This window comes from Bacillus cereus group sp. MYBK95-2, from assembly GCF_051915225.1.
Classification (GTDB): Bacteria; Bacillota; Bacilli; order Bacillales; family Bacillaceae_G; genus Bacillus_A; species Bacillus_A cereus.
Genome location: NZ_JBQAEH010000007.1, coordinates 229825 through 281426 on the forward strand (window position 1 = coordinate 229825; position 51602 = coordinate 281426).

A 51602-nucleotide genomic window follows, 5' to 3' on the forward strand; every position below is an offset into this window, starting at 1 on the left:
TCTTCAGCAAACTTCTGATCCCAATTTTTATAAAACATGTTACATATCTTAAAAATTTCTTTTACGCTATAACTTAAATGAGACTCTTCTTTTACTCTAACGAAACAAATATTTTGCATCGCTTTACTATTTTCAAAAACATCTTCACCAAATATTGATACACTTCCACTACTTGAAGTAATTTGTCCTGCTAGTAAATTTAATAAAGTCGTTTTCCCTGCTCCGTTCCTTCCAAGCAAACCATATATTTTATTCTCTTCCAATGAAATCGTTACTTCATTTACAGCTATTTTCTTTTTATACTTTTTCGTTACATCTTTCGTTTCAAGTGCAATCATCCCTCTTTCCCCTCCTTCGTAATCTTTTGGATCATATCCATCAATTCATCTTTTGATATTTCTAGTACTTTCGCTTCTTCCCACACTTTAGGTAAATATTCAGTCATAAAAGTATTTTGTCTTTTTTTTAGTACAACTTCTTTTGCTCCTTTTGCAACAAACATCCCGATCCCTCTCTTTTTATATAAAATCCCCTCATCCACTAATACATTCACCCCTTTAGCTGCGGTAGCCGGATTTATTTGTAACATCTTCGCAAATTGATTTGTCGATGGAACTTGTTCTTCTTCAAGCAATATGTCTTTTAAAATATCAGATTCAATCGTTTCTGCAATTTGTATGTATATTAATTTATTTTGTTCTAGAGTCGGCTTCACATTTTCACCACCTTAGGTTCATAGGTTCATTACTTATGTAATTAACCATATCACATAGAATTATTTTTTTCCATAAATTTCTTTTACAAAAAAGAGAGTCATTCAATTAAGAATGTCTCTCTTTCTAAAAATTCGAAGTTTCAACTCTTGTTCTCAAATTCTTTTCATTTATACCATTTTGACAAAAATTAAACTGTTGTCCCTCAATACATTTTGTACGATCTACTACTTGCCCTAAATGATAGCTTGTATGCTCAACCAAATGTAATAGACTTTGAAGATCAATATGCCTTTTTTCTTCCCAGACCTGTATATATGCTTTGCCCCACTCATCAAATATTTCTTCAACAGTTTTTAACAAAGCTTCAGAGCTTATTTGTTTCACTGGAAAATATTCTTCAATTCCATTTTCAAAAACTATATTTGGATCCTTATAACGCCTTGTATTTCTCTGTAAATGTTCACAAATATGTAGTACGATTCCACCAATTGAATTAACAGAGGTCTCTTTTTTCCACAAATCTTCTTCACTAACGAGCCTAATTGCCTGTACTAATTTAGGTAAATAATGATCCTGCATTCTATGATAAGAAATTTTGTATACTAACTCTATCTTCTCCCCTCCATTATTTCAACTGGCTCACTGGATATTTAGCAAATAAAGATTTCCGAAAATCTTTATCTTCCACAAGCATTTTAATTTTTTCTTCATTGCCGTTAAAGAACTTTATAACTTTATTTTTATCCCATATATCTTTTTCTTTTGGAAAATCATCGAATTCCCTATGCAAAATTGATAACATTTCTTCCCTCGTTATCTTAAAGTTTTTATTTTCTATTTGAAACTCATAAGCTTTTGCGTTTGGTACTAAAATTACTAGATAGGTAGCATTAAAGAGAAAATTCTTCTTCATCGTATCTTTCTCATCAAACCAATACGTCTCAATCATTTCTTCTGTAAGAGCTCCACTCTCTTTTGCACCATAGTTCACTTTTATATTTTCATTTTCTAAACTTATACTTTGAACTGTTCCACCACCAGGTAAATGATTAATAATTGCAACCACATCTGAATTATTACCAACGTATGTCCCAGTATATTTCTTAAAATCATCTGACCTAACATCATATATATCTTTTATTCTTTCCCCGTTAGAACAAGCCGTAATGAATAAAAAAATTGTTAGCATAACGATTATGTTATGATGCATATATTTCATTTAGCATCCCCCATTTTTATCGATATTTCGTTAATTACAATATTTACTTTCAAATCCCTTTTTAAATATACGCATTTTAATCAAAATTAAAAATTTTCATTTTTTATGTTTACAATTATCCATTAATTGTATATACTTACTAACGTAAGAAAAAAATTCTAAAAGGAGGTCGAAGGAAATGATGAAATTACAATTACATGCATTAACTTTAGCGTTAACTGCACCTGTGTTTTCTGGACAATTAAATATGAATTCGACCACCCTAATGGAGAATTGAAAATCGTAATTTATTTCATTTAATTCATAAATTCGCCACAGGAGGTCGTATACTTTCCTGTGGCTTTTTCACGCCCAGCCATAGGAGAACTGTATCTTCCTGTGGTTTTTTTGCGCGATTTTTTAGTCTCTTACATTATTTTTCTAAGAAAGGAGCAACATTCAATGACTATTAGCGTATTGTTTTTAAGTATTACGATTCAAAGAAATACAATTTCCAAAGATGAAATTCTTCATAATGAGCAAATTGAAAAAGCTATGAATGATGTTAAGGAGCGCCAAGCACTTTACTGTGATCACCTGTAATTCCTTTTTGAAAGGAGGAATTCATTTATGACTTTTCATATTTTCTTTTTTACGACTGTGCTTCAAAAACATACTTTATCTGAAACTGAAATCAATCGTAAACAACAGTTAAAACAACTGACTGATAAAATAACTGACATTAAAAGTTCATACTACACTCAAATGTATTAAAAATATATTTTAAAGGGGTCATATATTCATGAAATTTAAAGCATTCTTTTTAACCATCACCATTCAAAAACGTAAGCTTTCACAGAAAGAGATTTTACGTGAACAACACATCCAAAGCATTATGGACGAAGTAAAAGAGCGCCAATCTTCTTATTACACTCGTCTTTTCTAAATCACTTATAAAGGGGTAATTATTTTATGAAATTTAAAGTATTCTTTTTAACCATTACCATTCAAAAAAATAAATTTTCTGAGTCTGAAATGCTTCATGAACGACAAATTAATCAGGCTATGAATTCTGTAAAAGAAAGACAAAGTCATTACTGTAGTCATCTGTAATTCCAATTCGAAAGGAGGAATTCACATATGAAGTTTCACCTTTTCTTTTTAACGATTACGATTCAAAAAGAAACAATATCTCAAAATGAATTAAAACAAGAAAGACAATATAAACAAGCTATTGATGAAATTCGAGATCGTAGAAGCAAGTACTACACTCACCTTTAATCGTTTAACTATATAGAATTGAAAGGAGTCGATTATGATGTTGATAGCACGCTGTAAGGAAATGATTTGGATAGTTCAGAGGGATTCCACATAGTTTTATAGAGCTTATATCACACAAGTTTATCACTGAATTTGATGTATAAAAAATATATAATAAAATCAAATCAACCCACTTTTAATTATTTATTTATAAACAAAAGATACACCACTTAAAAAGCGGTGTATCTTCCTCAGTTTTTACTATTTTCGGTTACTTCTCTTCGTCTTAAACAATCTCACTAAGTTCGAAACAACTGTTTTTGTTACTGCATAAACTGGTACTGCTAAAATCATTCCGATAATTCCCGCAAAGTTACCTACCCCTAAAATTAAAATAATAATTGTTAGTGGATGAATATTTAATTTCGAGCTCATAATACGTGGTGAAATAATATTACTTTCAAACTGTTGTACAATTGTTACGATAATAATTACGTATAAGGCTTGCATCGGAGATACGAACAGTCCTACAATAACAGCTGGTGCTGCCCCGATAAATGGACCTAAGTTAGGAATGATGTTTGTAAATGCTGCGATAATTCCTAAAACGAAAGCGTACGGTAAATCAATAATTAAATAACCGATAAAAGTAAACGCACCTACAAATATACAAACGAGCGCTTGCCCTTGAATATATGCAGATAATGTTTCGTTCGTTTCCTTAATGATACGAAGCCCCTCTTCACGGTAAGATTCTGGTAATAAACTTACCGCTTTTCCTGGAAAGGCATGTCCATCTTTAAACATGTAAAATAAAATGAACGGTACAGTAAATACAACTAATGCAACGTTCGTGATAATACCAAATAAAGCCGTTGCACTCGACGTAATTGTATTTGGTATATCTTTTAAGTATTCAATCGCATTTTTTTCAATTGTTTCAATGGAAACGTAGTTTTGTGTAGATAACCATTCAAACAACCTATGATGTGATAATTCTTGTATGTATACTTTTCCCTCTTTTATGTAGCCTGGCATATTTTTTACTAAGTCCATTAGCTGTTGTGAAATCGTAGGAACAACTACTCCAACGCCAACCGCAGTTAATGTTATGATAAAAAGATATAACAGCAATATCGCTAAATTTCTAGGTACTTTTTTATTCTCCAAAAAGATTAATACAGGATTAAATATGAAGTATAAAAAAAGCGCGATTAAGATTGGGAAAAATAATGTTGATATGAAGATACCAATCGGTTGAAATAAAAATGATATTTTTGTGCAAATAAATATGATTCCTACAACCATTAGCACTTCTAATGTCCAAAAGTGCACTTTTGATTTCAAAAAAATGGCCTCCTTTAAACTAGCACTTCTCTTCATTGTACCAAAATAAGTATGAATTTCACATAATATTTTCCTTTACAATATTCCAAAATACCAATAAATACACTACAATGAGATTACATACAAATTTGCAGGTAAAGGTGATAAAAATGACACAATGCATCATTTGCAGAAAAGATACGAAAGAACTTAGTGAACAATATGTCATTCCAGAAATATTATGTGGATATTATTTCACAAACTCAATTTGTGATACTTGTCATGAACAAATGACAACAAATATTGATCGTCCTTTAATTAGGCATAAATTGAGTCAATTTAAGATTGAACAAATGAAAAGACAAATTGATTCCCCACTCTATACGAATGAGCACGGTGAGGAACTTGCGGCTGCTGAGACTGATGTTGTCGAAGTAAGCGACGAAATTCTTTATTCTAATGCATTAATTATGAAACTATGTAAAAAGCACGATATTTCCTTACATAATGAAATTTGGAAAGAGGAACGTGTAACGAAAGTAGCGAGTTCTATTCAACGTGAATTACTATTAGATAACCGTAAATATAAAATGAGTATATTAAAAATGGCTTATACATTCGCTGTACAAGCAGTTGATGGCTACTTTGAAGATCAAGATGCAATTGATATTTCTACCATTCTCTCAAATGCAGATTTCGTGGAACTAAAAGAAAAAAGCATTGTACGTGATTTAAGCAAAAGTTCTTTATGGAATACGCTAAATACAAGTAGTGAAAATCATTACTTTATTTTACTTAGCGATAAAGACGGTCTGTTTTGCTTCATTCGCTTGTTTGACATCTTTGATGTTGTCGTTCATTTATCAGAAAAAAGATTTGACCTTCCATCACCCATTGTCGGTGTAAATAATGTGAATACACAGAAATTTTATGTCCAAAGTTTAAAACAGTATATGGATGGGCTGTTCAAAGAAAAAGCACCTACTATATAATAGATACCAGAACATACGGTCTCCTTTCTTGATGAAAAGACACTGTGTTATAATGAGTATGAAAAGAACAATACAATCACATAAACCAATTATAAATTGTATATAAATAAAAAAGACTAGTGTGCGGCTACACACTAGTCCACGTAACTTAGCAGATTGGATTGTTCATTTATCCTATTTGTTTCTTACAAACAAAACAACCCACATTCTATAGGCATAGGTGGGTTGTTATTTTTTGAGCTTGTCTATTAAAACGACGACGAACGTTAACAATGCAACGAGAAACAGTCCACCCTGCAGTAGCAACGCTATTTCACTCACGTATTATCACCCCCCTCCTACTCGGAGAAGTGATAATTGAACAACCAACCGCACCTTAAGTTACCCTTTGATTTTACCATATTTTCTAATAATTTACGATGAAAACCCGCAAGCGAATAACTTGCGGATTTTTTATACCCTATTAACAGGCAGTAAACAAAATGAAGCAATAAATAAGTGAAACTTTATTTTTCACTATTTTTTTAATGCATATGCATCAGCAATCATTTCACCAACAATTTTATTTTCTTCTTTCTTCTTGTCTTTCAATAATGGGAATAACAATTCTGCCACTTCATACGCTTCTTCTAAATGCGGATATCCTGATAAAACAAACGTATCAATTCCTAACGATTCATATTCTTTTATCCTTTCTGCTACTGTATGCGGATCGCCTACAAGTGCAGTACCTGCCCCACCTCTTACAAGTCCGATACCAGCCCATAAATTAGGGCTTATCTCTAACGACTCTCTCGTACCTTTATTTAAATGTGTCATCCGTTTTTGACCAACCGAATCATATCTTGCAAATGTCTTTTGAGCAAGCTCAATTGTTTCATTATCCACATATTGAATTAAACGTTCGGCCTCTTCCCATGCTTCTTCTTCTGTCTCTCTTACAATTACGTGTAATCTAATGCCAAATCGGACTGTACGCCCCTTCTCTTCTGCAAGTTTTCTTACTTCTTCTACTTTTTCTTTTACTTGCTCTGGCGGCTCTCCCCACGTTAAATATACATCACTATGTTCAGCTGCTACTTCTTTTCCAGCAGCTGATGATCCTCCGAAATATATAGGAGGATATGGCGTTTGAACTGGTGGGAATACAACTTTACTATCTGTAACTTGAATATGTTTTCCTTCTAAAGAGATCGTTTCACCTTGCAATGTCGATTTCCAAACTTTTAAAAATTCATCCGCTGCTTCATACCTTTCATCATGATCAAGATATAATCCATCTCCTTGTAGTTCAACTGGATCTCCTCCAGCTACTACATTAATAAGCAGTCTCCCATCTGAAATTCTATCAAATGTAGATGCCATCCTCGCTGCAACTGTAGGGGACATTAGTCCTGGTCTTACTGCTACTAAAAATTTTAGTTTTTCTGTTTCAGCAGCAAGAGCTGAAGCTAACACCCAAGGGTCTTCACATCCTTGACCAGTTGGAAGTAAAACACCCGTATATCCTAAATAATCAGCTGCCGCAGCAACTTGCTTATAATAACCATATTCAGCTGCTCTTCCTCGTTTTGTCGTTCCTAAATATCGACCATCTCCATAAGCCGGAATAAACCATAATAATTCCATGCCTTTACACACCCCTTATTTATTTTGAATCGTATACTAACACATTCTATATAAATTACCCCTAATAATTTATATGTTAATTCCCAGTCTCACCTTTAAAATTATCTCGCCATCTTAAAAACTTCGCTTCTAGTAAACGTACTAGAGAGTCAGAAAACTTCCCAACAAATGCAAAGATAATTATGCCGACAAATACGATATCTGTATTTGAAAATTGCCTTGCATCCATAATCATATAACCAATACCTTCTGTAGATCCCATAAGTTCTGCTACTACTAAACTCACCCATGCAACACCTAACGATAACCTTGCTCCTAGTAAAAGATTAGGCAATGCAGATGGTAAAATGAGTTTCGTAATTAGTTTTCTTTTGCTAAACTCTAACACTCTCGCAACATCAAATAACTTTGAATCCACACCTCTAATACCTAAAAATGCGTTTACGTATAAAGGAAAAAATGCACCATCTGCAATTAATAACACTTTCGATGTTTCACCAAAACCGAACCATAATACGAAAAGTGGCGCAACAGCTAGATGAGGTACAGTTCTTAACATTTGCACAGGTGGATCTAAATATTGCTCACTTCTCGTTGAAAACCCAACAATCGTTCCTAAAATGATTCCTAAGCCCCCACCAATAAAGAAACCAGCCACAGCCCTGAATACACTAATACTTAAATGGCCGAATAACTCTCCTGTTTTAATAAGCTCTTGGAAAGCTAGAAAAATATCTAATGGTGTTGGTAAAACTGTTTTAGAAACAAGACCGAATACGCCAGCTAACTGCCAAATTATTAATATAATAACCGGTATAGTAATCGCCCTTACTAAAACTTTTACATTTAACTTTCGCACATTCTTAACTCTGTTTTTCTCAATCGTTATACTCGCTGGTTTCATAACAGCTTTCGTATTTTCCACTTTACAAAACCTCTTTTCACTTCGCTTTCAATGCTTTTTCTACGAAAGAATTATCTACAACTTTTTCCGCCTTAATTTCTTTCTTTATAGAACCGAGCTTATATTGAAAATCCGCTGTCTTTTGTTGTTCTGCTATTATTTCCTTCGTTACCGGAACTAAAATTGGTTTGTCGTGATTAAACACTTCTTTTACGATCTCCGCATCTATCTTTTTTACAGAAGTATATACTTTTATTGCTTCATCTAAGTTAGCATCTTGCCATACACGTGCTTTCTCATAAACTTTGAGGAATTTCTCAACTAATTCTGGATGTTCTTTCGCAAATTTTGTTCTCGTAATTAAAAATTCTGGTGAAGAGACATTTAATGTTTCACCGTCTGCAATCACCTTCGCACCTTTATTTAACGTATGTAATGATATGAAAGGGTCCCAAATCGCCCATGCATCTACTGATCCTGATTCGAATGCAGGCTGCGCTTCATCTGGTTGTAATTGAATGACATTTACCTCTTTTGCATCAATCCCTTCTTTATCAAGTGCTCGATACAATAAATTAAAGGCACTACTTCCTTTTGCTACCGCAATTTTTTTACCTTTTAACTCTTTTACACTCGCAATCTTGCTATCTTTTTGAACGAGAATTCCAGTTCCTTTTCTCGCATAACTTGTATTGGCGATTTCGGTAAATCCAATACCTGCTGCTTGCGCTGAAATGACTGGAGAATTCCCTACTTCACCAAAGTCTAATCGGTTTGATGCGATTGCTTCAAAATAAGGAGGTCCACTTTGGAACTCTGTCCATTTCACTTTAACTCCTTCTTTTTTAAACTCCTCTTCAAACCACCCCTTTTTCTTTGCTAGTAATAGCGGGCTTAACCCTTGCTGTATACCAATTTGTATTGTTACATCTTCTTTCTTACTACTTGCTGTACTTTTTTCACATCCTAATAAACATACTGATATAGCTAAAGCAAAAGAAAGAATTTTAAATTTTTTATACATATAAAATCACCCTTTTCCTATATACTTGTTTGAATCAACCCTCCATATTCAAACTGCTGTAATACTTTCGTTCGAAGTTGTTGGAACGATTGAGAAGTTTTATTTCGCGGATAAGGCAAATTATTTTCAATCACTTTATGTATTTTCCCTGGTTTTGCACTCATAATGATGATTCGGTTTGAAAGATATATCGCTTCGTCTATATCATGTGTAACGAATATCATTGTTGTTTTCTTCTGCTCCCAAATATTTAGCAATACTTCTTGTAAATGACTTCGAGTAAAAGCATCCAGCGCTCCAAAAGGTTCATCAAGTAATAATACATTTGGATCTCTTAATAACGCTCTCGCTATCGCAACACGTTGTGACATCCCGCCTGAAATTTCTTTCGGATACGATTTTTCAAAGCCATCTAACCGAACGATTTCAACCCATTCTCTCACCTTATCTTTCACATACTTATCTTTTAACGACAAATCTGCCGCTATATTTTCTTCAACTGTTAACCATGGAAAAAGCCTATGTTCTTGAAAAATAAAACCTTGTTTCTTGCTCGTTTTTAAGATAGGCTCCCCGTCAATAACAACTTCACCTTCAAAATCATTATCTAGACCTGCAACAATTTTTAGTAATGTACTTTTTCCGCACCCACTCGGACCAATTACTGTAACAAAATCCCCTTCCTCTAATTGAAATTTAATATTCTCTAGCACTTGAACCGTACCAGTTTGTTTCAAAAAATATTTTGATACCCCATCAATTGAAACAGTCATTTCTTCCCCTCCTTAAAATGATTCATATAAATGAACAGATTCAGTATTTGTGCAATAAAAAAACCAAAGGCATTTTATCTGTTGATAAAATGCCTTTGGTTTCTCCAATCAGCAATACGTTATGGAATTAAGTACATATTATACAAATATTTCCGATAAGTCAACTAGGTTTTATTAAAACATACATATGATTTGTTTGAACATTTTACTTTTGTTTATTTAAACGACGTTTACTTACTATTTTTTCTGATCTTTAATCCACTGTAACCAATAAGAAAACTCACACGCTAAATGCATTTGATGGGATTTAATTAGACTATTAGGACAAAGGACTGGGAACTCAACAACTAGACTTACTTCTATCCCTGTATCAGTATCTTTAAATTGATGTCGAACTCCACCAATAGTAGTACCATCTTTCATACGTGCAACACCTGTTGATTGGTATTGATAAGATTTATCTCTCGGTGTTTTCAATCCGGTTTCGTCACCAAAAACAATGAAAAATTGAACTGGAAACGGAGAATTACCAGTAGTTTCGATAACCTCTAATTCATTTTCCCCAAAGGGTCTTAGTACATAGTGATCAGGACAAGCAGATAAATTCACTTTGTTATTTTCACGTGATTGTTCAAGCATCAAACTATCAATTCCATGTATAGCTACTTCTGCTGTAATCCCGTCTAAATAAATACTAGTTTTTGAAAATTTTCGTCTATCACCAGATAAAAGAGTACAGATACGCATACCTAATGCACTTAATCTAAGTTTTGATTTCAACTTTTCGTACATTTCATTGTATGTATATCGCAACTTTATTTCCGTTAGCTGTTTTATCATGACGTCTGTATCATTTATTTCAAGCTCTTTATGTCCTAATGTATATAATACTTTTTTTATCCGTTCTCTTTTCCATTTTATAAGTTGCTCTTGTGAGATATTATTTCCATCGATAATAATTTTCATAAACTTTCTCCTTCCTTTTGATTGTATCGTAGTGTAGTTAATACTAAATTAACCATTTCATGTTTTGTATCTAGATTCAACTTTACTTCTGAATGAGCAATACTGCTAAGACCGTATAGAATAAACCCAGAAGCTAATAATGAGTTATCAGTATAAAAAACCCCTATGTTTACTCCCTCTTCAATTACTTGTCTAATTAACGGTTGCATACGTGCGAATAATTTCTGTTCCAGTTGAAAATGTTGTTCCGTCTGAAACGAACTCACATTTTTATAGGGTGCTAACTTTTCAATAAATGTCCAAAATATATCTAGTGAATCTTTCATCTTTTGCATGACAGACTGTTCATTTGAAACAAGTATTTCTTCAATTAACTCCATATTTTTCACAATACAGTCATTTAAAACTTCATCAACAAAATTCTCTTTAGACTTGAAGTAATAATAAAATAAGCCCGTTGCTACACCTGCATGATTCACAACATCTTTTATGCCAAATCCTTTCATACCATTTTTCATATATAGTTCAAAACCAATATCCATTAACTCTTGGCGTCTTACATCTGGTTCTTTTGATATTCTTTTCATACGTCATCTCCTACAATGTTTTCACCACGACTGAATCTGATTCAATCATAAACGACTGAACTTGATTCAGTCAATATTATTTCATAAATTTAAAATCGATTTAATAACTAAGCGACGAAATTTCTACAAAAAAAGAGTAATCTCAAGAGATATGCTACTAACCTTAGATTTATCAAAAAAGTTAGATCATATAACTTGAGACTACTCATTCCCATTCAAAATATTTATGTAATTAAATTTTATTTCCTCTGCACCCTGGCTGTCTCCAAAACTATTGGTGGCAGCTCTTTTTGAATGATTTCTTTTAATCCATAAAGAGCTTTCTTCACATAACCACCTTCGAAATTTCCTAATGGTTCTGGTAATTCATCCTCATCCAATATGAAGTATTCTCCATTTGGAAGTACCATAATATCGATGATTAAATCTTCAAAGGAAACCACTTCATCTTTTATTTGTGTGTTTTTTACGATATTAAAATAGGAACCTAAATACTTTCCTTTTATATCTCTCCATACGTATAAATTGTACGGACGATCTTTCCAGTAATATGCGATTGTATAACTTCCTTTTGGGATTGTTAACTTAGTATCATTTGCAGTCATTGTAAATGAATACTGCACCTCGTGAAATAAAACGATACTTTGTGATTGCTTTTCAAGTAATAAGCAATTGTGATCTACTATTGTTGAGTTATACCGGATTTTTCTTTCTATAATTTCAATTTTCGATGTAAGTAACTTATTCATTATTTTGTTTCCCCTTATGCTAGTTCTATCCTCAATTATATCCATTTATGTAGTAATAAAGAAGTGTATAGTTTTTTATATAATGATTTATACAAGTACATAATAAAAACTCCTTCTTATTTAGAAAGAGTTTTTCACTATCCATGTTTCATATTTTTTCACTTCTAACGGAAGCTCATTTGTTTTTATGCAACTAACAGTACTATTACTCATGTTTTAACTTTTCCTTAACCGCATCATAAAATTTTCGTTCTTCATCAACATTTAAGTAAACACGACTTACTGTTTTAGAAAAGCCGTATAACAACTGCGCTTTCACTGACTCTTTTAATGTTATTTCAAAAGTAGCAGGTTCTTTTATGAACTCCATAACAGTTGCATCCAATACCTGTCTCCCTTCTTTTGCCGTTAGCAATTCACCCTTGTAGAACGCAATATTATCAATTTGTGTAAATGGCACAACAATTTTCTTTCCTAATCCGATTTGAATGATTACTTGTTCTTCTGTTACGACAAGTGGATTTTTGCGCATCGCTTGTATTTCAGCTATAAAATAAATCATCGCGTATACATTTAAAATAAGTAAAATCCATGCTATTACTGGATTCCACTGATGTAGTAAATAATGAAAACCAATGCTTTCAATTGCTGTTGCATGAATAATCATGATATACACACCTATAGCACCAGTCTTTTTATGATATGAGTATACAGATTTACCTGTTGGTACTTTTTCACGCCACGATAAAAACGCATAATAGATTAACTTACACTCTGTTAGAATGACATCTATTAACTTACCTCTTTTCATAGTAGCGTCAAACGCTGCATCAATTGCATAAGAAAAGGAATAATTTTCTCTTCTATATTCTTTATATTTTTTTATTATTTTAGGAAGCACTCTAACAATTTTATAGAGAAGGAATAATTCTAGACCTACAAATGCAATTTCAGCCGCAACAATAATATAAGAGATGAATGAAAAAGCTTGTAAATAATCACTTGGAATAATAAATCTTGCAAAAATATAACCAGCTATTACAACAGGAACTATATATGTTAACGAGTATCTTTTTCGAATAATGAAGAAATACGTGATGATTGGAATGACAAACATGCAATCTAATAATGATCCAAGCACAACTTCTTTCGGCGCAACTGGTACAATTGGAAGGGCATACAATAAATAGTTTGATAGCATAATTAAAGAGACGAGTCCAATCCAAATACCTTTTCGCCTTCGTGATAGTGTAACCTTCATACGTTCACTCCTTTATTTAAAAACCTCATTTAAATGGTCTTTATAAAATGAAATGGCACGTTCAAATTCTTTTACTTCCTCTACTTTCACGACAGTTTCAAGTAATAATTTCATCGCTGATTCGTGATCGTTTACGTTATATTTTGCTAATGATAAAAATACTTTCATCGGAGCGTTCTCTGGAAATTTTTTCACCCCAGCTTCTAATACTGTAATTGCCTTTTCATATTCCCCTATACAACGATATGTACTTCCTAAACCAATATAAGCACCGCAAAGCGATTCGCCATCAAGTCCATTTGCGATTGCCTGCTCATAATACGGAACTGCTTCTGTTTCTAGCCCCATTACATCATGTATCCACGCACACTGATACAGTACTTCTGCATCCTTTGTAAAGTTTGTTAATCCTATAAGCATCTCTTTAGACTGCGCATATTTCTTTTCATTTCTAAGTTTAATAGCTTGCTTTAATAAATGTTCCATAGAATCCACTCCTCACCAATTATTCTGTGTATAGCTCTTGATTGGTATACGCTTCACATTCGTGTAAAAGTAAAATTCCCACCAATTAAAGTTTCGCTTACTTATTACTATGCGGATTCATTCTCATCTAAAAACTTAATTTTAAAAAGCAGTGACACGATTACATAATACCTCTAAGCTTTTGACAATTTCTTTCGCTGTTTCATCTTTCCCATTACACAACTTCCCTTTACCATCCTGTCCAATTACATAATGCACAGCCCCGCGCGAATATAAAGAATGTGGTGAATTCGCAATCATTACATTCGCCCTTGCTTCTTTCATTCTATTTTTTGCTCTTTCAAACAGTTCTTCTTCATTTAAATCACTTTCAAGTTTAAAACCAACAAGTACTGTTTCTGGGTCCCATTCTTTTATTTGTTTTAATACCTTTGGAGCCTTTTGAAAGTGAATAATCGGTGCTATATCACTTGAAATTTTTCCGTTCATATTAAGAACATTACCATCTTGATCACAAATTTTCTCTACAATCCAATCTGATCCAGCCGCTGCCATAATGACTGCATCAACCTTTTCATGTGATATGATACTTTTCATTTTATCTTGTAAATCAACGATTCCTTCAAATGGATGTAATTCTAACCCTCTATGTACATCACTCGGTTTCTCCGCAAAATAACCGTGTAAATATATAACATGTGCCCCTTTAGCTAGAAGTTCTTCTGCGATTATCCTTCCGATTGTACCTTTGGCCATATTCGTATGCCCGCGTACTTGATCCCATTTTTCTAGACAACCACCGCTCGTAATTAATACATTTTTCCCCTTCATTGTAACCATCCCTTACTAATTTTTCTTACGAAACCATTCTGTTCCAAAGTCAACTATATCACGCTGTTTCATTAGACGACACGTTGCATTCCCTATCTTCCCATTTTTTACAGTTCCTTTTCGCTCAAACTCCACACCAATTTCTACAAACTTCTCAGATTCGTAATCCATTTCAACAAACTCTTTCCACACTCTTTCACCGTTTTCTATAATAGGTGCTCCTACTTGTATTAACTCACATGCACCAGAACGCACCTCGGATAAATGAACAGACGTATTGGAATCATATCCAACACCAATTAATAATACGTACCCGTCTAAATCATATATTTTTCTTAATGGAGATTCTTCTCCAAAGCTCATTGATAACGAATGGTTCATTGTTATTTCTACTGCATGTTTTCCCCATGCAGCAAAACTTCCTAACGGATGATTACTACGTACTACATTCGGATATGTACGAAAACATTCAACTATTTCACCCATTCCCCTTGTTGGGGTTATACGTGAATCAAATGCTGGGACGTTATCTCGGATAATTTGCCACCAGTCTTCCGGTACAGGTGGTCTTGACCAATGTTTCGGATCGGACAAATCCGAAGATTGCGTTGGCATTATTATCGTTCCTTCTTCCGTAACAACTTTCATTAATGCTTCTACTACAGCAACGGCACCACCAGATATCCACCCGATAGAACTTAGTGATGAATGAACGATAATTGTCATTCCTTTTTCGACTCCTAATGCTTTTAAATCTTTTGTTATTGTTTCGATTGTATTTGGAAATTGTGTACTTGCTACTATTTCATTCATTTTCATATTGGTTCCCCCACTAGCCACGTAAATTTAAACTTTTATATAAATATATTATCATATTTTTCTCAATTTTTAACTTAATCATATTCATTACTACAAAAATATGTATATTATTATACTGAAGCCTCAAAACTCTATTAAAATCGTAGATAATGATGAGCGAGAGTTTTTTTGAAATGAAGAAAAATGTAAATCCTATTTTTTCAAACTATACTCCATATGCATATTTTTATACTATTTTTCCATGTAACAATGAAGTCTTTCTATCCCTGGATATTTTTCTCCTAAACTTTTAACTTGAAAACCAATTCTTTTATAAAATTCTACCGCCCCATCGTCTGTCTCCGCTTCTATATAAGTCAATTGATATATCCTTACCACTTCTTTAATCATTTGCAGTGCAATTCCTTTTTGACGATAATCTGGAGCCACTGCTATATGACATATGCGTGCTTTAGTTTCTCCGATTATTTCAATACCTAGACAAGCTTTTTCTTCATATTTGTACAAAGTCCCTTTATTACTTTGATAAAATATTACTGCTTTCTTTAAGCTTATTTCATTTGGACCGACGGCATATTGTAGCACATTTAATATTGAATCTTTCTCAATTTGTTTAACACACTGTAAATTCATACTTTCATCCCTTTCTATGAAAAAAGACTAGCTCTTAATAAAAAGAGCTAATCTCATTACGCCGTTATTTTTTCTTCTTTTTTTACAACGACAGCCACATAACTATGAAGTATCATTCCAATAATAACGAGACTCATACCAATCCAAGATAATGATGATGGAATTGGTGCAGATAACCAAATCAACTCTCCTACTAGCGCAAATAAAACTTCACCAGACTGCGTCGCTTCCACTGTTGCTAATTTTTGCGGATCATCTTTCACAAGATCTGTTGCAAAGAAAAATAATACTGTCGCGATTAACCCAGAGCTAACTGCTACAATAAAACATTGAAAAACTTGGCTACTTGACGGTAATCCGCCTGTTGATACTTCGTAACCAGATAATAAAAACCAAAATGGTAAACTTGCTAATGTCATACCGAGTACTCGCTGAAATACATCTAATTCCCCTTTACAAACTTGCATCATTTTTCTATTTCCAAGAGGATACGCAAATGCTGCAATAAGTACAGGAACTACACATAAAACGGTTTCACGAATACCTAATGAAGAAGCATGTTCTACTTGCATGAGAACGACACCGAATAAAATAATGCCCGACATTACTAATTCCTTCATCGGAAGTTTTTTATGTAGTGGATCCACCGCAAAAAATGGTGTTAACAAAATCCCTGCAACGATTGTAATTTGCCATGTTGATGCAACGAGCCAACCTGGTCCGAACGCTCCAGCAAAACTAAGCGGTGCATAAAAGAGACCAAATCCAACGATACTCCACACTAACCATTCTTTCGGATTGTTTTTCATATATTGAAAGAGTTGCTTTAAGTTCCCTCTATACATAACAATAAGTAATAGCATTGGAACCATAAAATAATACCGTAATGATGCACTCCAAATCCAGCTTCCACCTTCTAAGTCCATTGCCCTGTTTAAAACAAAAGTAAAGGCAAAGAAAAATGATGCCAGTATCCCTATAACAATTGCTTTCATTGTAAAACCCCTTGTATTTAATTTTTTATCTCTATGACCTATATTTTAGTATACGCGATGAAAAATCTACATTCAAACTTACATTTCACTTTAGGATGATGAAGGAATTGTAGTAGATTTACATGGGAATAAAGTGCATTGGTATGAAATCGAGGCCATTACATATCAAAATTTTCAAGGGTCAAAATCTACTTTAATCTCGACCCACTATACTCACCATGAAAATATACGCATCCGCTATAAAAGATGGCTACCAACTATTGCACATTCAATTTACTGGTTTTCTATTGAGAAACCAAAAGATTATCATAAAAATTTAATGATAGCTTGGGAAGAAAAGCGAACGAATAAAAACAAACGCCTCCTTTAATTATTATTTAGGGGCGTTCGTTCATTCAAAAATTAAAGAATATGTAGTTTATATTCTCTGTATAATTTCCTCAATCGACTTATATGAGCTTGATGATACCGATTATGATCTGCTATATGCCATATTCCCCATCTTATTGTCGCAGTTTCGCCTTTTTCATACAAAACTTCCCGCGTTAAATCAGTTTCTGTTAGTTTCATACATTCTTCATAAAACAATTTTTGCACTGCTTCATAATCTTGCATTAACTCTTGCAATGTGTTTTTTCTTAAACTTGGTAATTCTCCTACTTCATTTAACATAGGACCATATTTATTTTCAAATGCTGGCGGAACATCTTCTCCCTTGAAACGATACACCCAATGTAAATCAACAACTGCTAAATGCTGAAGTAACTGCCCAATACTATTTTCATTATTTTCAGACCCTTTATAGGATAGTTCGTTCTCTTCAGTACCTTCGACTAACCTTTGCAATCTATTAAACGTATCAGCAACCGTCGCATACAAAATCGCTACTTGAGGGTCCATTTTTCTTTCTAAATGGAGATCTTTCATACAAAACTTCCTCTCTTAAAAGAACAACACCCTATGTTCATCATCACTATACACACCATTCATTTTTATAGCCCTTTTTTCAATTCCGTATGTTTTAAATCCCATTGACTCATATAATCGTTTGGCTGGTTCGTTCGTTGACACAACCCCTAAATTCAATTGCTCTAGCTTCATCTCTTTTGCCCTTTCAATCGCTTTACGTATTAAATCACGTGCAAGACCACTTCTTCGATTTTCAGTATCTACATACATTGCAACGATATGTCCTTTATGCTTATATGCGTCTTTTTCTTCTGTTAATAAAGTAACAACCCCAACTAAACGATTTTCATTATTAAAAGCACCAAATGTAAAACTACTGTTGGATGAAAGATTACTAGCAACTCGTTCAAGAGGGTTTTCTTGACGTACTGCTTCTTCATAAGTCGTTATAAATGCTTCTGGATTTACTTGTAGTGCTTGTAAACGCAACTCCCAATATTTTTTTGCATCCGCTTTTGTAAGTAATCGAATCATTTTATTTTCCCCTTTTTAATTTACATAATATTTTTATAGGTTATTATTTTTTGATTCATACTCTTCTTTTAATATACTGTAACGATAGCGATGAATGAGCTTTCCCTGTCTCAATCGATCATTTCTCATTAACCCTTCGCATACAAATCCGGCACTTTCATAACTCTTTTTAGCTTTTGTATTATCTTCATCTACACGTAACCAAATTTTCTCCAATTCAAACTGAGAAAAACCTATTTGTAACATGCTGTTTAGAGCTGCCATTCCAAATCCTTTACCCCAATAGTCTTTATTTCCAATCGCAATTCCTAGTTCAGCATTTTTATTTGTTTTATCAAAATTTTTAAGGTCTACCCATCCAATATGTATACCTGTCTCAGTAACGATTGCCCTTTGTTCATAACCATTTTTTCGGCTTATACAAGCTTCAATCCAGTTTCTCGTATCTCCACGAGTGAACGGAGGATATTGATCTGGTACGACTAAATGCTTTGTTACATCTCTATCTAATGACCATTGATAGCGATCTTCTACATCATCTAGTGTCAATTCTCTTAATTGAACATATGGTACATTCATTTTTTTCTCCTCTCTTTATTTACCAATAGAAAATCCTTCGAACACTCTTCCACCATACTGTTCTAACGTCTTTTCTATAAAATGAATTAATTCATTTTTCCCTCCCGTTTTATAAAAATGATCAAAAGCGGCTACAAATTTGTTTGCATATTGCTCATCATATCTTTTTAGCACTCTAATAAACCATTTTGAACTCCCAAGCCACTTACCATTTACTCTTAATACATATTCATGTACTAAATCGGCTAATAAATTAGCGATAAATAATTCTTCTTCTCTTTTTGTTGCACCAATAAAGTCATCTAAAGTATCCGTAATAAAATATCGCTTCTGCTTAATCGTTTCTTCGGTCCATTTAGCTGGTCCTTTATGTAGTAAATCATTCGCTTCTTTTTTTAATTTCTCAACAATTTCCTGTTCCCCTTTTAAGGCAATCCCTTCTGAAACTAATTGTGGTAACGACGGCCTCCCTCGATCACAATCCATTTTGAAAAAGGTTTTATATGTTTCGAAATTATGAACAAACACCTCAACAGGCCATCCATTACTATAGAAAGATTCTCTATAGCAAGAAGTTAAACTTTGATCGACTATTACAATGTCAAGGTCAGATGTTTTCGTCGCTTCTCCTCGTGCAACGCTTCCGCCGAGTAAAGCTACATCACAATTCGGAAATTGTAATGTAATTATGTTTTGTGCTGCTTCAATTGGTTTCATAACCGATCCTCTTTTCTTATTTCACTTTCTTTTTTTCAGCTCTTTCTCTCGCTTTTTTTATATAGCTTTCTGCATCTGGTGTTTTACATGATGTTGCACCATGATCAACCTCTATTTTTCCAATTTCACTTGCAATTTCAATCGCTTGTCGCTCTAAGTCTTCATTACGAATTCCTATTGCGATTAAAGCACTATTCATCGCTTCTTTTTTTCTATTTTTTTCATTATGTATATTTTCTTTAATCTCTTCTAAGTACGGAGAGAAGAAATCATCATGTAACGTTTTATTTTTAATCGCTATATTTGCTAATAAAGACCAGCCAGCTCTTCCAATCCATTCATCATTAGACTTTGTCCACTCTTCCATTCTTTCTATTGCAATTGGCGAAGTACATATAGATGTCATCAGAACATCCATTAAACAGTAATAATCAACATCCTGAATCCAACTATTAAGCTGTTCTGTCGTTATTTTTTTCGGGTCTAAAATATAAGTTGCTAATGTCATTGCGTCCATATTTTTCGTTTCCCACAATTCAACTGCTAAATCGTGATCTTTTTTTATCTTCTTTTTTAACAATTTTAAATTCGCAAAACTAACTCCAAATAACGGCTCTTTCGCTCCGTGGTTTTTATACGTTTTTCGATTTTGTTCTGTTCCATATTCCTCTAGTTGCTGCATTACTTCCTCAAGTAACATATACCCACCTCTTTATCTTTTATGTTGACTGTATATATGTATGTACGATATATTCTACATTACTTTTTGTTTTTCCTATATTTATTTTTAAAATACGGTATGTGAAATTTCTAAACATTGCACAGCTATACCATCAAAAAACTGTACATGTTAAACATACAGTTTTTTGATGGTATCAATTTTGCGTAGAATAAGATATAAACTACGAAAGAACTTTTAATAAGATGTGTATTTCCAACATGTTTAGAAAACGCTTCAAAATGGTTTACTATCATACTTTTATACCTCCTTCATAAATTATGTTTACTACATTTGTTCTTAGCCAAAATACTTTCTACATTTTAATAACTCTCTTAATAAAAATTTCTTATATAAAAATCCCTACAAACACTGTAGGGATTTATGTCTAAATCATTTTGTTACACTCTATTTCATATGAAAATAGTTTTCTTATTCAGATGCATTCATAAGCACAATTCTCCAACCGTCTGGATCCTCTATTGTGGTTCCTTTCTCTATCCAATACGGGTTTTCAGGTTCTACCTCATGATAGCCCATATTACTTAATCGATTCACTATCTTTTCAATTTCACCTTTAATAGGCATATAAAAAACTAGTAAATTATCTTTTGTCGGTGCCGGACATGGACTTCCATTAACATGTGTAGTAAACTCCAAATGATACTCTTCATCTGGTAAGCCAAACATAACCCCATCATATCCTTCATGATTGTGAAATTCCCCTATACGTTTTAAACCTAATCCTGTTTCATAAAAACTTATCACTTCTTCAAATTTATCTGTTGGTCTTGCAATTCTAAATTGAACCCAATTCTTCATGCAAATCTCCTCCTTTTCATTTTCCAAAGCTTTATAGTAATTAGTATAGGTTACATATATTCCCTTTAACATCCCTCATTAGTGTGAACTTCCTAAGTTGAAAGACCTATTAGTTAATAAACAATAGGACTTTAGTATAAAATTCGTATAAAATTAGTTATATAAATATAGAGATGAATTACAAGCTATTACGTATGAAATAGTTCTCCTTGCAGGGCCTTTATATACCGATCAGCAGATCTTTGTACAGCTTTATTCGCATCTTCCACCACACCATGAAATGCATTATATAGTCGACTAAATTGGATATCTTTTACCTTCTCTGCCATATCTCTAACTTTATTCGCTGGTAATGGAATGAGATTGGGATAACTATACATAAAACTTACCCATTTTCGATCCGAAACTACTTGTATAATATCACCTGATAACAAAATACCTTTCCCTTCATTACCGTCTTTCCAATGTATAACAGTTCCACCCTTAAAATGGCCTCCTAAGCGATGCAATGTAAGTTCTTCCGATAATATCAGATGCTCCCCAGACCAAAATTTAATTTGCTTACTCGGACGAACCACCCACTCTTTATCATCTTCATGAATATAAATAGGTACATTGAATGTTTCCGCCCATTTAACTTGTGTAGAGTAATAATGTGGATGAGAAAGTGCTATTGCTTGAATACCACCTAAATCATATATACGTTGTATCGTTTTATCATCTAAATAACTAATGCAATCCCACATAACATTTAGAGTTTTACTTTGTATTAAAAATGCTGTTTGTCCAATCGCAAATTTAGGTTTAGTAGTAATGCTATACAAACCGCTTTCTTCTTTTATTATTTCGTTTTTGTATAAATTGCTATTTTGCATCGTTTCTAATGTTGTCCATGACTGCCCAATTGGATTAACATATTGTCTTTCCTCATTACAAATTTTACAGCGAGAAGGTGCTTCTTCATTTTCGGGATACTGTACTCCACATGTAGTGCAAATATAATTATCCATATTCCCACTCCTTTTTTCATGTAATTGTTTCTTTACCAATATTTTAATAAAAAACAAAAATATTCGAATCAATAATTGGAACGAAAATGAAATGATACGAAAGTATGATTTGGTGATTGAAAGTTTAAATAATAAAGTTTAAATTCATCCTATTTTTCAAAACTGCAATTGATATAAAATCTTGCATACTTTTGAGTAAACTTTTTTACACTTGTAAAAAAGTTTTTTTGCATTTCCCTACCTATAATTGCTAATATAGTAGAGTAGAACTTTTATAGAGAGAAGGAAAATTATGCACAATGGAATTCGAATGACAACTTTAGTAAAAAGGGCTATGTTAGTTTGTGCGGGGGTATTATTCACATACGAAGTGGCTTTTGGATCAGTACATACTGCTCTAGCTAGTACAGAGGATGAAGCAAAATCTGTTCAACTTGTAAGTGAGATTCAAACATCTCTTGCTCCGAAAGAAGCTCCAAAACATTATAACGGGCAAGTTAGAAAAGTCGCTTATTTAACATTTGATGACGGTCCTGGAAAATACACAGCTGAGCTTTTAGATATGTTAAAGAAAGAAAATGCAAAAGCAACATTCTTCCTAATTGGTTCAAACGTAAAAGCTTTCCCTGATCTTGTAAAACGCGAAGATGCTGAAGGTCACTACGTTGGGATGCACAGTATGACTCATAACTACAAGAAACTTTACACTGAAGGTCATTACGTAGATGAAATGAAGGAAGACCAAGGCTTAATCGCTGGTGTTTTAGGTAAATCACCAGTATTAACTCGTCCATCTTACGGCTCTATGCCAGGATTAAACGAAGCTCTTCGCAACAAAGTTGTAGAAAATGGCTTAAAAGTTTGGGATTGGACAATTGATTCTTTAGACTGGAAATATAACAAAATGCAAGTTGATGCTGCATCTGCTAAAATTGTAGAAAACGTGTTACATGGTGCTACAAATCCAACAGAAGTTATCCTTATGCATGATATTCATCCACAATCAGTAAAAGCAGTTCCTGGAATTATTAAAGGACTGAAAGAAAAAGGATATGAATTAGAAGCATATAATGAGAACGAACACTTCCCATTAAACTTCTGGCATGATAATCGTATGTAATGAAAAGACTTGATTTCCTTTAGCTGGGAATCAAGTCTTTTTATCATTTTGGGAATTACTCCTCGTATATTCGACTCAAACTCCCCCTTCTCTAATATCAATAAAAATTCAAAATCACATGTTATACTATAATTTAGTTTAAATAAGTAGGTGCCAAATGATCGTATATACAGTACAAACTGAAGAAGCATGGAAACAATTTAAGAAACTTGGTTATTTAGAAGGTAATAAAGAATTCATCGATCCAGACGATGTATATTCATATGACTGGATGGTGCGCGTCGCTAAAACAAGATTGCCTCATTACGAAGGTAACTAACCTATTTGGGTCTGGGAAGCAAATAATTACCCAAATCGAAATCATAAAGCTTGGGGTAGAACAAATTCAAAAATGGTAATTTTAACACTAGATGTACCGAAAGAATGGGTACTATGGAGCTATTTTGACTATTGGTGCTGTGCTATGACTGATGGATCAACATATTTACATACAAAAAATAAGTGTACTTTAGATGAATGGTATACATATATGGATAAAGAATACGGGATAATATTTGATTTCGACTATTTATTATCTCATCCTGATTGGTGTCTAGGTAAAGAAGATTCGTTAGAAAAACAAGGTGTTATCGGCAAAATACCCCTTTCCTTCGTGAAAAAAGTAAGACGTTTTCGTGCTAAGACAGATAAGTCTATTAGTAAAATCCGAAGTGATAACTGGGATAATAGAAAAGAAAACCGCATTAAAAAGATGAATCGAAAATTAAGAAAGCGAAACGATAAACAAAAAAGAATACAAAAGCGACTTATACGAAATTAAAACATATATCAAAATACAGTAAGAAATTATGGATTGAATATACAAATTCAATCCTATTTTTTATATTATCAACACTTTAGCACATATTACTCTTAAGGAGTGATGTGTATATGGATTTTCTTTCAGCCGAATATTTGTCCGCCCTACTTGCCATCATTGTAATTGATTTAGTGTTAGCCGGTGATAATGCCATTGTAATTGGATTAGCAGCAAGAAGATTACCGAAAGATCAGCAAAAGAAAGTTATTATATGGGGAACTATCGGGGCAATCGCGATTAGAGCCCTCGCTACCTTAGTTGTTGTTTGGTTGTTAAAAATACCAGGGCTACTTCTAATTGGTGGTGTACTCCTTATATGGATTGCTTATAAATTAATTGCTGAAGGCAAAGATCATGATATTAAGGCCGAAGAAGGATTTTGGTCTGCTATTAAAACCATTATTATTGCTGATGCGTTAATGGGCATCGATAATGTACTCGCTGTTGCAGGAGCTGCCCATGGTAACTTTTCTTTAGTAATCATCGGATTATTAGTGTCTATTCCAGTAGTCGTATGGGGCAGTACATTGATTTTAAAATGGGTAGATCGTTTTCCTGTCATCATTACGATTGGAGCAGCCGTTTTAGCTTATACTGCCGCGAAAATGATTGTAGATGAGAAATGGTTCGCTGGATTTTTCGAAAGTAACCCTTTCGTTAAATGGGCATTTATCATTATTATCATCATCGGTGTAGTTTTCTTAGGAAAGGCTAAACAAAAAGCAACAGCTGGTTCTGTCTCATAATGATGGTATATTTACAAATAAAAGGCGCTATTCATATGAATAGCGCCTTTTATTATTTATTTAGCTTCCCCTTCCGGAGTCGTTTTTACCTTCTTTTTGTTTTTATCGCGGTTGTTATAGTTATACTTCGAACGATCTACTGGAGTGAATCCTTCCGGTGTGTAGAATCGTAATAAGTCACCATTCACGACTTGGTCAGAGTATTTTAGTGAGTTTTGAACCATTTGTTCATTTTTCTTTATTTCATCTGTAAATTCTACAGGTTTTCCAGTAGTTGTATCATAGTATTTGCCGTTTAGTGCAGTAACTGTTGGGCTTACGTAGTTACCGTTACGGAACGCAACGACTTGTTTATGATCTGGTGATAATAAATCAGAACCGAATTGAACATAATTCTTTGTATCTGTACCTAGTAAGTGTAATAGCGTTGGAAGAACGTCAATTTCACCACCGTATTGATGTTGTACGCCACCTTTCACTCCTGGTACACGAACGATTAATGGTACACGTTGTAACTGTGCATTTTCAAATGAGTTCATTTCTTTATCCATTACTTTTGACATTGCTGCGTTATGATTATCTGAAATACCGTAATGGTCTCCGTACATAACAATAATTGAGTTATCATATAAACCAGATTGTTTCAAGTAATCGATGAAGCCTTTTACAGATTCATCTAAATAGCGTGCTGTTTGGAAGTACGTATCTACTGATGAATCACCTGTTGTTGCTGGTTCAATCGTTGCTTCTGCCTTATCGATTGGATAAGGGAAATGGTTCGATAACGTAATAAACTTCGTATAGAACGGTTGTTTCAACGTTTGTAATAACGGAATAGATTCATTAAAGAACGGTTTATCTTTTAACCCGTAGTTTACTACGTCTTTTTCATTCATATCGTAGTATGACGCATCAAAGAATTTATTAAAACCAAATGATTTATAAATATCGTCACGGTTCCAGAATGTTTTGTAGTTACCGTGGAATACTGCTGATGTGTATCCTTGTTGTCCTAAAATAGCTGGTGCTGATTGATACGTATTATGAGATTTCGTTGTAAAGACAGAACCTTGCGGTAAACCAAACATTGAATTCTCTAACATAAACTCCGCATCAGATGTTTTCCCTTGTCCTGTTTGATGGAAGAAGTTATCAAAATAAAGTGTATTCGCATCTTTTGTAAATGAGTTTAAGAACGGTGTAACTTCTTGACCATTTAATTTGTAATCAATTAAGAAGTTTTGGAATGACTCTAAATGAATGTAAATTACGTTCATTCCCTTTCCTTTACCGAAATACTCAGGATTTGGACTTGCATAAGTTGATGTTAAATAATTTCGTACTTCTGTCATATTATCGCCATCAGCTAATGCTCGTTCTGTCGATGCTTTCGCACTTTGAATTCCATCATAAATTGTGTAGTTGTATGCACCTAAATATTTCACAATATAATTACGGTCAAACGTTCTTGTTAATAATTCAGGACGGTCAGACTCTGCAAGACCTAAGTTAACACTGAATAATAAAATACCTGCTACAAATACTAGAGATAATTTATGCTTCGCAACACGAATTGGTTTTGGATTTGCAAATTTTGTTGCGACTAACACAATTAATATAATCGTGTCTAAGAAGTATAATGGATCATAAAGATGTAGCAACGCAAGAATACTACCACCTAAATCTCCAAAGTTATTCGTTTGTGTTAATGTCGGGAACGTAATAAAGTCACTGAAAAAGCGATAGTATACTACGTTTGCGTATAAAAGAATCGACAATAACAAATTAATGATAATTAACCAAATATAAGATCGTTTCCCTTTTGCAAATAATGCAAGTCCTAAAAATAGAACTGCTGAACTAAGCGGGTTAAAAAACAGCAAGAATTTTTGAATTGTGTTTGAAATTCCTAAATTGAATTCCGTTACATAAGCTGCATATGTTTTGAGCCACAATAAAATAACGGCAAACAGAAAGAATCCAAAATGATTGCTTAACACACTTTTGCTCTTTAATAAGAACTGTTTCATTTCTCCACCTCTTTTGATCATCCAAGGCTTATTTTTTTATAAGTCTGTCTCTCTATTCAAATTTTCTTCTTCAAATAGATTATCTTTATTTAACTATATGAAGAATATTAGTAATTATAATTTGAAGCTAGTATTTATTCAACTATTTCTTTCTAGACATTTTGACCTTGGTTTCTATTTAACAAAATAAATTTGTAACATTTCCTGTTTTCTCCCAAGATTCATCCACTAATTATGACACCCCATACTATATACCTTTATAAACTCATTCGCAAACTATTCTATCTCCAAATTTGGTACATATTTCACATGACAAAATAATACGATTTGATTATATTACTCCACTTACATTTCCCTTCTTCAACTAACTCTTTAAATCTTAAAGTCATTACATCCCTTCATACATGAAAAAATTCTCCTGTTCATTAATATTATATGTGAATAATTATTCATTTGACCGACCAGCGATGTTACGTTTTCTCGACAAAAAAACTCGCTCTAAAAAGAGCGAGTTTTTTCATTATATATTATTGACCTTTGTACATTGCATCTACTTGTTTTTGAAGTTCCTCATTTTCTAAGAACTCATCATAAGTAGCCTCTTTATCGATTACACCGTTTGGTGTTACTTCGATAATGCGGTTTGCAATTGTTTGCACGAACTGATGGTCATGAGATGTGAATAAGATTGTACCTTTGAATGCAATTAAACCGTTGTTTAATGCTGTGATTGACTCAAGGTCTAAGTGGTTCGTTGGATCGTCAAGTGTGATTACGTTCGCACCACTTAACATCATTTTAGATAACATACAACGAACTTTTTCGCCTCCAGATAATACAGAAACGTTCTTTTTAACTTCTTCACCTGAGAATAACATACGGCCTAAGAAACCACGTAAGAAGCTTTCAGACTCATCTTGTGGAGAAAATTGACGTAACCATTCAACTAAGTTGTAATCACTATTCTCAAAGTACTTAGAGTTATCTCTTGGGAAGTAAGACTGAGAGGTTGTAACACCCCATTTGAATGAACCGCTATCAGGCTCCATTTCACCCATAAGAATTTTAAATAATGTTGTCATCGCAATATCGTTACGGCCGATAAATGCAACTTTATCACCTTTATTTAAAGTGAAGTACACATTATCTAACACTTTTTCACCATCAATTGTTTTAGAAAGACCTTCAACAGTTAATAAGTCATTTCCTACTTCACGCTCAGGTGTGAAGCCAACGAATGGGTAACGACGTGATGACGGTCTAATATCATCTAATGTAATTTTGTCTAATAATTTTTTACGAGAAGTTGCTTGTTTCGCTTTAGAAGCGTTTGAACTAAAGCGTGCAATGAAGTTTTGTAACTCTTTTACTTTCTCTTCTTTTTTCTTATTAGCATCTTGTGTTAATTTTAAAGCTAATTGGCTTGACTCATACCAGAAGTCATAGTTACCAACATAAAGTTGAATTTTACCGAAATCAAGGTCAGCCATGTGCGTACATACTTTATTTAAGAAGTGACGGTCATGGGATACTACGATAACTGTGTTTTCAAAGTTCATTAAGAAGTTTTCTAACCATTGGATCGCTTTTAAGTCCAAGTGGTTGGTAGGCTCATCTAATAATAGAATGTCAGGTTGACCGAATAAAGCTTGAGCAAGTAATACTTTTACTTTCTCTGCACCAGTTAATTCTGACAATTTCTTATCATGAAGATCTTCACCAATACCTAAACCTTTAAGAAGGATTGCAGCTTCTGACTCAGCTTCCCAACCGTTAAGCTCAGCGAACTCACCTTCAAGTTCAGCAGCACGCATACCATCTTCATCACTAAAGTCTTCTTTCATGTAAATAGCATTTTTCTCTTGCATTACTTTGTAAAGTTGCGTGTGACCCATAATTACTGTTTCTAATACTGGGAACTCTTCATATTCGAAGTGGTTCTGTTTTAATACTGCTAGACGCTCACCTGGCGTAATATGTATGTCACCTGTTGATGGTTCAATTTCTCCAGATAAAATCTTTAGAAATGTAGATTTACCAGCACCGTTTGCTCCGATTAAACCGTAGCAGTTACCTGGCGTGAATTTTATGTTAACATCTTCAAATAATTTGCGATCCGCGAAACGCAAACTAACGTTACTTACTGTAATCATTTGTGTCCTCCTACTAATACCGCTTATTTCAGCGTTTTCTCACCGATTGTCTTAAAAAATCGCATATTACGACTCAATTATTGTAGACTATAGCTATTATATAGTAGAAGCTGGATGAATAGCAACGGTTGATTGCTATTCCTTTCTTTCCAAACTCGAATAAAACCTTTGTTTTTAATTAGATTAAAGTTACATACACGTTTTAAAGAGGATTCATTTTGAAAAAACATTTATAATTGGAGCATTATGTTTATCAATTGAAATAACACAATAATTTGTATGCATTTCGCATTATAAATAGCAAACTAAAACGCTCAGAAAATATTCTGAGCGTTTTCATTTCCTTCTCCAACTAAAGCACCAGGTAGTGTAAAAAGCTATTTCACCATTTGTATTGTTAACTTATCTTTTAACATTGACCTATATGAGTCAATTTCATATTTTGTATTATTGATTTTTTCTTTTTTCATTTTTAACATACCGAATATTTCTAACTCTAAATTCCTTCTAGCTTCAAGAACTTTTATCGCTCCTTCTACCCCTGAATGGTTATGTTCTTTCCCATAGCCTTGGTTCGTGTAATAGTCGACAATTCCTGTGGACCATTCTGGATTTCTTTCTTTTAATGCCTTCCTAAATGAAAATTCAAGATCATCTTGTTCTACATAAAATAACATTGGATTTAAATTCTCTATGATTTTTGCAACTTTCATTACATAATTTATTATTTTTTCTTTTTGTTCACCGTATTTAATCATCCCAATTGTTAATGGATTTTGTATGAAACAACATTCAAAAATATAAACCTTATTATCTTCTAGAGCAATTTCAGCAAAGTCATTCCATTTGTCAGCAATTAATTCAACATTTTTATCGAATGGCAATTCATATATATCGTTTTTAAAAATATCATTACATAATTCGTCCGAAAACTGGTCACCAAACTCATTTTTTATCTTTCTGTATGGTAATAAATAATTGCTTCCTTTTTTTAAAACTCTTTTAAGAAGCACTTCTTTAAAATCTCCACTGTTAGATACTAATCTATCGAATTCAAATTTATTAAAACAAGATACACCATCATAGTCGGCGGGGTGATTCAAATTCCCCTCTAAAAATAGTTCAACTTCAATTTTATTTTGGCTTAGAATTTCATTTATTAGCTTTGCAGTGGTCGATTTTCCAAATCCAGGTAAACCTTCTACTATTATTAGTTTTGTATTCATATTTATAAATCCCTTCCTTCAAAGTATTTAACCAAGATTTAAAAAATTACTTACTCCACTGCAATCACTCCTTCAAAATACGATATTCAACATTTCCTTTGAAAAATCCTTCTTAAAGTAACCTGACCGTTAGTTTAAGAACATTTTTTTCACAATCTCTATCATTATTTTAACATAAATTTCCATTTACCTTTAAAAAAAGATAGTCCACCATTATTTGAGTGAACTATCTAAAGTAAATTATATCTTTTAAATCAAATACTTTGTCAGTAATCCCCAATCGTTGCGCTGGTGTTTTTACTGTTTTCTTTTTCTCTTCCTTTGCAATTTAACTAGATAAAAGTACTTAAACAATGCAATAACAATTAAAAAAGGGATGCTAAATCATATGTGATTTACATCCCTTTTTTAATTGTTATTTTATATGTTCTCTCCCATAACTGAAACAGTTACTTTTAAAAGGGGATTCTTTTATTTTCTTTCACTTAATTTCTTTGCATAATTCTTCATTTTACTCGTTAAACCTATTAAAGCAGGTAACAATATTGGCATCACAATGATAGCTAATAGTAACAACGCAACGCCAACTACGGATGCTACTTGTATAAGCGTTAATACACCTGAAGGGATTAATGCAGCAAATGTACCACCTAAAATAAGTGCCGCTGATAATACGACTCCTCCGATATGACGAGAAGCAGTTACAATTTTCGTCGCTGGGTCCCCTTCTAACTCATTGTATCTCATCATTACAAAAATACTATAATCCACTCCTAAAGCGACAATCATTATGAAACTAAAGAATGGAACATTCCAGCTTAATGAATCTACATGTAAAATATGCGTACTAATTTGTTCACTTATCCCTAATGATGCAAAGTAAGCTAATAGTAACGATCCAATAATAAAGATGGTGTTTAATAATGAACGTGTAATCACAATTAATACAATCGCGATTCCAATTAACATAATTGTAGCTGTACGTAAGAAATCTTGCCCAGTTACTTCTTTTAAATCAACGTTTCTAGCTGTCGTTCCTCCGATTGCTGTTTTCGCATGATTTAATTCCGACCCCTTCAAAGTACCATCTATTGTGTTATTGATTTCTTGAATAATTGGCATCGCTTCTTTTGAATACGGATTTACGTCTAAAATGATTGTCATTTTAGCAGTCTTTCTATCATGTGACATGTACGTATTCAAAGCTTTTTGGAAATCTTCTCCCTCCAAAACTTCTTTTGGAATATAGAATTTCTCAGAGCTTTTTGATTCGTTCAGTTCTCCTAAATATTTCTGAGCATCCCCTAGGCCATTACTTACCTTTTCAAGGCCTTCTGTACTTTTAGTTAGTCCGGATTGTAATTGACCCATCTGTTCTTGCAAGTCTTTCAGTCCGGTTAATAGCTGACCTTGCCCATCGTTTATTTTCGTTAATCCGGTTTGTAACTCAGATGACTTGTTCGCAATTTGTTTTGAACCTGAAGCACCTTCATTTAATCCATTTTTAAGATCAGCTGCTCCTTTTTGTAACTTAGTAACTCCATTGTTCATTTCTTTTAAGCCATTATCCACTTTCAATAACGATTGATTCGCTTCTTTAAATGATCCCATCGCCGCATTATGCTGCGCTTTCAATTTATTTAATTCATTTGAAAGCCCACCTAATTGCTTTTGAGCCTCTTTAGCAATTCCTATCGTCTGCAGAATGTTAGGATCATTTGCTAATTCTGGTTTCGTTTGAATGAAATTGGTCATTAACATTTCAATTTGTTCATAACCTTTCTTCGCACCGTCAATCGCTTGAGAAATACTTCCGAAGTATTGATCGTAAGAACTTAAACCTTTTTCTAACTGTGTATAGCCAGCATGAAGTTGTGAAGTTGCTTGAGATAATACACTTATATTTTCATTTACTGAAGTTAACCCACTCTCAATTTGCCGCGCACCTTGTGCTCCGTCATTTATGCCATTGGATAGTTGATTTAAAGCTGTTCCTAATGCTGATACACCACTTTTCGCTTCATTTGTTCCATCAATTAACTTTTGAACGTTCGCAAGACTATTTGAGTCCTTATTACCCATCTTATCTTTCGCAGTAGTTAATCCATCATTAATTTCCTTTATACCACCATTGGCATCTCCTAAACCTGTATTTAGTTCACCCGCTTGTTTATTTATATATAGTTCTTTAATCCTATCACCAGTTGGACGTGTCGGTGAATATACTTCTGAAACACCTTTTACTTTCAAAATCTTATCAGTTAGTTCATCTAAAGTTTGAAGCGAACTCGCCTCATCTAACTTGTTATTCGATTGAATGACTAACGTACTTGGTGAAGAAAAACCAGGTGGAAAATGTTCTTCTATTACGTTAATCCCCATTTTCGACTCATATTTATTGTCTACTTCAAATAAATCGTTGTAATTAAGTGTATTAGAATACTTTAATATGAAAGGAATTGATATCACGAATACAATAATTAAAGCTACAAATGGTCTCACTACTGAGTTTTTCGCAAAGAATCCCCATAGACGACTGTCTTCATGACCTTTAAATGTTTTAACGGGATAAAACATCCCTTTTCCTAAAAGCACCATAAAAAACGGATTTAACGTAGTTAATACTAGTAATAAAACTGCGACACCAATTGCTACCGCTGAAGTAGATTGATATAGTTTAAAACTCGCTAAAGCAAGAGATGCAAAACCAATTAGTACTGCTATCCCGCTATATAAAACGGTTTTCCCTGCCGATTTAAATGTTTCTTTCGTAGCCAAAAATGCGTTTTCTTGTTTACTTAATTCTTCTTTAAATCTCGTAAATAATAAAATGTTATAGTCTGTTCCAACCCCAAACAGGACAACAACGACAAACACTTGTGTAAAGTTAGAAAATGGAAAATTAAATTGATCTACTAAATGAGCAATAATCCCCATTGAAACTAAATATGATACCCCAACAGTAAGAAGAGAAACAATTGGAACAATAGGTGAACGGAATACAATGATTAATATTACAAGAATGAAAATGATTGAAATAACTTCAGTCTTTTTCACTCCCTCTTGAGAAGATGTAAGGAAATCTCCTGCTATTAAATCACTTCCTGTTAAGTACGTTGTTACCCCTTTCGTTTTCACTTTATTATGAAGGTTATTTGTAACTTTCGATATTTCACCATGCTTTTTATCTATCGATATTTGCGTTAAAATAGTCGTATTATCTTTAGAAACTAATTGTTTCTCTAATTCTTTATTATCTAAATGTGAAACAACTTCTTTAATTCCTAATTGTTCTTTTTCATTTTGCAAAGCGTTGATTGTTTTTATTATTTCCTCTTTTTGCTCAGTCGTTAAAGCTGTTTTACTGTCACTATTAAAAACAACTATAATGTCATACTTTTCTGTCCCGTCTTTATCCATTTCTTTTATCATTTTGTCAGCAATACTACTTTGTTCTGTATTAGGAATCGTAATGTGCCCTTTTTCTTTCACTAATTTATCCATATTAGGCATCGTTACGATCATTGTAATGGTAATAACTATCCATAATAGAAAAGATAAACTTCTCCAATTTTTCAGCTTGCTCATTTGCATCATCTCCCGCGATTAAAATTTACGTTAGTTACGGAATGAATATTCATTCCTATTATTCTATTACATTATTTTGTAAACTCTATTAAACTAGTCTTTCCGGAATGAATATTCATTCCTTTAGTTGCACAAATACCCTCTCCTACTCTCATTTTTTAATTCTATTTAGGAATGAATATTCATTCCTGTCCTTATAAAGCTATAGAATCAAATGATTCTAATAGCGTTCCAAGAGCTTTCTTCCAATTCTTTTACTAACTCTTTCGAGTATTCTAATTGCCCTGTTGCAATTACTTTCGTTAATTTTTCTAACGGTTGATATACAATAATAATTAAAGCAACTGGAGGCAATGGACGAAGCAAACCTTTTGCGATTCCATCTTCAATAATATTCATAAAGAAGCCTATAAAATCGTCAAATATTTTCTTACTCTGCTCATCAAGAAAATAACTATCACAGTGAGAATTTGTAAATAAAAAAGCATCCACATTGTTTCTCGCAAATTCAAATAAACGGTTATACGTATGACTAAACTGTTCACGAATATTTGCTTCAACAGGAAAATCCGTTTTTATCATTTCAGAAAGCTGTAACATACTTTTTGAAAATAATGAGTTAACAAGCGCCTCTTTATTTTCAAAATAGCGATAAATAGTACCCGCACCGACATTTGCTTTTTCAGCGATCATTGGAATTGTCGTACCATCGTAACCACGCTCTGCAAAAAGTTGCATCGCAGCATCAAAAATATCCTCTTGTTTGTTTTTAGCCATTTTTTCCACCTCTATTTTCAGGAATGAAAATTCATTCCGTTTTTAATTATAAATTACAGGGAATAAAAGTCAAGTGCGTGACAACGTATAGTTGCGATTCTATTCTCTTGTATGTGAATAAAATTATATCAGCGATTTTCAGGATATATCAACTTACCGACAAAAATTAATACAATGAGATGGAGCTATCCCAAAATTTTGTTCGAAACAACTCCATCTTATATGCAAATTAAAAGAAATCATAAATAAACGGCTTGCGCACTGGTACTACATTCTCAAATGCCCGTATTTCCTCTTCGCTTCCGCTAATTAATTCTAATTCATTTAGTTCTAATGGGCGTTTGTATCCAAGCAGTATTGTAGATAGTGCATTTATATCTAGCTTGATCCCTTTATCCATTGGTTCTTCTATAATTGCTATTTCATAATTTGCAAGTCTCACCGATACATTATTCCACGGTGCAAATGAATCTGTAATATGTAAAATGACTTCTTGTTGTACATTGTTCCAGTTTAACTCATACTGTTTTAAGAACTGCTCTACATCTACAATTCTTCCCATAAAATATGGTTTTATTTCTGTTTTCACACGTGGTTCTTGCAATGTATATAACAACTGTTCGTTTTCACTTACTGTCATTTCAAGCTCTTTAATCATAGAATCATGCTGGCAAATAAAATTCCATAGACCATTTCGTGCTTCATTATGCAGTGGAACAAATTCATCTACTGTCATTTTATAGTTTTCTATTTTATATAACATATAGCCGGCTGCACTTTTATTTTCATCGTAATAAATTGCTAATGTTAAATCCTCATAAACAGCTTGTAACCACCATTTTTCATTGCGAACTAGCATACCAGAAAAATGTTCTGCAAATGTTTCATAAAGCTTCTCGACCTCTTCTGGGTGATTTTCTTTATTGAAACGTTTCACAGTACCATTCACTTGTTTTTTCATAACTAAATCACTCTTTGTCAAATGACATACGAGAAGATTCGCAGAAAGTTCCCAGCCGTATTTACGGTAAAATGTAACAGCAAATGGGTGTAACATAGAGACTGTAAAGCCATCTTTTTTCATTGTTTGAAGTGAATGTTGAAGTAGCTCTTTTACATACCCACTTCTTCTGTACTCTGGATAAGTCGCTACTCCTGCAACGCCACCCATTTTAAATTTTTCTTTACCTATGTAAATATGAAACGGGATGAGGTGTAGTTTTGCAGCTAAGTCCTCACCTTCCATAATACCGTATACTTCATGACTTTCCTTCATCTTTGTAAGTTGCTGCTGTAATCGTTCCTCATCTACTTTATATTGAAAAGCGTATTCTGATAAACGTAATGCTTCTCTGAATTTATCTTCTTTTAATTGTATGACATTCATATAATTCTCCTCCATTCCCTTTTTGAATTGTATCATAATTCTCACTATTATAGTTCGGTAAGTGAAATTACAAGGACGTTTTAACAAAAAAGCAGATACATCACGTATCTGCTTTCCACCCTTTTTATTTAGCTAACTTTTGAAGTTCGTCAAAGAATGTAGGATATGATACACCTACTGCTTCTGCATCTTCAATAATTGTTTTTCCTTCTGCTAGGCAGCCAGCAATTGCAAGCATCATTCCGATACGGTGATCACCATAACTATTTACTGTATTGCCTTTTAGAGCTGATTTTCCGTAAATGATCATACCGTCATCAGTTGCTTCTATTCGAGCTCCTAGTTTCGTTAACTCAGCAACGACTGTATCAATACGGTTTGTTTCTTTTACTTTTAATTCGTGTGCATCTTTAATTACTGTAATTCCTTCTGCTTGCGTTGCCGCTAATGCGATTACAGGAATCTCATCGATTAATCTAGGGATAATATCTCCGCCAATTTCAATTCCTTTTAATGAAGATGTTTCGATTGTAATATTTGCAGCTGGTTCTGATGCCCCTTCGTTAATTAGGTCTACAGTGAACGTAGCACCCATTTTTTCTAAAACATCAATAATACCTGTACGGGTTGGATTCATTCCTACATTTTGTAATACTAGTTTACTATTTGGGATGATTGCACCTGCTACTAAGAAAAATGCTGCGGATGATACGTCACCGGGCACTTGAATGTCTGTTGCTGTTAATTTTTGTCCACCTGACAGCTTCACTGTTTTCCCTTCGCGAGTTACTTTAACACCAAATGCTTCGAGCATTCTTTCCGTATGGTCGCGTGAAATATGTGGTTCTGTAACAGCTGTTACACCTTCTGCACGAAGACCTGCAAGTAAAATAGCTGACTTTACTTGTGCACTTGCAACAGGAGAAATATATTCAATTGCTTTTAAATCTCCGCCACGTATTGTTAACGGTGTAAATGTTCCTTCTTCTCGGCCGTCTATGTTTGCGCCCATTTGTTTTAATGGGTTTGTTACACGCTTCATCGGTCTTTTTGCGATAGATTCATCACCTTGTACGCAAGAGAAAAATGGTGTGTTAGCTAATATACCTGACATTAATCGGATTGTTGTACCAGAATTACCAACATCTAATACAGCTTTCGGTTCTTGTAAACCTTCTAATCCTTTACCAACTACAGTAACCTCATCACCGTTTTGCGTAATTTCTACTCCCATTTCTTTAAAACATGAAATCGTACTTAAACAGTCTGCACCGGGCAAGAAACCTTTAATTGTTGTTTTCCCTTCTGCAATAGAACCGAACATAACAGCACGGTGTGAAATGGATTTATCACCTGGGATTGTAATATTGCCATTCAATCCGTTATTAACAGGTTGTATTGTTCTTTCTTTCACGTTTTTCACCTTCTCATTTAAATTGTTTCATAAGTTTGGTATTCTTCTTCTCCAAGCGCTAGTTTTGCTTTCATACGATCTTCTTCCCTTTGGAAGCTAATACGTAATACCCCAAGCAGTCCTTCACGCGCTTCTAATATTTGCAAGTTCGTAATACTAATTTCCTCGCGCGCCAAAATACTCGTAATATGAGCCAATGCCCCCACCTTATCTAATACATCGACGTATAAGTCGTGATAGGCAGGAATTGCCCCTCTCTTTCTTACTGGTAAAGAATCACGGTATTCTTTCGCATCTGCAAAATAGTTTTGAATCTCGCATGCATCTCCGGTAGAAACTGTTTTATATAAATCTTCCATTTCAGAGATCCACTCTTTTAATAATACCATTAAATGCTCACGATTTTGCTTTACAATATCACTCCACATTTTCGGACTACTAGATGCGATACGTGTAATGTCTTTAAACCCTCCAGCAGCTAGCTGATGAATGAGCGGATTATCTCCTGCATGTTTCTCTACTTGCTTCACTAAACCTGCTGCGATAAGGTGCGGGAAATGACTAACGATCCCTGTTACATAATCATGTTCTTCTGTATTTAAAACAAGGAAATGTGATCCCGTTCCTTTTAACCAATCTTTTAACTCTTCCACATGTTCATTTGGCACATGATGCATCGGTGTTAAAATGTAAAATGCATTTTCAAATAAATGCGCTTTTGCACTTTCAACTCCCGTTTTATGAGAACCTGCCATTGGATGTCCACCAATGAAAGATACTTCCTTTGAAAATAAAGTTTCTGCTTCATTCATAATCGTGCCTTTTGTACTACCAACATCAGTCACTATAACATCTTCTCGTAAACGGAATGACGCAAGTTTGTGTAATAGCTTCTTCGTTTCTTCAACTGGAGAAGCAAAAACAATTAAATGTGCCTTTTCACATGCAAGCTGTAAATCAACTGCTATTTCATCTACTACGTGTAATTCTTTTGCACGCTCTACCTGTTCTTGAAATATATCATAACCTGTTATCGTTACATCGTGCTCTTTCTTAATTGCTAATGCGAGAGAGCCTCCGATTAAACCAGTTCCAATTAATACTACCTTTTTACGCATTTTCCTCATCTCGAGACTTTCTTTTTTTATTTTCAAAGTGTTGTTGTAACACTGAAATCACCCCTTCATTTTGCTCCCTTGTTCCGACTGTAATACGGATACCATTCGGGAACGGACGAATAATAAATCCTGCGTGTGCACAAGCTTCATAAATCTCTCCAGCATTCTCAACTGGCAAGAAGATGAAATTTGTTTGCGATGGATAAAATGGAATATCATTTTCCCTACAAAAGCTCTCGTATTGTTGTAATCCTTCTGTATTCACACGAACTATTTCTTCAATAAACTCGTCATCACCAAAAGCAATCGTCGCTGCTTTTTGCGCTAATGAAGATACGTTAAATGGCAAACGAACGACATTTAATTTTTCGATTAACTCTTCCTGTCCAACCGCATATCCAACGCGGAAAGAAGCTAATCCGTACGCTTTAGAAAATGTTCTAAGTACAAGAATATTTTTATGTTTTTCTAAAAGCGGTAATGTCTCTGGGAAATCTTTTGCTGTTACGTATTCATAGTACGCTTCATCAATGACAATTAACGTATTTTCACTAATACCTTCAATGAATTGAGTCAATTTTCGGTCATTCACATATGTGCCTGTTGGATTGTTCGGGTTACAAATCCATACAATTTTTGTATCGTTATCTACTACTGAAGAAATTTCTTCTAAGTCGTATACACCGTTATTTAACGCAATTTCCTTCACTTCGCAACCTTCTATAATGGCATGATGACGATACTGTGGGAATGTTGCACCTGCTGTTACAATGTTATCTCCCGCTCGTAATACGGCGCGGCTTATTATTTGAATGATTTCATCTAAACCACTACCACAAAGTACTTGTTCCATTTTCACATGTAACTTATCTGCGATTGTTTGACGGAGCGTTGTAGCACCTCCGTCAGGATATAAAGCATGTTCCAACCACGATTTTTGCAACTCATCTAAAACACGTGACGAACAGCCGAATGGATTTTCATTCGATGCTAATTTCACAAACGAATGATCTCCGTACACTTCTTTCATTTGTTCTGGTGATTTACCTGGTTTATATGGTTGTAATGATGATAGTTGATCTTTTACTTGCACGTTAAACCCACCTTTTTATTAAAATTCTTTTGCGTAGTTATTGTGTTGCATAATGTTTTGTTTTAATAATTCCATACGATCTTTTCCGAATTGTTCGACTAGTGCATCTGCAAGTTCCCATGCCACAACAGATTCAGCTACTACACCCGCCGCTGGTACTGCGCAACTATCAGATCTTTCAATACTCGCTTGGAATGCTTCTTTCGTATCAATATCAACGCTTGCTAACGGTTTGTATAAAGTAGGAATTGGCTTCATCACGCCTCTTACGATAATTGGCATACCTGTTGTCATACCGCCTTCTAAACCGCCGGCATTATTCGTTCTTCTCGTGTATCCTTTTTCTTCATCCCACAGAATTTCATCATGCACTTTGCTTCCTGGTTGTCGTGCCGCTTCAAAACCTACGCCGATTTCAGCACCTTTAAATGCATTTATACTCATAATTGCACCAGCAAGTTTTGCATCTAATTTACGATCGTAATGGACGTAACTACCGACGCCAATCGGCATACCTTCTGCAATGACTTCCACAATACCACCGATTGAATCTCCACTACTTTTTGCGTTGTCAATCGCATTCATCATTTCTTGCTCTACTTCTTTATCTAAACATCGAACTGGTGAGTTTTCAGTAATTGTTTGAATTTCTTCAATTGATAAGTTTGAAATATGTTTTGCTTTTACTCCACCAATTTCAAGAACATGTCCTGCAATTTCCACGCCTAATTCGCTTAAAATTTGTTTTGCAACTGCACCAGCAGCTACACGAACTGTCGTTTCTCTTGCAGATGACCGCTCTAATACGTTTCTTATATCACGATGACCATATTTAATTGCTCCATTTAAATCTGCATGTCCAGGACGTGGTTTTGTAATTGTACGTTTCATGTCTTTACTTTCTTTTTCCGAAATTGGCTCTGCACCCATTACTTTCGTCCAATGTTTGAAATCATCATTTTTTACAATTAACGTAATCGGTGATCCAAGTGTCATCCCGTGACGAACACCACTTACAATTTCAACTGTATCTGTTTCAATTTGCATACGTCTTCCGCGTCCATGACCTTTTTGTCTTCTTAATAATTCTTTATTAATATGTTCCGCCGTAAGTGTCAAACCTGCTGGTACACCTTCTAAAATAACTGTTAACTGCGGTCCATGTGATTCTCCAGCTGTAATGTATCTCATTTCTCTTGCCCCTTTACTATTTTTTTGTACAAAAAAGTCCCTACTGAGCGCTCAGTAGGGACGATGTTTATCGCGGTACCACCCTAGTTGTAGACTTCTTTCGTCTACCTCTCTTCTTCTTTAACGATCGTTTGACCGTCTTCCCCTCCAAAAGTTGTCGGGAAAGATGCTCCAAGGCTGTAATTCATGCTTACCTTTGTACTGATTCACACCGACCATCAGCTCTCTTTAACAGTGAGATAAGCACTACTGTTTCCTCTTCAACGCATATATGATATGGAATTAAGATAATTTATTTTTGAAACCTTTTAACTCATCCATGAATCTATGGAATTCTGGAATGTCCATTTGTTGTGCAGAATCTGATAATGCAACTGCTGGATCTGGATGAACTTCAGCCATTACTGCATCTGCGCCAATTGCAAGTGCCGCTTTCGCTGTTGGTAATAATAAATCTCTGCGTCCAGTTGAATGTGTTACATCAACGATAACTGGTAAATGTGTTTCTTTCTTTAAAATTGGTACTGCAGAAATGTCTAATGTGTTACGTGTTGCTCTTTCGTATGTGCGGATACCGCGCTCACAAAGAATAATTTGATCGTTACCTTGCGCAATAATGTATTCCGCTGCGTTAATGAACTCATCAATTGTTGCTGCTAATCCACGTTTTAATAATACTGGTTTGTTAACTTTACCTACAGCTCGTAATAAATCGAAGTTTTGCATGTTACGTGCGCCAACTTGAATTACATCAACGTAGTCTAATGCCATTTCAACATCGTTCGGATTTAAAATTTCACTAATAATTGCTAAGTCAAACTCGTCTGCTACTTGACGTAAAATTTGAAGTCCTTCTACTCCTAAACCTTGGAAATCATATGGAGAAGTTCTCGGTTTGAATGCACCACCGCGCATTAATTTTAAGCCTTGGTCTTTCATCGCTTGCCCTACTTGACGAACTTGTTCTAAACTTTCTACTGCACAAGGTCCCATGATGAACGTTTGTGTTCCGTTTCCAATCAATTCACCTTTTACATCAACGATTGTATTTTCTTGTTTCTTTTTACGTGATACTAGTAACGCTTTACGGTTATCATCTTCTTGTAACTCTAAGCTTGCTTTGAAAATCGTTTTGAAAATATGTTGAACTGTTGATGTTTCGAATGGTCCTTCGTTATGCTCTGCGATCATATCAAGTACTTCACGCTCACGTACTGGATCAAAGCGTTTCGTGCCTTGTACTTGCTTTTGCTCTCCAATTTTTTGAACAATTTCACCACGTTTGTTTAAAAGGTGTAATAGTTGTAAATTAATTTCATCTACCTGTTTACGTAATTGATCTAATTCATGATTTGCCATTTGGAAATCCTCCTCTAATGTTTTAAAAGTATAGTAAGAGAATAAAAATTCTCTATTTTCTGAACTGACTAATTATACAAATTTATAGTGGAATCGATACCTCTTCTTATTTTAAACTAATAATTCGTACACAGACATAAACTACTAGTTAAAAATCCACTTTTTTGTACAAAAAAGCCCTACTGATCCAATCAGTAGGGACGATATTTATCGCGGTACCACCCTAGTTGTAGATTTCTTTCGTCTACCTCTCTTCATTGTTAACGATCATCTGACCGTCTTTCCCTTCATAAAGACAATACTATCTTTACTACGAAAAAGATGCTCTAGGACTGTAATTCGCTCTTGTTTATGTACTGGTTCGCACCAACCACCAGCTCTCTGTTACAGGGAAACAACAACTACTGCTTTTCCTTTCAATGCATGACTATTTAATTTTCAAGTTGGACCACTAAAATACAAAAAGTCCCTACTGAATAAATCAGTAGGGACGATATTTATCGCGGTACCACCCTAGTTGTAGACTAACTTTCCGTCTACCTCTCTTCACTGTTAACGATCAATTGACCGCTTTTTCCTCATAAAGAAAAACTATCTTTATTACGAAAAAGATGCTCCAAGACTGTAATTCATGATTATCCCTGTACTGGTTCACACCAACCACCAGCTCTCTGTTACAGTAAGACTAACCACTACTGTGATCTCTTCATTGCACTTTGTTTATTCAAATGTTTTTGAAATTGAATAAGTATGATTCGTATTATAGAACGCTTTTCAAAACACTGTCAACAACTTTTTATATATTTTTTAAAATTCCACTTTCGTCCTATAATTCTTTTTGTAAATCACCCATTACAATTCCTATGCGAATTATTTCATTTTCTAGTAAATGTAAAACATATTTCTCTACTTTATACTGAACTAATAATTCTTTTATTTGTATGATTTCTTTTTCGAATAACACGGCTTCGTGACATGTTTGTAGTAAAATAAAAAACACATTTGCAAACATTTCTTTATGCGCTTTCATACTTTCTTTTTTATGAAGCATTTCAATCAATAACCGCTTCATTTCCTCACCTGTACATTTACCATGTACACTTGAAAATGTACGAGACATAATACATAATCCTTTTTCTAATATTTCATCCATGTATAAAATAATACGTAAAAGCATTACATATTCTCTCGCAGTTATCTCACCCATTTTTGGTCGTTCTCGCAAAAATACACTGAGCCAAGCTGTCCAAAATTTTTGTTGTTCTTTTACGCTTAATGTTTTGACGTAATAGCATAAAAACTGCATAAACTTAATTTTATTTTCTTCATTTTCTAGTATGAGTAACGGGTATAACCAATCTGTTTTTTGCTCCCAATATAGTACACATTTAATAAATACAAAGCTAAGCCACTTCAAGAAAGCTTCTCTCGTATGCGGATGTAATACTTCCAAATGTTCTACCGCATACTTAATAAATCGCTTCATTTCTGTAAATAAAGGTAAATTTATTTGCGTGTAACATAAGCCGGCCCATGCATATTCCGTAATCTCATTTTGTTTTTTTAAATCTAAGTATGGTAACAAATATTTTCGGCACCATTGTTTTTCAATATGATATAGAAATGTAATATCTGCTATTAAACGAGCAAACATAAAGTTTGTTCGTTCCGAATTAACTCTTACTTGTTCTTCAAATAAAAATAAATATTCATATACATTACGATCGTATAAATGATCATATGATAACAACTTTAATAATACAGCTGTCATTTTTCCAACTGGATGCTGAATTGATTCATTGTAAAAATCTTGTTTCCCAAGCTTAAAGTCTGTATCACTCTTCATAACTTGAGGAAACACTGAAAAAGCAAATCGTTTTACAACACGTATACTATTCTCTTCTAACTCTTCTAGTCGATTACTAATTTCATATAGAAAACTACTAATTAACCAATGAAAAGCAGTATTTCTAACAAATTTCTGCAATAGCGGAATAATTTTTTGGATTTGATCATTTGTCAATCCTCGATTATTTCGCCATTCTCTAATACAAACAAACCATACTTCATTACTTATTTCTTGCACTCCTACTAATTGGTATGCAAATGAAATACTCCACTCTGTGTTTAATTTACATGCTTTTGATAACATCTCTAAAAAATGGCGTTGTTCCAAAACACGATCTTGCGAAAATTGCTGAACTTGCTTCATAATTTCAACATCTTTCAGTTGCAATAATCCGTCAGCAGTTACATTACAAGTAATACTTTGCTCTGTATCCTCTTTCTTTTGTACACTGTATCGTTCGGAATGAAAATGAGGATGCTTTTGCTTCATTAACTCATACCCATTTGCCGTAGATGGACTATTTGAATCACACTTGAATAATAAGTCTAATACGAGACATGCATCAAATACCCTCTCTTCTGTAAGATGCTTTATTACAGTTCGAGTGACTTCTTCTTTTGTTTTTTCTAAACAATGTGCATAATGCCTTTTTAAAAGTTGAAAAACTTCGTGTTTATAAGTGAAATCTAAAAGAAGTCCTTCATGTAACAACCATTTCATTTTGTCATCTACACGAACAAAAATATTTTTATTCATCGCATCAATTGCAATTTGCTTTTGAAGTACACTATTTGCTTCTATCATTTCTGTAATATAATAATCCGCTTTTTTCTCATTGTTTTCGCATAAATAAGTTAGACACTCTTTTACAATTCGTATTAAAAATGCAAGATCATTTTGATGAAACTCTTTCTCTATATTTTCCTTATTTCTTTTTTTCAGTGCCGTTTGTCTTAACGACAACATTCTCAATTTTTCTAATCCAATCATCATAATTGGAACAGCATAATAAGCGATATAAGGCCTCATCTTTTCGTTCCAAATTTGCTCCACATGAGAGAATGTAGATACTGGTAAGCGACTCGATTCCTCGAGTTCTATTGATTCTTGCGTATCATTTCCCCATTTTCTTACACGTTTCAACTTCAGTTTTCCGTCTAAAATAAAAGTTAGTATCAATAAGGCAATTTCCTTATGCTCAGGAAAAGAACATTTTTGCAGTAACTTAGAAATCTTTTCTATAGAGCTACTATCTTTTTCAGCTGTTTCTAATAAAAGGAGTGTCCACCTTGCAAACAACAACGGGTCCATCTTACTCTTCGTTTCGTTTAAGTAGTTACAAATTGTTCTCCATAATAACGGTGATATTTTAGAATAGTTTTTATAAATTAATTGAAATAATTCTTTCTGATGACTAAAAAGAAATTGTTCGACTAACCATTCTGCAAGTAATTCATCTACTTCATTATAGTTTGGCGTAAGCATAAACAAATTTTGTAATTTACCTTCTACTTCTAACCATTCGACCCATTCATAATCATGAGCAAATTCCACAAAGTAACGAACTGTTTCAATTTTTTTAATTGATTGCTTTATGTATGATAATTGTTCCTGTTCTACTGACGGGGGAACCGTTACAATATCCCGAATACGCATTCTTTTCGTAATATAATTATCACCCATTAATTCCGCCCAGCGTTTTACCGCTTTTACGAGAGATTGATGATTATTTACTTTATTCGGATACACAATTGGTCTTATCCCTAAATGTTCCCAGTGGTACGTATTTTCTCCTTGTGCGACAAAAGCAAATCGTCTTGTACTTGGTGGTAAACCAGTTGCTAAATATTTCATTACTGGGTCATTATGACTATATCCAACGAATAAAACGGTGTAATTTGAGAATAGATCAACTAAAAATCTTCTTGCCCACCCTTCTGTTAAGTAAGCCCTTCCAAAATCACCGTCTGTTAAAATTAAAGCCTCTTTCTCCTGTTCTACATTACCATGTATGTAAGCAAGACCTTTAAAAGCTCTCCCAGTCGGTAAAGCTGGAGCGTAATAAACATTGATATCTCTATTTATTTCTTTAATTGCAGTTGTAAAATGTTGATCAAAATTTGTTGTTACAATGCGGATTTCTGTATCTAAAGGAAATAACCTTGGAATTGCATAATGCAATGGATTCGGTTTTGATTTCTCTATATGAACGAGATCTCTTGCAACTTGATGTACATCTTTTGTTTTCGCAATTTTACCAAGATAATAATCATGTGGCTCTGTTATTTCACGTTTTTCGACATATAACGTTTTTGCAATTTCATCAACTAAATCATCAAAATTCGGTAAGTTTGATTTCCCTTTCATAGAAACTCCCGCTCCAACAAATAACACTAACTTTCCTTGCTCAAGGTGATCAATTAACTCATCTGGAATTTCTACTTCTGAAGTAATCCACATTTTGGATTCCCCCTTACCTAAAAATGTCATACACTCTCATTTTACTATAACATTTTTTCATTGTTTTTATAATATTTAGACTAAATTCCGAACATGAAAAAGTTTTATGTAAATAAATCCGTTACAATGTATGAACTCCAGAATTTATTGAAAAACTATGTATAAATCGGAGGTGTAAATTTTGAATGATTTCACAGTAGTGCTTATCAAGTTTATATCGTGCATTATCGCATTTAGTATTGGGCTTGCTTTATTTTTCCCTGCAACGTTTGTTCAAATTATTTCATTCAGTCTCTTTGTTACAATCGTATCCTACATGTTCGTTGATAAAATTATTTTAAATCGAATTGGCAATACTGGTGCCATTATGTCGGATTTCTTATTAACATATTTAAGCGTATGGATTTTCGGTAATATTTTATTAGACAACTATATGCAAATTGCATGGGGCAGTATCCTTTCTGCCATCGTCTTCACTTTATCTGAAGTAATCGTTCATCGCTTCTCTAACTCTCATACAAGGCACAACAATGATAACATTCGTATTAATCGCCGCTTTGCATATGGTACAGAGTTTGCTGAAGAACAAAATATATTGGATAAAGATAAGAAAAAGTAACGTTTTAATGCAGGAGCGCCCTTTTTAATTATGTGGTGCTCCTTTTTTGTATTTTTTCATTATGGTACGTGAAATTATATAAGTGATTATTTCAAAATACCGACTTACTAACAATATTTGACGCTATTTTTTCTAATAAAAAACTGCCTCTTATTTAGAGGCAGCCACTTTTAAGTCTTTTACTGCAACAACATCCGCAAACGCTCCCAATACTGCGTTATGATGTTTCACAATATCTTCAGCACGTAACACTTCTGTATTAAATGTACTATGCGCATCACTCACTAACGTTACTTTATACCCTTCACTACATGCTCTGCGCGTTGTCGTATCTACACAATACTCTGTTTGCATTCCCGAAAGAATAACGTGTTCAATTCCTTTCTCTTGTAACACTTCGCTTAAGTTTGTATTATGGAATGAATCTGGAGTCGTCTTTTCAACTATATTATCTCCTTCTTGCGGAGCGATGGCCGCATGGATTCGCCATCCATCCGTACCTTTTTCTAACGGATGGTCTTTAGGACCGTTATGTTGGATATAAATAACTGGAATATCATTTGAACGACATTCCCTAATAAGCTCTTGCAATGTTTGTAAAAACTTTCCCCCATTATGTACTGGCATTCCAGCTGTATACATACCCGCTTGCACATCAATTACGATTAATGCTTTTTTCATTTCACACATCCCCCTTTATTTGTATAAGCCATTATTATTGTTTATATTCCATCATCCAACAATCTTCTAATTTCCCCTCATGCAACTCATGTTCCTTTAAAATCTTTACTTTTTTAAATCCACTTTTTTCATAACACTTTATTGCTCGTTCATTATTTACTTTCGGATCCATTGCAATTGCTTCTGCTCCCATTTCACCCATAATATATGTAATTGCTGCCTGAACGAGTTTTGTTCCAATTCCCTTTCCCCAATAGGCTGGTTCACCGATAAATTGGTCCATACCCCATACATTTTGCGATTCTTTATAGCCATATAACGCTTTCCACTCTGAATCCACTGGGTACATTTGTATGTAACCAATCGGAATGGTATCAAATTCTATTAAACATCTTTTTTCATTACTGTTTGGACTATGTATAAAATGATCAAGCACCTTTTCTACAGATTGCGGATTATCTCGTCCTTCGTAATACCGCAGGACTGCTGGGTCCGTTAACCATTTAGAAATGATAGATGCATCATCTTCCATTACGTATCTAATCAATAAACCTTCTTTTTGAAAAAGCATATTATACCTCTATTATTTCTTTATATTTTTTCTTGCTGTTACATCTTTCATTGCACCTACTAATGCATATGGTAGTAATGTAATCGCAAAAAATGCTGTAAATACGTTAAATTGCGGGATTGTATAGAGTGTGAACCATTCAGTGAAAAATTGAGAATTTAATATTCTATTAAAAAACTCTCCGCCTGGCCTAAAGTTTGGCGCCCACGCAGTGATTTCACACAAAATAAAGTGAAACTTTAATCAGTGGGGGTTTTGTTCATCCCCCACTGATTATTAGTTGAACCAATCGGGCTTTTACGGGCAGTTGATCCCCCCTCCTTAAATATCCATCATATTAATTATACACTTTCCTCACTTTATTTGTTAAAATTTTCTATATAATTAATGCTGTTGGGGGGAAATACATTATGTCTAATCCTATACTTACATCCACTTTAATCATTCTTAGAGGAAACTCCTCAAGTGGTAAAACAACGATTGCAAAACAACTACAAGAACATTTCGGACAAGGAACACTTTTAGTATCACAGGATGTTGTACGTAGAGATATGCTTAGAGTACACGACACAATGGGTAATTTATCACATGATTTACTATTTGAAATTACGAAGTACGGAAAAGGAAAATGTGAATTTGTTATTTTAGAAGGTATATTGAACAGTCATAGGTATGGTGAGATGTTAAAAGAATTAATTCGTTATTTTGATGAAAATGCATTTGCATATTACTTTGATTTATCATTAGAGGAAACTATTAGACGACATAACACAAGAGACAAACGACATGAATTTGGTGAGGATTCCCTACAAAAATGGTATAATCCGCACGATACTATTAAGGTTGCCACAGAAACTATTTTTACAGATAACTTTACGCAAAAAGATATATTTGATGCAATTCTTAATGATGTTGCGATCGAAAAACAAGCCTAACATAATATGTTAGGCTTGTTATGTATTTTGTATTTCAGTTTTTATAATTAAACAATCTATACATAAATAATAGTATATATTCATTTCCCCAAACTGGAAATCAACTACTGAAATAAGTCCACGTTCCTCAATATCTTGAGTAATTGTAGCAACATATTTCATCTCTTTCGCACAAGTTGGACACGCCAAATCCTTTGGAAGATCATCATATAATGGTACGCCTAATAATCTACATACATATTCAGAACCGAACAAGTCAAAAGCTTCCCAGTAACTATCTTCATCTGTAGGTATATCTTCATTTTTCATATTTATAAGCTTTACCGTTGTTTTTGGTAATGAAGCTGGTAACTTATCTTCCTCTTCCATTATCCATTCTTCTGTATTTTGCTGCTTTATGATTTGAACTGTTTTACCTCCATCACTTAACTGAAAATATTGCGGTTCCCACACCATCGCACAGTTCAAGCATGAAACGAATGGTAAAATATTTAGTTCATTACTTTTAAGTTCAGCAAGTCTCCCATCTTTTAAATCAAAACAGAGAATTTGATGCATCTTCTCACCGCATAACTTACATACTGGCAAATTACAATCTTGACCGCCAAAGTAATGATTATATGAACCTCTTCCTTCAATTACTCTATACCCTTTCCGCTCATTACAATGTGCGCCATATAATTCTATTGTCATATTCTATCCTCGCCTTTTATAAGAATGATTCACAAAATGATAATAATTAAGACTAAAAAACATCGTCTTCCTGAATAGTTTCCATAATAAATTCTTTTAAACTCGGAGATATTTCTTCCATTTCGTCATCCGCGTGATACCAAATATATATTTTATCATCCATTTTTCCATTATTTATTTTAAAGCACAATTTATCCCCTGAACCATCGTCACCAATTATGATAAGATTTTCTGGTATAGACTCATCTCTCATGTCAATATTTTGTCTAACAATATCATCCCAAGTTTTCGTTACATTTCTATTATCTTTAATCGGATATAGTATCCATTTCCCTATTTCAGCATTATTAACTAATTTAATAAGATCCCTATATTGATTTGGGAAAGCAGCACCTAGCTTTTCTTCCGTTTCTTTTATTTGCAACTCTAATACACCTTGTTTCTTTGTTTCAATATATTCTCTTACTTCTTTCATGAAATACACCTATCCTTTGAACTTAATTACACTATTATGAGTGAAAGTGTTTAGTAAACGATTTGATCCGATTCATATATTTCATTATACGTTAACCCTTCGTTTTCAACATACTATTCTTCTCTACTTCTCAATAACCTTCTGTTCTACTTCCTTACCTCATTCTTAATAGTTTTTCTAAACATGAGACAATTTTTATGTTTTATTACAGGTTTATTAATAAGTCATTTAAAAATCCTATTATCCTTCTACTAAAAAAATAAAAGCCAGCCTCAATAAAGAGAACTGACTTCTATTTGGATAATTATTGTTATTATAAAATTTTCACTTTAACAGTTTGTCTTCCCCAATTCATAGCTTTACTTTTTGAACCCATTAAAACATCAATACGATTACCTTTAATTGCACTTCCAGTATCACCAGCGATCGCTTCTCCATAGCCTTCTACCCATACTTTAGATCCTAATGGGATTACTTTCGGGTCAACTGCGATAATTCTCATATTCGGATTTTCCGTTAAATCATGCCCCATCGCAGTTAAAACGCGTCCACCATATGTACCATTTTCACTTGGATCAGCAGTATACGCTGTCGCTACTACCGTTAATTCACGTTTAGCAGACTGTATGTTGTTTTTAGATGCTTCTTTCGCTCTCTCTTCTTCTTTAGCCTTTGCTATTTCTCTTGCTTTTTCTTCTTCTTTAGCTTTTGCTTTTGCTATTTCTCTTACTTTTTCTTCTTCTTTAGCTTTTGCTATTTCTCTTGCTTTCTCTTCTTCTTTAGCTTTTGCTATTTCTCTTGCTTTCTCTTCTTCTTTAGC

The 51602-nt window shown here is 33.7% G+C and carries 52 protein-coding genes, 3 pseudogenes and 3 other annotated features (1 of these 58 running past the window's edge); of the genes and pseudogenes, 11 read left to right on the plus strand and 44 right to left on the minus strand.

The genetic code is table 11. The features are described from left to right. The 4 genes from ACTFN4_RS22400 to ACTFN4_RS22415 all read right to left on the minus strand — a co-directional run. Nucleotides 1-338, minus strand: partial view of an ABC transporter ATP-binding protein gene (locus tag ACTFN4_RS22400; RefSeq protein ID WP_000560921.1) — the start only. 535 nt of this gene lie to the left of the window's left edge; only the first 338 of its 873 coding nucleotides appear in the window; it begins with the start codon at nt 336-338; its stop codon lies beyond the left edge, outside the window. Beyond that, nucleotides 335-715, minus strand: a complete 381-nt coding sequence (locus ACTFN4_RS22405) for a GntR family transcriptional regulator (RefSeq protein ID WP_000805185.1) — start codon at nt 713-715, stop codon at nt 335-337. Before ACTFN4_RS22405 ends, ACTFN4_RS22400 begins: the two co-directional genes overlap by 4 nt. Nucleotides 716-839: 124 nt before the next feature. Beyond that, nucleotides 840-1328, minus strand: a complete 489-nt coding sequence (locus ACTFN4_RS22410; RefSeq protein WP_074047317.1) for a DinB family protein — start codon at nt 1326-1328, stop codon at nt 840-842. Between the two features lie 13 nt (nt 1329-1341). Continuing rightward, nucleotides 1342-1935, minus strand: a complete 594-nt coding sequence (locus ACTFN4_RS22415; RefSeq protein ID WP_074047318.1) for a DUF4825 domain-containing protein — start codon at nt 1933-1935, stop codon at nt 1342-1344. A gap of 441 nt (nt 1936-2376) precedes the next feature. Between ACTFN4_RS22415 and ACTFN4_RS22420 the strand changes: the two genes are divergently transcribed. The 5 genes from ACTFN4_RS22420 to ACTFN4_RS22440 are packed head-to-tail and all read left to right on the plus strand — an operon-like array spanning nt 2377 to nt 3195. Continuing rightward, a complete protein-coding gene (locus ACTFN4_RS22420; RefSeq protein WP_000156193.1) occupies nt 2377-2517 on the plus strand; it encodes a YrzI family small protein in 141 nt (46 codons plus the stop codon). 27 nt (nt 2518-2544) lie between these two features. After that, the gene (locus ACTFN4_RS22425) at nt 2545-2688 is read left to right on the plus strand and encodes a YrzI family small protein (protein WP_000142712.1); all 144 of its coding nucleotides are present in this window, start codon (nt 2545-2547) and stop codon (nt 2686-2688) included. A 28-nt stretch (nt 2689-2716) separates the two neighbouring features. After that, nucleotides 2717-2860, plus strand: coding sequence for a YrzI family small protein (locus tag ACTFN4_RS22430; RefSeq protein ID WP_000668965.1), 144 nt, complete (start codon nt 2717-2719; stop codon nt 2858-2860). Nucleotides 2861-2886: 26 nt separating this feature from the next. After that, nucleotides 2887-3027: a YrzI family small protein gene (locus ACTFN4_RS22435; RefSeq protein WP_000669806.1), complete on the plus strand. Its 141-nt coding sequence runs from the start codon at nt 2887-2889 to the stop codon at nt 3025-3027. Between the two features lie 27 nt (nt 3028-3054). Beyond that, the gene (locus ACTFN4_RS22440; protein WP_439962797.1) at nt 3055-3195 is read left to right on the plus strand and encodes a YrzI family small protein; all 141 of its coding nucleotides are present in this window, start codon (nt 3055-3057) and stop codon (nt 3193-3195) included. A gap of 240 nt (nt 3196-3435) precedes the next feature. On the opposite strand, the gene ACTFN4_RS22445 is transcribed toward ACTFN4_RS22440, so the two are convergent. Then, entirely contained in the window at nt 3436-4521 is a 1086-nt protein-coding gene (locus ACTFN4_RS22445) for an AI-2E family transporter (protein WP_000837892.1), read from the minus strand. A gap of 149 nt (nt 4522-4670) precedes the next feature. Here ACTFN4_RS22445 and ACTFN4_RS22450 point away from each other — a divergent pair, with 149 nt between their 5' ends. Then, on the plus strand, nt 4671-5492 hold the full coding sequence (locus ACTFN4_RS22450) for an HNH endonuclease (RefSeq protein ID WP_000189709.1): 822 nt from the start codon (nt 4671-4673) through the stop codon (nt 5490-5492). 228 nt (nt 5493-5720) lie between these two features. On the opposite strand, the gene ACTFN4_RS22455 is transcribed toward ACTFN4_RS22450, so the two are convergent. The 21 genes and pseudogenes from ACTFN4_RS22455 to ACTFN4_RS22555 form a co-directional block, all read right to left on the minus strand. Then, nucleotides 5721-5813 carry a putative holin-like toxin gene (locus tag ACTFN4_RS22455; protein ID WP_001289320.1) on the minus strand — a complete coding sequence of 31 codons (93 nt, stop codon included), beginning with the start codon at nt 5811-5813 and terminating at the stop codon, nt 5721-5723. Nucleotides 5814-6008: 195 nt separating this feature from the next. Next, entirely contained in the window at nt 6009-7121 is a 1113-nt protein-coding gene (ssuD, locus tag ACTFN4_RS22460; RefSeq protein WP_025686896.1) for an FMNH2-dependent alkanesulfonate monooxygenase, read from the minus strand. Between the two features lie 76 nt (nt 7122-7197). Continuing rightward, nucleotides 7198-8046, minus strand: a complete 849-nt coding sequence (locus ACTFN4_RS22465) for an ABC transporter permease (protein ID WP_439962799.1) — start codon at nt 8044-8046, stop codon at nt 7198-7200. A 16-nt stretch (nt 8047-8062) separates the two neighbouring features. Next, the gene (locus ACTFN4_RS22470; protein ID WP_000276909.1) at nt 8063-9049 is read right to left on the minus strand and encodes an aliphatic sulfonate ABC transporter substrate-binding protein; all 987 of its coding nucleotides are present in this window, start codon (nt 9047-9049) and stop codon (nt 8063-8065) included. A gap of 17 nt (nt 9050-9066) precedes the next feature. Further along, a complete protein-coding gene (locus ACTFN4_RS22475) occupies nt 9067-9822 on the minus strand; it encodes an ABC transporter ATP-binding protein (RefSeq protein ID WP_439962800.1) in 756 nt (251 codons plus the stop codon). 237 nt (nt 9823-10059) lie between these two features. Continuing rightward, complete coding sequence (locus ACTFN4_RS22480) at nt 10060-10788, minus strand: hypothetical protein (protein WP_000691337.1); 729 nt, start codon at nt 10786-10788, stop codon at nt 10060-10062. Then, a complete protein-coding gene (locus ACTFN4_RS22485) occupies nt 10785-11375 on the minus strand; it encodes a TetR/AcrR family transcriptional regulator (RefSeq protein WP_439962801.1) in 591 nt (196 codons plus the stop codon). The genes ACTFN4_RS22480 and ACTFN4_RS22485 overlap by 4 nt, the downstream gene beginning before the upstream one ends. Nucleotides 11376-11614: 239 nt before the next feature. After that, nucleotides 11615-12124, minus strand: coding sequence for a DUF402 domain-containing protein (locus ACTFN4_RS22490; protein ID WP_001037877.1), 510 nt, complete (start codon nt 12122-12124; stop codon nt 11615-11617). A gap of 205 nt (nt 12125-12329) precedes the next feature. After that, nucleotides 12330-13385: a hypothetical protein gene (locus ACTFN4_RS22495; RefSeq protein WP_063245543.1), complete on the minus strand. Its 1056-nt coding sequence runs from the start codon at nt 13383-13385 to the stop codon at nt 12330-12332. 12 nt (nt 13386-13397) lie between these two features. Then, on the minus strand, nt 13398-13871 hold the full coding sequence (locus ACTFN4_RS22500; protein WP_000400636.1) for a tetratricopeptide repeat protein: 474 nt from the start codon (nt 13869-13871) through the stop codon (nt 13398-13400). 141 nt (nt 13872-14012) lie between these two features. Further along, nucleotides 14013-14702: a phosphopantothenoylcysteine decarboxylase domain-containing protein gene (locus ACTFN4_RS22505; protein WP_439962802.1), complete on the minus strand. Its 690-nt coding sequence runs from the start codon at nt 14700-14702 to the stop codon at nt 14013-14015. A 15-nt stretch (nt 14703-14717) separates the two neighbouring features. Then, complete coding sequence (locus ACTFN4_RS22510) at nt 14718-15521, minus strand: aminoglycoside N(3)-acetyltransferase (RefSeq protein ID WP_000783346.1); 804 nt, start codon at nt 15519-15521, stop codon at nt 14718-14720. 231 nt (nt 15522-15752) lie between these two features. Continuing rightward, nucleotides 15753-16154, minus strand: a complete 402-nt coding sequence (locus tag ACTFN4_RS22515) for a GNAT family N-acetyltransferase (protein WP_001053116.1) — start codon at nt 16152-16154, stop codon at nt 15753-15755. A 56-nt stretch (nt 16155-16210) separates the two neighbouring features. Beyond that, the gene (locus ACTFN4_RS22520; protein WP_000644594.1) at nt 16211-17149 is read right to left on the minus strand and encodes a DMT family transporter; all 939 of its coding nucleotides are present in this window, start codon (nt 17147-17149) and stop codon (nt 16211-16213) included. A gap of 402 nt (nt 17150-17551) precedes the next feature. After that, a complete protein-coding gene (locus tag ACTFN4_RS22525) occupies nt 17552-18076 on the minus strand; it encodes a DinB family protein (RefSeq protein ID WP_000653845.1) in 525 nt (174 codons plus the stop codon). Between the two features lie 15 nt (nt 18077-18091). Continuing rightward, a complete protein-coding gene (locus tag ACTFN4_RS22530; protein WP_439962803.1) occupies nt 18092-18592 on the minus strand; it encodes an N-acetyltransferase family protein in 501 nt (166 codons plus the stop codon). A 33-nt stretch (nt 18593-18625) separates the two neighbouring features. Beyond that, nucleotides 18626-19171: a GNAT family N-acetyltransferase gene (locus ACTFN4_RS22535; protein ID WP_001102499.1), complete on the minus strand. Its 546-nt coding sequence runs from the start codon at nt 19169-19171 to the stop codon at nt 18626-18628. Then, nucleotides 19128-19888 (minus strand): annotated as a pseudogene (locus ACTFN4_RS22540) (nucleotidyltransferase domain-containing protein). The gene ACTFN4_RS22535 and the pseudogene ACTFN4_RS22540 overlap by 44 nt, the downstream one beginning before the upstream one ends. A gap of 16 nt (nt 19889-19904) precedes the next feature. Further along, on the minus strand, nt 19905-20588 hold the full coding sequence (locus ACTFN4_RS22545) for a DNA alkylation repair protein (RefSeq protein WP_000923449.1): 684 nt from the start codon (nt 20586-20588) through the stop codon (nt 19905-19907). A 450-nt stretch (nt 20589-21038) separates the two neighbouring features. Beyond that, nucleotides 21039-21428, minus strand: a complete 390-nt coding sequence (locus ACTFN4_RS22550) for a VOC family protein (protein ID WP_439962804.1) — start codon at nt 21426-21428, stop codon at nt 21039-21041. Between the two features lie 188 nt (nt 21429-21616). Beyond that, complete coding sequence (locus tag ACTFN4_RS22555; protein WP_000371021.1) at nt 21617-22438, minus strand: MBL fold metallo-hydrolase; 822 nt, start codon at nt 22436-22438, stop codon at nt 21617-21619. Nucleotides 22439-22730: 292 nt separating this feature from the next. On the opposite strand from ACTFN4_RS22555, the gene ACTFN4_RS22560 reads away from it, so the two are divergent. The 3 genes and pseudogenes from ACTFN4_RS22560 (at nt 22731) to ACTFN4_RS22570 (ending at nt 25163) form a co-directional block, all read left to right on the plus strand. Next, nucleotides 22731-23558, plus strand: a complete 828-nt coding sequence (locus ACTFN4_RS22560; protein ID WP_000551452.1) for a peptidoglycan-N-acetylglucosamine deacetylase — start codon at nt 22731-22733, stop codon at nt 23556-23558. Nucleotides 23559-23715: 157 nt separating this feature from the next. Continuing rightward, nucleotides 23716-24378: pseudogene (locus tag ACTFN4_RS22565) on the plus strand (DUF3841 domain-containing protein). A gap of 110 nt (nt 24379-24488) precedes the next feature. Then, a complete protein-coding gene (locus ACTFN4_RS22570; protein WP_439962805.1) occupies nt 24489-25163 on the plus strand; it encodes a TerC family protein in 675 nt (224 codons plus the stop codon). A 56-nt stretch (nt 25164-25219) separates the two neighbouring features. Here ACTFN4_RS22570 and ACTFN4_RS22575 read toward each other — a convergent pair whose 3' ends face one another. The 12 genes from ACTFN4_RS22575 to ACTFN4_RS22630 all read right to left on the minus strand — a co-directional run bounded on the left by ACTFN4_RS22575 (nt 25220) and on the right by ACTFN4_RS22630 (nt 46808). Further along, nucleotides 25220-27193, minus strand: a complete 1974-nt coding sequence (locus ACTFN4_RS22575; protein WP_439962806.1) for an LTA synthase family protein — start codon at nt 27191-27193, stop codon at nt 25220-25222. A gap of 527 nt (nt 27194-27720) precedes the next feature. Further along, on the minus strand, nt 27721-29346 hold the full coding sequence (locus ACTFN4_RS22580; RefSeq protein ID WP_000633864.1) for an ABC-F family ATP-binding cassette domain-containing protein: 1626 nt from the start codon (nt 29344-29346) through the stop codon (nt 27721-27723). Nucleotides 29347-29723: 377 nt separating this feature from the next. Beyond that, complete coding sequence (locus tag ACTFN4_RS22585; protein ID WP_439962807.1) at nt 29724-30572, minus strand: hypothetical protein; 849 nt, start codon at nt 30570-30572, stop codon at nt 29724-29726. A 471-nt stretch (nt 30573-31043) separates the two neighbouring features. Next, a complete protein-coding gene (locus ACTFN4_RS22590; RefSeq protein WP_000040232.1) occupies nt 31044-34160 on the minus strand; it encodes an MMPL family transporter in 3117 nt (1038 codons plus the stop codon). Nucleotides 34161-34370: 210 nt separating this feature from the next. Next, nucleotides 34371-34937: a TetR/AcrR family transcriptional regulator gene (locus ACTFN4_RS22595; RefSeq protein WP_001107309.1), complete on the minus strand. Its 567-nt coding sequence runs from the start codon at nt 34935-34937 to the stop codon at nt 34371-34373. 229 nt (nt 34938-35166) lie between these two features. Then, the gene (locus ACTFN4_RS22600; protein WP_439962808.1) at nt 35167-36324 is read right to left on the minus strand and encodes a GNAT family N-acetyltransferase; all 1158 of its coding nucleotides are present in this window, start codon (nt 36322-36324) and stop codon (nt 35167-35169) included. A gap of 124 nt (nt 36325-36448) precedes the next feature. Then, a complete protein-coding gene (gene aroA, locus ACTFN4_RS22605; RefSeq protein WP_000664630.1) occupies nt 36449-37738 on the minus strand; it encodes a 3-phosphoshikimate 1-carboxyvinyltransferase in 1290 nt (429 codons plus the stop codon). 17 nt (nt 37739-37755) lie between these two features. Then, nucleotides 37756-38856: a prephenate dehydrogenase gene (tyrA, locus tag ACTFN4_RS22610; protein ID WP_001228140.1), complete on the minus strand. Its 1101-nt coding sequence runs from the start codon at nt 38854-38856 to the stop codon at nt 37756-37758. Next, entirely contained in the window at nt 38849-39949 is a 1101-nt protein-coding gene (gene hisC, locus ACTFN4_RS22615) for a histidinol-phosphate transaminase (protein ID WP_001197280.1), read from the minus strand. Before hisC ends, tyrA begins: the two co-directional genes overlap by 8 nt. An 18-nt stretch (nt 39950-39967) precedes the next feature. Beyond that, on the minus strand, nt 39968-41140 hold the full coding sequence (gene aroC / locus ACTFN4_RS22620) for a chorismate synthase (RefSeq protein WP_001269425.1): 1173 nt from the start codon (nt 41138-41140) through the stop codon (nt 39968-39970). Nucleotides 41141-41193: 53 nt separating this feature from the next. After that, nucleotides 41194-41413 (minus strand) — a binding site (T-box leader). Nucleotides 41414-41422: 9 nt separating this feature from the next. Then, nucleotides 41423-42499: a bifunctional 3-deoxy-7-phosphoheptulonate synthase/chorismate mutase gene (locus tag ACTFN4_RS22625; RefSeq protein WP_001273575.1), complete on the minus strand. Its 1077-nt coding sequence runs from the start codon at nt 42497-42499 to the stop codon at nt 41423-41425. 193 nt (nt 42500-42692) lie between these two features. Then, nucleotides 42693-42928: a binding site (T-box leader), on the minus strand. Nucleotides 42929-42982: 54 nt separating this feature from the next. Next, nucleotides 42983-43218 (minus strand) — a binding site (T-box leader). A 107-nt stretch (nt 43219-43325) separates the two neighbouring features. Next, complete coding sequence (locus ACTFN4_RS22630) at nt 43326-46808, minus strand: DUF4020 domain-containing protein (RefSeq protein WP_439962809.1); 3483 nt, start codon at nt 46806-46808, stop codon at nt 43326-43328. Between the two features lie 181 nt (nt 46809-46989). Here ACTFN4_RS22630 and ACTFN4_RS22635 point away from each other — a divergent pair, with 181 nt between their 5' ends. Further along, nucleotides 46990-47427 (plus strand): YndM family protein, encoded by a 438-nt coding sequence (locus ACTFN4_RS22635; protein WP_000997702.1) that lies wholly within the window; start codon nt 46990-46992, stop codon nt 47425-47427. Nucleotides 47428-47577: 150 nt separating this feature from the next. Here the strand turns inward: ACTFN4_RS22635 and ACTFN4_RS22640 are convergent, their stop codons facing one another. The 3 genes and pseudogenes from ACTFN4_RS22640 to ACTFN4_RS22650 form a co-directional block, all read right to left on the minus strand. Continuing rightward, a complete protein-coding gene (locus ACTFN4_RS22640) occupies nt 47578-48108 on the minus strand; it encodes a cysteine hydrolase family protein (RefSeq protein ID WP_000709539.1) in 531 nt (176 codons plus the stop codon). Nucleotides 48109-48142: 34 nt separating this feature from the next. Then, a complete protein-coding gene (locus tag ACTFN4_RS22645; protein WP_000898772.1) occupies nt 48143-48679 on the minus strand; it encodes a GNAT family N-acetyltransferase in 537 nt (178 codons plus the stop codon). Nucleotides 48680-48691: 12 nt separating this feature from the next. Continuing rightward, a pseudogene (locus ACTFN4_RS22650) lies at nt 48692-48910 on the minus strand (YfzA family protein); the annotation flags it as partial. Between the two features lie 179 nt (nt 48911-49089). On the opposite strand from ACTFN4_RS22650, the gene ACTFN4_RS22655 reads away from it, so the two are divergent. Then, nucleotides 49090-49614: a kinase gene (locus ACTFN4_RS22655; RefSeq protein ID WP_000070150.1), complete on the plus strand. Its 525-nt coding sequence runs from the start codon at nt 49090-49092 to the stop codon at nt 49612-49614. An 18-nt stretch (nt 49615-49632) separates the two neighbouring features. Here ACTFN4_RS22655 and ACTFN4_RS22660 read toward each other — a convergent pair whose 3' ends face one another. The 3 genes from ACTFN4_RS22660 to ACTFN4_RS22670 all read right to left on the minus strand — a co-directional run. Next, nucleotides 49633-50307, minus strand: coding sequence for a hypothetical protein (locus ACTFN4_RS22660; RefSeq protein ID WP_017656517.1), 675 nt, complete (start codon nt 50305-50307; stop codon nt 49633-49635). Between the two features lie 52 nt (nt 50308-50359). Next, a complete protein-coding gene (locus tag ACTFN4_RS22665; RefSeq protein ID WP_006928545.1) occupies nt 50360-50782 on the minus strand; it encodes an SMI1/KNR4 family protein in 423 nt (140 codons plus the stop codon). Between the two features lie 313 nt (nt 50783-51095). Then, nucleotides 51096-51602, minus strand: a 507-nt coding sequence (locus tag ACTFN4_RS22670) for a 3D domain-containing protein (RefSeq protein ID WP_439962810.1), incomplete at its 5' end; no start/stop codon positions are given.

Excerpts from the sequence above, each read along its gene's own strand:
- ACTFN4_RS22640 (WP_000709539.1), bottom strand. The coding sequence starts at position 48,108 with ATGAAAAAAGCATTAATCGTAATTGATGTGCAAGCGGGTATGTATACA.
- ACTFN4_RS22575 (WP_439962806.1), bottom strand. The coding sequence starts at position 27,193 with ATGAAACAGTTCTTATTAAAGAGCAAAAGTGTGTTAAGCAATCATTTT.
- ACTFN4_RS22450 (WP_000189709.1), top strand. The coding sequence starts at position 4,671 with ATGACACAATGCATCATTTGCAGAAAAGATACGAAAGAACTTAGTGAA.
- ACTFN4_RS22525 (WP_000653845.1), bottom strand. The coding sequence starts at position 18,076 with ATGAAAGATCTCCATTTAGAAAGAAAAATGGACCCTCAAGTAGCGATT.
- ACTFN4_RS22470 (WP_000276909.1), bottom strand. The coding sequence starts at position 9,049 with ATGTATAAAAAATTTAAAATTCTTTCTTTTGCTTTAGCTATATCAGTA.
- ACTFN4_RS22490 (WP_001037877.1), bottom strand. The coding sequence starts at position 12,124 with ATGAATAAGTTACTTACATCGAAAATTGAAATTATAGAAAGAAAAATC.
- ACTFN4_RS22475 (WP_439962800.1), bottom strand. The coding sequence starts at position 9,822 with ATGACTGTTTCAATTGATGGGGTATCAAAATATTTTTTGAAACAAACT.
- ACTFN4_RS22505 (WP_439962802.1), bottom strand. The coding sequence starts at position 14,702 with ATGAAGGGGAAAAATGTATTAATTACGAGCGGTGGTTGTCTAGAAAAA.
- ACTFN4_RS22630 (WP_439962809.1), bottom strand. The coding sequence starts at position 46,808 with ATGTGGATTACTTCAGAAGTAGAAATTCCAGATGAGTTAATTGATCAC.
- ACTFN4_RS22500 (WP_000400636.1), bottom strand. The coding sequence starts at position 13,871 with ATGGAACATTTATTAAAGCAAGCTATTAAACTTAGAAATGAAAAGAAA.
- ACTFN4_RS22590 (WP_000040232.1), bottom strand. The coding sequence starts at position 34,160 with ATGAGCAAGCTGAAAAATTGGAGAAGTTTATCTTTTCTATTATGGATA.
- ACTFN4_RS22560 (WP_000551452.1), top strand. The coding sequence starts at position 22,731 with ATGCACAATGGAATTCGAATGACAACTTTAGTAAAAAGGGCTATGTTA.
- ACTFN4_RS22420 (WP_000156193.1), top strand. The coding sequence starts at position 2,377 with ATGACTATTAGCGTATTGTTTTTAAGTATTACGATTCAAAGAAATACA.
- ACTFN4_RS22645 (WP_000898772.1), bottom strand. The coding sequence starts at position 48,679 with ATGCTTTTTCAAAAAGAAGGTTTATTGATTAGATACGTAATGGAAGAT.
- ACTFN4_RS22480 (WP_000691337.1), bottom strand. The coding sequence starts at position 10,788 with ATGAAAATTATTATCGATGGAAATAATATCTCACAAGAGCAACTTATA.
- ACTFN4_RS22425 (WP_000142712.1), top strand. The coding sequence starts at position 2,545 with ATGACTTTTCATATTTTCTTTTTTACGACTGTGCTTCAAAAACATACT.
- ACTFN4_RS22655 (WP_000070150.1), top strand. The coding sequence starts at position 49,090 with ATGTCTAATCCTATACTTACATCCACTTTAATCATTCTTAGAGGAAAC.
- ACTFN4_RS22520 (WP_000644594.1), bottom strand. The coding sequence starts at position 17,149 with ATGAAAGCAATTGTTATAGGGATACTGGCATCATTTTTCTTTGCCTTT.
- ACTFN4_RS22570 (WP_439962805.1), top strand. The coding sequence starts at position 24,489 with ATGGATTTTCTTTCAGCCGAATATTTGTCCGCCCTACTTGCCATCATT.
- ACTFN4_RS22440 (WP_439962797.1), top strand. The coding sequence starts at position 3,055 with ATGAAGTTTCACCTTTTCTTTTTAACGATTACGATTCAAAAAGAAACA.
- ACTFN4_RS22535 (WP_001102499.1), bottom strand. The coding sequence starts at position 19,171 with ATGAATGTACCATATGTTCAATTAAGAGAATTGACACTAGATGATGTA.
- ACTFN4_RS22660 (WP_017656517.1), bottom strand. The coding sequence starts at position 50,307 with ATGACAATAGAATTATATGGCGCACATTGTAATGAGCGGAAAGGGTAT.
- ssuD (WP_025686896.1), bottom strand. The coding sequence starts at position 7,121 with ATGGAATTATTATGGTTTATTCCGGCTTATGGAGATGGTCGATATTTA.
- ACTFN4_RS22600 (WP_439962808.1), bottom strand. The coding sequence starts at position 36,324 with ATGAATGTCATACAATTAAAAGAAGATAAATTCAGAGAAGCATTACGT.
- ACTFN4_RS22555 (WP_000371021.1), bottom strand. The coding sequence starts at position 22,438 with ATGGATAATTATATTTGCACTACATGTGGAGTACAGTATCCCGAAAAT.
- ACTFN4_RS22545 (WP_000923449.1), bottom strand. The coding sequence starts at position 20,588 with ATGTTACTTGAGGAAGTAATGCAGCAACTAGAGGAATATGGAACAGAA.
- ACTFN4_RS22515 (WP_001053116.1), bottom strand. The coding sequence starts at position 16,154 with ATGAATTTACAGTGTGTTAAACAAATTGAGAAAGATTCAATATTAAAT.
- ACTFN4_RS22415 (WP_074047318.1), bottom strand. The coding sequence starts at position 1,935 with ATGAAATATATGCATCATAACATAATCGTTATGCTAACAATTTTTTTA.
- ACTFN4_RS22485 (WP_439962801.1), bottom strand. The coding sequence starts at position 11,375 with ATGAAAAGAATATCAAAAGAACCAGATGTAAGACGCCAAGAGTTAATG.
- ACTFN4_RS22530 (WP_439962803.1), bottom strand. The coding sequence starts at position 18,592 with ATGATTCGATTACTTACAAAAGCGGATGCAAAAAAATATTGGGAGTTG.
- ACTFN4_RS22580 (WP_000633864.1), bottom strand. The coding sequence starts at position 29,346 with ATGATTACAGTAAGTAACGTTAGTTTGCGTTTCGCGGATCGCAAATTA.
- ACTFN4_RS22435 (WP_000669806.1), top strand. The coding sequence starts at position 2,887 with ATGAAATTTAAAGTATTCTTTTTAACCATTACCATTCAAAAAAATAAA.
- ACTFN4_RS22495 (WP_063245543.1), bottom strand. The coding sequence starts at position 13,385 with ATGAAGGTTACACTATCACGAAGGCGAAAAGGTATTTGGATTGGACTC.
- ACTFN4_RS22510 (WP_000783346.1), bottom strand. The coding sequence starts at position 15,521 with ATGAAAATGAATGAAATAGTAGCAAGTACACAATTTCCAAATACAATC.
- ACTFN4_RS22625 (WP_001273575.1), bottom strand. The coding sequence starts at position 42,499 with ATGGCAAATCATGAATTAGATCAATTACGTAAACAGGTAGATGAAATT.
- ACTFN4_RS22665 (WP_006928545.1), bottom strand. The coding sequence starts at position 50,782 with ATGAAAGAAGTAAGAGAATATATTGAAACAAAGAAACAAGGTGTATTA.
- ACTFN4_RS22430 (WP_000668965.1), top strand. The coding sequence starts at position 2,717 with ATGAAATTTAAAGCATTCTTTTTAACCATCACCATTCAAAAACGTAAG.
- ACTFN4_RS22595 (WP_001107309.1), bottom strand. The coding sequence starts at position 34,937 with ATGGCTAAAAACAAACAAGAGGATATTTTTGATGCTGCGATGCAACTT.
- tyrA (WP_001228140.1), bottom strand. The coding sequence starts at position 38,856 with ATGCGTAAAAAGGTAGTATTAATTGGAACTGGTTTAATCGGAGGCTCT.
- ACTFN4_RS22550 (WP_439962804.1), bottom strand. The coding sequence starts at position 21,428 with ATGAAGAATTGGGTTCAATTTAGAATTGCAAGACCAACAGATAAATTT.
- ACTFN4_RS22585 (WP_439962807.1), bottom strand. The coding sequence starts at position 30,572 with ATGAATACAAAACTAATAATAGTAGAAGGTTTACCTGGATTTGGAAAA.
- aroC (WP_001269425.1), bottom strand. The coding sequence starts at position 41,140 with ATGAGATACATTACAGCTGGAGAATCACATGGACCGCAGTTAACAGTT.